The organism is Bradyrhizobium sp. 25ACV (assembly GCF_054863005.1).
In genome coordinates this window covers 57,487-115,157 of the sequence record NZ_JAVAYO010000023.1, presented here as the reverse complement: position 1 = coordinate 115,157, position 57,671 = coordinate 57,487, and the positions used below count along the sequence as shown (strand labels likewise).

The 57,671-nt window shown below is 61.6% G+C and carries 49 protein-coding genes and 1 pseudogene (1 of these 50 running past the window's edge); 26 read left to right on the top strand and 24 right to left on the bottom strand.

Going from position 1 to position 57,671, the window contains the following annotated elements; translation table 11 throughout:
• The 15 genes from RAD04_RS35745 to RAD04_RS35675 all read left to right on the top strand — a co-directional run.
• Positions 1–5,685, top strand: partial view of a VCBS domain-containing protein gene (locus RAD04_RS35745; RefSeq protein WP_461627533.1) — the 3' portion only. Its footprint begins 3,213 nt before the window's first position; 5,685 of the gene's 8,898 nt are visible here — the last part of the coding sequence; its start codon lies off the left edge, out of view; its stop codon occupies positions 5,683–5,685.
• An 836-nt stretch (positions 5,686–6,521) separates the two neighbouring features.
• On the top strand, positions 6,522–6,737 hold the full coding sequence (locus RAD04_RS35740; RefSeq protein ID WP_018318137.1) for a hypothetical protein: 216 nt from the start codon (positions 6,522–6,524) through the stop codon (positions 6,735–6,737).
• A gap of 100 nt (positions 6,738–6,837) precedes the next feature.
• Entirely contained in the window at positions 6,838–7,344 is a 507-nt protein-coding gene (locus RAD04_RS35735; protein ID WP_461627532.1) for an A24 family peptidase, read from the top strand.
• A gap of 1 nt (position 7,345) precedes the next feature.
• Positions 7,346–8,311, top strand: coding sequence for a Flp pilus assembly protein CpaB (gene cpaB, locus RAD04_RS35730; RefSeq protein WP_461627531.1), 966 nt, complete (start codon positions 7,346–7,348; stop codon positions 8,309–8,311).
• Positions 8,311–9,516, top strand: a complete 1,206-nt coding sequence (locus RAD04_RS35725) for an AAA family ATPase (RefSeq protein ID WP_461627530.1) — start codon at positions 8,311–8,313, stop codon at positions 9,514–9,516. Before cpaB ends, RAD04_RS35725 begins: the two co-directional genes overlap by 1 nt.
• Positions 9,513–10,931, top strand: a complete 1,419-nt coding sequence (locus RAD04_RS35720) for a CpaF family protein (protein WP_091962875.1) — start codon at positions 9,513–9,515, stop codon at positions 10,929–10,931. Before RAD04_RS35725 ends, RAD04_RS35720 begins: the two co-directional genes overlap by 4 nt.
• On the top strand, positions 10,928–11,860 hold the full coding sequence (locus tag RAD04_RS35715) for a type II secretion system F family protein (protein ID WP_461627529.1): 933 nt from the start codon (positions 10,928–10,930) through the stop codon (positions 11,858–11,860). Before RAD04_RS35720 ends, RAD04_RS35715 begins: the two co-directional genes overlap by 4 nt.
• Positions 11,857–12,765, top strand: coding sequence for a type II secretion system F family protein (locus RAD04_RS35710; RefSeq protein WP_038973518.1), 909 nt, complete (start codon positions 11,857–11,859; stop codon positions 12,763–12,765). The genes RAD04_RS35715 and RAD04_RS35710 overlap by 4 nt, the downstream gene beginning before the upstream one ends.
• 2 nt (positions 12,766–12,767) lie before the next feature.
• On the top strand, positions 12,768–13,415 hold the full coding sequence (locus RAD04_RS35705) for a methyltransferase family protein (protein ID WP_461627528.1): 648 nt from the start codon (positions 12,768–12,770) through the stop codon (positions 13,413–13,415).
• 51 nt (positions 13,416–13,466) lie between these two features.
• On the top strand, positions 13,467–13,898 hold the full coding sequence (locus RAD04_RS35700) for a hypothetical protein (protein WP_461627527.1): 432 nt from the start codon (positions 13,467–13,469) through the stop codon (positions 13,896–13,898).
• 9 nt (positions 13,899–13,907) lie between these two features.
• Positions 13,908–15,245: a TadG family pilus assembly protein gene (locus RAD04_RS35695; RefSeq protein ID WP_461627526.1), complete on the top strand. Its 1,338-nt coding sequence runs from the start codon at positions 13,908–13,910 to the stop codon at positions 15,243–15,245.
• A complete protein-coding gene (locus RAD04_RS35690) occupies positions 15,242–15,661 on the top strand; it encodes a TadE family protein (RefSeq protein WP_104464004.1) in 420 nt (139 codons plus the stop codon). Before RAD04_RS35695 ends, RAD04_RS35690 begins: the two co-directional genes overlap by 4 nt.
• Positions 15,662–16,092: 431 nt before the next feature.
• The gene (locus tag RAD04_RS35685; RefSeq protein WP_461627525.1) at positions 16,093–17,742 is read left to right on the top strand and encodes a type II and III secretion system protein family protein; all 1,650 of its coding nucleotides are present in this window, start codon (positions 16,093–16,095) and stop codon (positions 17,740–17,742) included.
• Between the two features lie 14 nt (positions 17,743–17,756).
• Positions 17,757–18,155: a hypothetical protein gene (locus RAD04_RS35680; protein WP_104464006.1), complete on the top strand. Its 399-nt coding sequence runs from the start codon at positions 17,757–17,759 to the stop codon at positions 18,153–18,155.
• A gap of 83 nt (positions 18,156–18,238) precedes the next feature.
• Positions 18,239–18,775, top strand: a complete 537-nt coding sequence (locus RAD04_RS35675) for a tetratricopeptide repeat protein (RefSeq protein ID WP_461627524.1) — start codon at positions 18,239–18,241, stop codon at positions 18,773–18,775.
• A 36-nt stretch (positions 18,776–18,811) separates the two neighbouring features.
• Here RAD04_RS35675 and RAD04_RS35670 read toward each other — a convergent pair whose 3' ends face one another.
• The 10 genes from RAD04_RS35670 to RAD04_RS35625 form a co-directional block, all read right to left on the bottom strand.
• Complete coding sequence (locus RAD04_RS35670; RefSeq protein ID WP_461627523.1) at positions 18,812–19,582, bottom strand: hypothetical protein; 771 nt, start codon at positions 19,580–19,582, stop codon at positions 18,812–18,814.
• A 131-nt stretch (positions 19,583–19,713) separates the two neighbouring features.
• On the bottom strand, positions 19,714–20,457 hold the full coding sequence (locus RAD04_RS35665) for an alpha/beta fold hydrolase (RefSeq protein ID WP_461627522.1): 744 nt from the start codon (positions 20,455–20,457) through the stop codon (positions 19,714–19,716).
• Positions 20,458–20,474: 17 nt separating this feature from the next.
• Positions 20,475–21,719, bottom strand: a complete 1,245-nt coding sequence (locus RAD04_RS35660) for an MFS transporter (RefSeq protein WP_461627521.1) — start codon at positions 21,717–21,719, stop codon at positions 20,475–20,477.
• 22 nt (positions 21,720–21,741) lie between these two features.
• Entirely contained in the window at positions 21,742–22,470 is a 729-nt protein-coding gene (locus RAD04_RS35655) for a DUF6182 family protein (protein ID WP_461627520.1), read from the bottom strand.
• A complete protein-coding gene (locus tag RAD04_RS35650; protein ID WP_461627519.1) occupies positions 22,467–23,603 on the bottom strand; it encodes a hypothetical protein in 1,137 nt (378 codons plus the stop codon). The genes RAD04_RS35655 and RAD04_RS35650 overlap by 4 nt, the downstream gene beginning before the upstream one ends.
• Positions 23,600–25,330 carry a GH3 family acyl-acid amido synthetase gene (locus RAD04_RS35645; protein WP_461627518.1) on the bottom strand — a complete coding sequence of 577 codons (1,731 nt, stop codon included), beginning with the start codon at positions 25,328–25,330 and terminating at the stop codon, positions 23,600–23,602. Before RAD04_RS35645 ends, RAD04_RS35650 begins: the two co-directional genes overlap by 4 nt.
• The gene (locus RAD04_RS35640) at positions 25,327–26,091 is read right to left on the bottom strand and encodes a hypothetical protein (protein ID WP_461627517.1); all 765 of its coding nucleotides are present in this window, start codon (positions 26,089–26,091) and stop codon (positions 25,327–25,329) included. The genes RAD04_RS35645 and RAD04_RS35640 overlap by 4 nt, the downstream gene beginning before the upstream one ends.
• A gap of 5 nt (positions 26,092–26,096) precedes the next feature.
• Positions 26,097–26,384 carry a hypothetical protein gene (locus tag RAD04_RS35635; RefSeq protein ID WP_461627516.1) on the bottom strand — a complete coding sequence of 96 codons (288 nt, stop codon included), beginning with the start codon at positions 26,382–26,384 and terminating at the stop codon, positions 26,097–26,099.
• Positions 26,384–27,286, bottom strand: coding sequence for an alpha/beta hydrolase (locus RAD04_RS35630; RefSeq protein ID WP_461627515.1), 903 nt, complete (start codon positions 27,284–27,286; stop codon positions 26,384–26,386). Before RAD04_RS35630 ends, RAD04_RS35635 begins: the two co-directional genes overlap by 1 nt.
• On the bottom strand, positions 27,283–28,359 hold the full coding sequence (locus RAD04_RS35625; RefSeq protein ID WP_461627514.1) for a hypothetical protein: 1,077 nt from the start codon (positions 28,357–28,359) through the stop codon (positions 27,283–27,285). Before RAD04_RS35625 ends, RAD04_RS35630 begins: the two co-directional genes overlap by 4 nt.
• A 1,336-nt stretch (positions 28,360–29,695) precedes the next feature.
• Here RAD04_RS35625 and RAD04_RS35620 point away from each other — a divergent pair.
• The 3 genes from RAD04_RS35620 (at position 29,696) to RAD04_RS35610 (ending at position 33,269) form a co-directional block, all read left to right on the top strand.
• Complete coding sequence (locus RAD04_RS35620) at positions 29,696–31,090, top strand: hypothetical protein (RefSeq protein WP_461627513.1); 1,395 nt, start codon at positions 29,696–29,698, stop codon at positions 31,088–31,090.
• Positions 31,091–31,107: 17 nt separating this feature from the next.
• Positions 31,108–32,538, top strand: a complete 1,431-nt coding sequence (locus RAD04_RS35615) for an MATE family efflux transporter (RefSeq protein ID WP_461627512.1) — start codon at positions 31,108–31,110, stop codon at positions 32,536–32,538.
• 143 nt (positions 32,539–32,681) lie between these two features.
• Entirely contained in the window at positions 32,682–33,269 is a 588-nt protein-coding gene (locus RAD04_RS35610; protein ID WP_461627511.1) for a DUF5680 domain-containing protein, read from the top strand.
• Positions 33,270–33,276: 7 nt separating this feature from the next.
• Here the strand turns inward: RAD04_RS35610 and RAD04_RS35605 are convergent, their stop codons facing one another.
• Positions 33,277–33,945 carry a LuxR C-terminal-related transcriptional regulator gene (locus RAD04_RS35605; protein ID WP_461627510.1) on the bottom strand — a complete coding sequence of 223 codons (669 nt, stop codon included), beginning with the start codon at positions 33,943–33,945 and terminating at the stop codon, positions 33,277–33,279.
• A 788-nt stretch (positions 33,946–34,733) separates the two neighbouring features.
• On the opposite strand from RAD04_RS35605, the gene RAD04_RS35600 reads away from it, so the two are divergent.
• On the top strand, positions 34,734–35,621 hold the full coding sequence (locus RAD04_RS35600; protein ID WP_461627509.1) for a carotenoid biosynthesis protein: 888 nt from the start codon (positions 34,734–34,736) through the stop codon (positions 35,619–35,621).
• A 93-nt stretch (positions 35,622–35,714) separates the two neighbouring features.
• On the opposite strand, the gene RAD04_RS35595 is transcribed toward RAD04_RS35600, so the two are convergent.
• The 11 genes and pseudogenes from RAD04_RS35595 to RAD04_RS35545 all read right to left on the bottom strand — a co-directional run bounded on the left by RAD04_RS35595 (position 35,715) and on the right by RAD04_RS35545 (position 47,085).
• Positions 35,715–36,629, bottom strand: a complete 915-nt coding sequence (locus RAD04_RS35595; protein WP_461627508.1) for an alpha/beta hydrolase — start codon at positions 36,627–36,629, stop codon at positions 35,715–35,717.
• Positions 36,630–37,046: 417 nt separating this feature from the next.
• The gene (locus tag RAD04_RS35590) at positions 37,047–40,199 is read right to left on the bottom strand and encodes an efflux RND transporter permease subunit (RefSeq protein WP_461627507.1); all 3,153 of its coding nucleotides are present in this window, start codon (positions 40,197–40,199) and stop codon (positions 37,047–37,049) included.
• Positions 40,196–41,433, bottom strand: a pseudogene (locus tag RAD04_RS35585) (efflux RND transporter periplasmic adaptor subunit). The gene RAD04_RS35590 and the pseudogene RAD04_RS35585 overlap by 4 nt, the downstream one beginning before the upstream one ends.
• 65 nt (positions 41,434–41,498) lie before the next feature.
• The gene (locus tag RAD04_RS35580; RefSeq protein ID WP_461627506.1) at positions 41,499–41,744 is read right to left on the bottom strand and encodes a hypothetical protein; all 246 of its coding nucleotides are present in this window, start codon (positions 41,742–41,744) and stop codon (positions 41,499–41,501) included.
• A gap of 332 nt (positions 41,745–42,076) precedes the next feature.
• On the bottom strand, positions 42,077–42,634 hold the full coding sequence (locus tag RAD04_RS35575) for an HdeD family acid-resistance protein (protein ID WP_461627505.1): 558 nt from the start codon (positions 42,632–42,634) through the stop codon (positions 42,077–42,079).
• 172 nt (positions 42,635–42,806) lie between these two features.
• A complete protein-coding gene (locus RAD04_RS35570; RefSeq protein ID WP_461627504.1) occupies positions 42,807–43,292 on the bottom strand; it encodes a DUF992 domain-containing protein in 486 nt (161 codons plus the stop codon).
• The gene (locus tag RAD04_RS35565; protein WP_461627503.1) at positions 43,293–43,880 is read right to left on the bottom strand and encodes a hypothetical protein; all 588 of its coding nucleotides are present in this window, start codon (positions 43,878–43,880) and stop codon (positions 43,293–43,295) included. It lies immediately after the preceding gene.
• The gene (locus RAD04_RS35560) at positions 43,877–44,989 is read right to left on the bottom strand and encodes an AI-2E family transporter (RefSeq protein WP_461627542.1); all 1,113 of its coding nucleotides are present in this window, start codon (positions 44,987–44,989) and stop codon (positions 43,877–43,879) included. Before RAD04_RS35560 ends, RAD04_RS35565 begins: the two co-directional genes overlap by 4 nt.
• Before the next feature lie 48 nt (positions 44,990–45,037).
• Positions 45,038–45,280 (bottom strand): hypothetical protein, encoded by a 243-nt coding sequence (locus tag RAD04_RS35555; RefSeq protein ID WP_461627502.1) that lies wholly within the window; start codon positions 45,278–45,280, stop codon positions 45,038–45,040.
• 30 nt (positions 45,281–45,310) lie between these two features.
• Positions 45,311–46,750, bottom strand: a complete 1,440-nt coding sequence (locus tag RAD04_RS35550) for a basic amino acid/polyamine antiporter (protein ID WP_461627501.1) — start codon at positions 46,748–46,750, stop codon at positions 45,311–45,313.
• A 131-nt stretch (positions 46,751–46,881) separates the two neighbouring features.
• Complete coding sequence (locus RAD04_RS35545) at positions 46,882–47,085, bottom strand: DUF6894 family protein (protein WP_461627500.1); 204 nt, start codon at positions 47,083–47,085, stop codon at positions 46,882–46,884.
• Between the two features lie 242 nt (positions 47,086–47,327).
• On the opposite strand from RAD04_RS35545, the gene RAD04_RS35540 reads away from it, so the two are divergent.
• Complete coding sequence (locus tag RAD04_RS35540; protein WP_461627499.1) at positions 47,328–48,038, top strand: Bax inhibitor-1/YccA family protein; 711 nt, start codon at positions 47,328–47,330, stop codon at positions 48,036–48,038.
• A gap of 20 nt (positions 48,039–48,058) precedes the next feature.
• On the opposite strand, the gene RAD04_RS35535 is transcribed toward RAD04_RS35540, so the two are convergent.
• Together RAD04_RS35535 and RAD04_RS35530 are read right to left on the bottom strand one after the other, a co-directional pair.
• Positions 48,059–48,562 carry a DUF1269 domain-containing protein gene (locus RAD04_RS35535; RefSeq protein WP_028143792.1) on the bottom strand — a complete coding sequence of 168 codons (504 nt, stop codon included), beginning with the start codon at positions 48,560–48,562 and terminating at the stop codon, positions 48,059–48,061.
• A 215-nt stretch (positions 48,563–48,777) separates the two neighbouring features.
• A complete protein-coding gene (locus RAD04_RS35530; RefSeq protein WP_461627498.1) occupies positions 48,778–48,978 on the bottom strand; it encodes a DUF3551 domain-containing protein in 201 nt (66 codons plus the stop codon).
• 290 nt (positions 48,979–49,268) lie between these two features.
• On the opposite strand from RAD04_RS35530, the gene RAD04_RS35525 reads away from it, so the two are divergent.
• The 6 genes from RAD04_RS35525 (at position 49,269) to RAD04_RS35500 (ending at position 57,522) form a co-directional block, all read left to right on the top strand.
• Positions 49,269–50,357 carry an efflux RND transporter periplasmic adaptor subunit gene (locus RAD04_RS35525; protein WP_461627497.1) on the top strand — a complete coding sequence of 363 codons (1,089 nt, stop codon included), beginning with the start codon at positions 49,269–49,271 and terminating at the stop codon, positions 50,355–50,357.
• Positions 50,354–53,419, top strand: coding sequence for an efflux RND transporter permease subunit (locus RAD04_RS35520; RefSeq protein ID WP_461627496.1), 3,066 nt, complete (start codon positions 50,354–50,356; stop codon positions 53,417–53,419). Before RAD04_RS35525 ends, RAD04_RS35520 begins: the two co-directional genes overlap by 4 nt.
• A gap of 144 nt (positions 53,420–53,563) precedes the next feature.
• Positions 53,564–54,997: a basic amino acid/polyamine antiporter gene (locus tag RAD04_RS35515; protein WP_461627495.1), complete on the top strand. Its 1,434-nt coding sequence runs from the start codon at positions 53,564–53,566 to the stop codon at positions 54,995–54,997.
• Positions 54,998–55,023: 26 nt separating this feature from the next.
• Positions 55,024–56,286 (top strand): arginine deiminase, encoded by a 1,263-nt coding sequence (gene arcA / locus RAD04_RS35510; RefSeq protein ID WP_461627494.1) that lies wholly within the window; start codon positions 55,024–55,026, stop codon positions 56,284–56,286.
• A 145-nt stretch (positions 56,287–56,431) separates the two neighbouring features.
• Positions 56,432–57,253, top strand: coding sequence for an outer membrane beta-barrel protein (locus RAD04_RS35505; protein WP_461627493.1), 822 nt, complete (start codon positions 56,432–56,434; stop codon positions 57,251–57,253).
• A 29-nt stretch (positions 57,254–57,282) separates the two neighbouring features.
• Positions 57,283–57,522, top strand: a complete 240-nt coding sequence (locus RAD04_RS35500; RefSeq protein ID WP_461627492.1) for a hypothetical protein — start codon at positions 57,283–57,285, stop codon at positions 57,520–57,522.
• Positions 57,523–57,671: the final 149 nt, after the last annotated feature.

The window sequence follows — 57,671 nt, the reverse complement described above, 5'->3', positions numbered from 1 at the left end:
GTCCAGGACCAGTTCACGGTGACCAGCCAGGACGGCACGGCCACCGGCATCGTCACGGTGACCATCACCGGCAGCAATGATGCGGCCACGGTCTCATCGGACTCGAAGTCCGTCACCGAGGGCGGCACCGCGGCGGCGCTCAACACCAGCGGCGTATTGACGATTGTGGATCCCGACAGCGGCGAAGCCCATGTCGTCGCGCAATCGAATGTCCACGGGACCTACGGCGACTTCAGCATCGATGCCAACGGCGCCTGGAGCTACACCGGCAACGGCGCCCACGATGAGCTCACCGCCGGCCAGCAGGTGCAGGATCAGTTCACGGTGGCCAGCCAGGACGGCACCGCCTCCGGCATCGTGACGGTGACCATCACCGGCAGCAATGATGCGGCCACGGTCTCGTCGGACTCGAAGTCCGTCAGCGAGGGCGACACCGCAGCGGCGCTCAACACCTCCGGCCAGCTCACCATCACCGACCCGGATACGGGCGAAGCCCATGTCGTGATGCAGAGCAATGTGCACGGCAGCTATGGCGACTTCACGATTGATGCCAACGGCGCCTGGAGCTACACCGGCAATGGCGCGCATGACGAACTCACCGCCGGCCAGCAGGTCCAGGACCAGTTCACGGTGACCAGCCAGGACGGGACCGCGAGCGGCATCGTGACGGTGACCATCACCGGCAGCAACGACGCGGCGACGGTCTCATCGGACTCGAAGTCCGTCACCGAGGGCAATGCCGCCGCCGCGCTCAACACCAGCGGCCAGCTCACGATTGTGGATCCCGACAGCGGCGAAGCTCACGTCGTCGCGCAATCGAATGTCCACGGGACCTATGGCGACTTCAGCATCGACGCCAACGGCGCCTGGAGCTACACCGGCAACGGCGCCCACAACGAGCTCACCGCCGGCCAGCAGGTCCAGGATCAGTTCATGGTGGCCAGCCAGGACGGCACCGCCTCCGGCATCGTGACGGTCACCATCACCGGCACGAACGACGCGGCGACCGTCAGCTCGGACTCGAAGTCGGTGACCGAAGGCGACACGGCCGCCGCACTCAACACCTCTGGCCAGCTCACCATCACCGACCCGGATACGGGCGAAGCCCACGTCGTGGCGCAATCGAACCTCCACGGGACCTATGGCGACTTCAGCATCGATGCCAGCGGCGCCTGGAGCTACACCGGCAACGGCGCCCACGATGAGCTCACCGCCGGGCAGCAGGTCCAGGATCAGTTCACGGTGACCAGCCAGGACGGCACGGCCACCGGTACGGTGACGGTCACCATCACCGGCAGCAATGATGCGGCCACGGTCTCATCGGACTCGAAGTCGGTGACCGAAGGCGACACCGCCGCGGCGCTGAACACCAGTGGTCAGCTCGGCATCACCGACCCGGATACGGGCGAAGCCCATGTCGTAGCCCAGACCAATGCTCACGGCACCTATGGCGACTTCAGCATCGATGCCAACGGCGCCTGGAGCTACACCGGCAACGGTGCCCACGATGAGCTCACCGCCGGCCAGCAGGTCCAGGATCAGTTCACGGTGACCAGCCAGGACGGCACCGCCTCCGGCATCGTCACGGTCACCATCACCGGCAGCAACGACGCGGCGACCGTCAGCTCGGACTCGAAGTCGGTGACCGAAGGCGACACCGCGGCGGCGCTCAACACCTCTGGCCAGCTCACCATCACCGATCCCGACACGGGCGAAGCCCATGTCGTGGCGCAGACAAACGTCCACGGGACCTATGGCGACTTCAGCATCGACGCCAACGGCGCCTGGAGCTACGCCGGCAACGGCGCCCACGATGAGCTCATCGCCGGCCAGCAGGTCCAGGACCAGTTCACGGTCACCAGCCAGGACGGCACCGCCACCGGCATCGTGACGGTGACCATCACCGGCAGCAACGACGCGGCCACGGTCTCATCGAACTCGAAGTCGGTGACCGAAGGCGACACCGCGGCGGCGCTCAACACCTCTGGCCAGCTCAGCATCACCGACCCGGATACGGGCGAAGCCCATGTCGTGGCGCAGACGAACGCGCACGGGACCTATGGCGACTTCACGATCGATGCCAGCGGCGCCTGGAGCTACACCGGCAACGGCGCCCACGATGAGCTCACCGCGGGCCAGCAGGTCCAGGACCAGTTCACGGTCACCAGCCAGGACGGCACCGCCACCGGCATCGTGACGGTGACCATCACCGGCACGAACGACGCGGCCACAGTCTCGTCGGACTCGAAGTCCGTCAGCGAGGGCGACACCGCCGCCGCCCTCAACACCAGCGGCCAGCTCACGATTGTGGATCCCGACACGGGCGAAGCCCATGTCGTAGCCCAGACCAATGCTCACGGCACCTATGGCGACTTCACGATCGATGCCAACGGCGCCTGGAGCTACACCGGCAACGGCGCGCATGACGAGCTCACCGCCGGCCAGCAGGTCCAGGATCAGTTCACGGTGACCAGCCAGGACGGCACCGCCTCCGGCATCGTGACCGTCACCATCACCGGCAGCAATGATGCACCGGTGCTGAACGCCAATGGCGGTTCAATGTCCTATACCGAGGGTCAGGCGGCGACCGCGATCGATACGGCGCTGTTGGTGTCGGATCTTGACAGCACGAATCTGACCGGCGCGACGGTGTCGATCACAGGCGACTTCGTGTCCGGCCAGGATGTGCTCGGTTTTACCAATCAGAACGGCATCACCGGCAGCTATAACGCCAGCACTGGAGTGCTGACCCTGACGGGTACGTCGAGTGTGGCGAACTACCAGGCAGCCCTGCGCTCGGTGACGTATTTGAACTCGGGTGACAATCCGTCGGGCGCGACCCGCACCATCAGCTACCAGGTTGACGACGGCCAACCGGCCAGCCACGCCAGCAATATCGTGAGCTCGACGGTCGCAGTCATCCCGGTCAACGACGCGCCGGTGAATACGGTTCCGGGAGCGCAGACGACAAACGTCAACACGACAAAGGCGATCACGGGACTCAGCATCTCCGATGCAGACTCGGACGGCGCCAGCGAAACGGTCACGTTGTCCGTAACCAACGGCACCTTGAGCGTTTCAGGAGGTACCGCAGGGATCAGCGGCAGCGGAACGTCGACGGTGACGCTGACCGGAACAGTCAGCGCCATCAATTCTACCCTGGCCTCGACGATCAACTACGTTCCAACATCGAATTTTGCCGGAACTAGCACTCTGACCATGACGACAAGCGACAATGGCCACACTGGAGCGGGTGGGGCATTGACCGATGTCGATACGGTGACCATTTCGGTCACGAGCCCCAGTCCCTTCGCTCTCACGACCGGCACCGATACAGTCATCTATGTATCGGGTACCAATACTGTGACCGGCTCGCAATCTCCCCTAACGCTAAACAACGGTGACATGCTGACTGGGGGAAGCGGCACGGACACTCTCGCCGTCAGTGGTGGTGGTCTGGGGCCATTCACCTTCGGCGATGGTGCAGGAAGCATTGGCCTGACAAACTTCGAAACAATCAGTTTAAGTGACGGCAACAGCGGAAATCACACTGATACCCTGACATTCCTTTCGACATTCCAAAATGGAGGAACGCTCACAATTGACGGATCCGGCATCACGGGTAACGGCGACCTGGTCGTAGACGCCAGCGCAGTCACGTCTGGATCGTTTGTCATCATGGGCAGCTCAGGAAACGGCGGTGATGATATCCTCAAGGGCGGTTCTGGTAACGACACGATCAACGGCGGCGCAGGCACTGGCGCGGACAGGATCGTGGGTGGTGGCGGCGCAGATACGCTGACTGGTGGTGGCGGGAACGATACCTTTGCCTATCTCGCTGTCACCGACGCGGGTGACCACATCACCGACTTCAACACCTCAGGGGATAAGCTGGAATTTACGGTAACCGCCGGGCGGTTCGTCATTGGTGATGTGGATACGACCGTTGAAAACGTCAGAACGGGCAACAACGCTGCGTTAAATCTCGCCAACACGGAGGTCGGCATCAAAACAGACGCATCCGTGACGACAGCGACAGTTCAATCAACGATCAATAGTTACTCCAACATCACCACAGGAGCCCTGTTCGTATTCCACAATTCGACAGTCGGCCACGCGCAGGTTTACTACGATCCCAATGCAAGCATCGCAGGCGGCGCAACACTCGTCGCCGATCTGGACAACTTGACCACTCTGGCGAGCATAACTGGTAGTTTCAGTGCGGCGGACTTTGCGTTTGGAACGGCGCTTGCTCCTGCGGGCGTGTCGGGGCAGCCCATCAATCTCGGTCTGACGGACTCGTCCGCCAATCAGGGGCAAATCGCCACCGTCACTGTTGCCAGCATGCCCGCCGGCTGGACACTAAATGGTGGGACGCTGCTCCCCGATGGCAACTGGACGATCGAAACGACCGACGTCAGTTCGCTAATGGTGACATCGCCAGTCAGTTTCGCCGGTGCTTTGCACCTCGACGTGACCGTGACCTGGATGCAGCCGGATGGCTCGGCCGTAATCGAGACATTCGCCGACAATGTTGAAGCTTTTGCACCGGGCTCCGCCATCATCGCTATTTCCGGCGACGACTATCTCACAGCGTCAAGTGGCAGCGATCTGCTCGTATTCTCCCAGCCGATCGGCCACGACGTCATCTATAATTTCGAGACCGCGCATGATCAGATCGACCTGATCGGCTACGCCAGCTTCAAGACGTTCGCCGACGTCCAGACGCATCTCTCTGCCGACAATGACGGGAATGCCGTCATTACGCTAGCCGACGGTCAAACGATCACTTTGGATGGCGTCGATGCCGGCTCGCTCGCAGCGGACGATTTCGTGTTCGACTTTAATCCCATGGTCGACAATGCCGGCACAATGACGATCGGCAACGGCGCATTGCTGCCGCTGTCCGGTAACATCCACAATACGGGCACGATCTCGTTGAACTCGACGGGCGGCGAGACCGACCTTCAACTTGTCGGGCACGGCATTCTGCTTGATGGTGGCGGTCAGGTGCTGTTGTCCGATAATAGCGAGAACATTGTCAGCGGAGGTGTTAACGACGTCACGCTGACCAACGTCGGCAACACCATTTCGGGAGCCGGACAGCTTGGCGAGGGGACACTGATCCTTGTCAACCAAGGTACAATCAACGCGACGGGCACCAACGCGCTCGAGATTGACACCGGCAGCAACACCGTCGTCAATTCCGGAACGATTGCGGCCAGCGGCAGCGGCGGCCTGGTCATCGACAGCAACGTGGATAATTCAGGGCTGCTGTGGGCGCATGGAGCCAACATCACTCTCAATGGCAGTGTGAACGGCAGCGGCACCGCACTGATGGATGGCGTGGCTACGATCGAGTTCGGAGCGGCTTCATCTGCGCATGTTGCGCTTGATGCCGCAGCCACCGGGACAATCGTGCTCCATGATTCCTTCGACTTCAGCGGAGTCGTGTCCGGGTTTGATGGAAATGACCACCTGGATCTCCTCGACGTCGCATTCGGGGACGGCACGACCGCTAGTTATGTCGCAAATCAGGCCGGCACTGGAGGAATCCTTTCGGTGACTGACGGAGTTCATACCGCCAATATCAGCCTGTTGGGCCAGTACGATCCCGCGAGCTTCCAGACTGAGGCGGACAAGAACACGGGAACGCTTATCAGCTACCACGAATATCTCGTCTGACGCGCTGCGAGGAGATGGCTAAAGGTGCCGACTGCAAAGTCGGTACCTGGTTCGCATGGAGATTCGGGCGCTCTCCACCGGACCGATCGTGGAATGACCCGCGTTGACCTCAACGCCTTGCTGACTGCGCTGATGCATCCCGCCGCTTCTGAGTAGCTGGCATCTCGTTGGGATTGACCGAATCCCGCTCGAGTTGCAATTTACTTGAGACTGTTCCAGTTGATCGAGCCTCTGCTTGAAAACGGCGCGGATATCGATGCGCGAACCCGAATTGATGACTGGGTGACGCCAGTGCAACTGGCTCAATCACGCGGCTGAAAGGCAGCGATCAGCATCTTCGGAGGAGCACCTGAATCGTCGTGACGGGTGTATCGCTTCGCGCCTCCGCACCTCGCGAAATCTGCTACGTGCGCACCGGCCTGATCGCGGCATTCGCTCGATTGTGCGAGTGGATTTAATGGGTTGGCGCAGCACCACGGTTCATTGCCAACATATAATGTTCCCGATTTACCAAATAATCCAATTATCTCGATGGCGACCCGTACTATTCCGGTGAAACCCTCCGACACTGAGCCGGCGCTCTGCCCGGAACCCGATTGCGGCCGTTGGCTATTGTTTTGAATCTATTTGGGATTCTCCGCTCTAGTTCGTCTTCGATCTGCGCGAGCGGCTCGTCTCAGGCTTCAAATTGGCCATTCAATGCATTATATATTAAATGTTGACGATAATAAACATTTAATGGATAGTTTTATCGCTGGCGGGGCCGGACATAAATCCGCGGCCGCTGGAAGTTGCCGAGGTGTCTGAAAATTCATCCTAAAGAAGGGATTCTTCCTATGTTGCATCATTTCATCGAGACCAAGGAAGCGTTGAAGCGTCTGCGGACGGACCAGGACGGCGTGGTGTCATTCGAGTACATCATCGTCGCGGTTTGCATCGTAGGCGCAGTGGGTGCTGTGTTCGGCGGCGGAGCCGGTGGGCAGATCGGGGCGGCGCTAACGACCGGGATCACCGCAATCACCACCGCTTTCGCTACCGCGATCGCTGGTTGATACGGCCATTGGCGCCAGAGGGGGGCAATCCAAGCTGCCCCCCCTCCTGCGGGAGTGCTCCCGCTAGTTTGCCTTCCACCTTTTTCGAAACGTGCATTTCATGAGTTGGATTGCTCCCACAGCCTCGATCCTGGAAATCCTGTTGCTGCTCTATGTCGCAACGATGGACGTTGCGACGCGCTTGATCCGAAACGAATTTTGTCTTGCGCTGGCGCTCCTCGGGATCGCCGGTCAATTGCCCAGCCCGATTCAAGTCGCTGTGTCGCTGATCACAGCCGCGATCCTCTTTCTGCTACTTTTTGTCCTGTACGCGCGCGGAGGAATGGGTGGCGGCGATGTCAAGCTGCTGGTTGCCCTGGCGGTTGGTCTCTCGCCGAGCGGCGTGATGCAGTTGCTGACCGTCACCGTGCTGGCCGGCGGCGTTCTTGCCTTGGTGCATCTGATGATGCGTCACCTGCCGTATCCCAGGTTGGCACCCGCCGGATCGTCATTCGCGCGCCGGATCTACGCGATCGAGCGTTGGCGCCATTTGCGACACGCCCCGCTGCCTTACGGAGCCGCTATCGCCTGCGGCGGTATCTGGACCATTTTGAGCAAAGGATCGTGAAATGTCATCCGCGCTGCGTCTGTCGATCATCGTGGTGCTCTTGCTTGCAACCACAGCGTTCGGACTGATCGCCTATAGCATGAACCTGCCGAAGGCGCAGGCTCCGATCCCAGTACAAGTGACGGAGGCGCCCCTCGCGCCGGCGGCGCCGGCGACCGCCGGATACTTTGTCGCGGCACGGCCATTGCCGAGGGGGACGTTGGCCCGCGAAGAGGATTTCGTCGTCCGCTCGGTGCCACCGGAGCGCGTTCCCCAAGGCGCTATCCTTGAAAACCCCGAGTCCAAGGCCGGACTTCCCGGTTCGCTCATCCGCAACTTCGTCGAAGCGGGCAGTCCCGTTACATTGCAGGATATCCTGCGTCCGCGGGATCGGGGTTTCCTCGCCAGTGTCCTGGCGCCAGACAGCCGGGCCATCAGCATCAAGGTTGACGAGGAGGCCGGTGTCTCGGGCCTCATCAGGCCGGGCGATCACGTGGACGTCGTGTTGACCCAGGTCTTCGAGAAAGTTGATACCGCGCGCCGCGCCCTCAGCGAAACTGTTCTGCGTAATGTTCGAGTCATCGCGATCGATCAGGAGATCGTGCAGGGCGCGCGACCCGTCAGCGGAATGGCAGGTAAGCAAGCGCAGACCGTGTCACTGGAGCTTACGCCGGTGCAGGTCAAGAAAGTCACCGTCGCAAAGCAGCTCGGGACGCTCTCCATGGCCGTACGCGCAGCGGTCGATCAGTGGGACAAGGCAGACACCGGCGCGATGTCGAGCTGTGATGTGTCGCCTGAACTGGCCCGCCAGTATGCAATTTCCGCACAAAGAACGGCAGTGGTCGTTCATTCAGGCGGTGAGGTCAAGCAATACACGGTCAGGAAGCAAGAGGAAGACGCTCTCGTCAGCTGCGACGGTGCATCGGAAGCTGTACGCCCGACTGCAACGGCGGCGGGTTACGATAACAGGTTGTCGGAGAAACGGTGATGAACATTGCCATAGCCACCCCGGCTGAAGAATCGACGTCGATCGTCACGCGTAACCGCATCGTCGGCTTCGTCAATGATGAACTCAGCGCCGCGGCGTTGCGCAAGGGGCTCGAGGGCGCCAATCTCTCGATCAGGCGCGGCACGATCCGCAATGCCATACGGATGCTCGAAACCGACACGGATCTGTTCGCGCTGGTGGTAGACATCAGTGGCGTCGATGATCCCTTTACTGAACTGGAAAGGCTGGCCGGCGTCTGTCCACCCGATGTCCGCGTAGCCGTGATCGGCGACAACAGGGAGATCACCTTCTACCGTGAGCTCCTGGAACTCGGCTTGACCGAGTATCTGCCGCGGCCGCTCACGCGCGATCTGGTGCTGGACAAGCTGCGCCCCAAGCTTCTCGGCGACGTCGCAGCCAACCAGATCGATCGTGGCGGGCACGTGGTCTCGATCTGCGGGGCGCAGGGCGGCGCCGGCGCCACGAGCATCGCGATCAATCTGGCGCTGCAACTCGCCGAGACAACCAAGGCCAAGGTGGCCCTGCTTGATCTTCATCTGCAGGGCGGCGAAGCCGCCGTGATGCTGGGTGTTCGTCCCGGGCCGGGACTGCGTATCGCTCTGGAAAATCCGATGCGGGCGGACACACTCTTCCTCGAGCGCGCGGCAATCGAAGTCAACGAAAGGGTTTGCCTGGTCTCGGCCGACGAGGACCTCGATGCGCAGCTCGAAATTACGGAAGCTGGCGTGCGACACGTGCTGGGTCTGCTGCGTCAACGGTTCAATTACATCGTCGTCGATGTACCCGTCCCGTTTCCGCCGTCGATCTATCCCGTGATTGCGCTTTCCCGTCATGTGATGGTGCTGCTCGAATCCGAGGTGACCGGACTTCGCAATGCCCATGCGCTACGCACCGCCGTGATCAACATCGCGGGCAAGGACCGGGTCTTTACCTTGCTCAACCGGGCCGGTCGTCCCGGGGGCCTTCCGAGGGCGGCGGTTGTCAAGGCGTTGGGTGCAGAGCCCGACATCGTCGTTCCCGATCTCGGCAAGGGCATGACTGAGGCGCTCAATCTCGGAATTCCAGCTCTGAAGCACGTCAGGAAATTGCGGCGTCACCTGGCACCGATCGTACGGGAGATCAGCGGTGTCGCTGCCGAGCGGGTTAGCTGGTGGAGGAGGGTGCTCACAGCACATCTGCGATGAAGAAGTTTGGTAGGCGCGAAGACGACGCACCAGCTCACGTATTGGCGGCAGGCGTCCCTGCATCTGCGATAGGCTTGCCGTTGCCGTCGGCCGGCGCGACTGCAGCCGCACCGAACGTGCCGTCACCTGCGCCAAGGCGCGACGAGCCTGCGATCCACCAACCCATCATTCCACCTTCGCTGCGTGAACGGGTGATTGAGCAGATCGAACCCGCGGTGGCCGCAACCGTCTCGCGGGAGGTTCTCCGGCGGCAGATTGAAGAGATCATCCATCACATTGCCAACCAGGAACGGCTCGAGCTGTCGGGCCGCGAGCAGCTGCAGCTCGCGGACGAAATTGCCGACGACATGACGGGCTACGGGCCGCTCCGTCCGCTGCTGCTGGACCAGTCGATCAGCGATATCATGGTGAACGGCCCAAGCAATATCTACGTGGAGCGAAGCGGCAGGCTGGAGCGAGTTGCGGTGCGTTTCCGCGACAATGATCACATCGCCTCCGTCGCTCAGAAGATTGCCGCGCAGGTCGGTCGGCGCGTCGACGAATCCAGTCCGATGGTGGATTGTCGCCTACTGGATGGCAGCCGGGTCAACATCATCCTCCCGCCGCTGGCGATCCATAGTCCGTGCATTTCCATCCGGAAATTTCCAAGCCGTCGTTTGGACATCGCCGGGTTGATCGAAAACGGCTCGATGACCCCGGCCATCGGACAATTGCTGGAGATCGCGGCCCGCTCGCGGCTCAATGTTCTGGTCTCCGGCGGCACCGGGTCCGGCAAGACGACGCTCCTGAACGCGATGAGTCAGTTCATCGATCACACCGAACGTATCGTCACGATCGAGGACGCGGCGGAGCTGCAGCTTCAGCAGCCGCACGTGATCAGCCTGGAGACCCGGCCTCCCAGCCTCGAGGGCACAGGGCAGGTGACACAACGCGATCTGCTGGTGAATGCCCTGCGCATGCGTCCCGACCGGATCGTCGTTGGCGAGGTGCGCAGTTCCGAAGCATTCGACATGCTGCAGGCGATGAACACCGGCCATGATGGTTCGATCTCCACGGTACACGCGAATAGCACCCGGGATGCCCTGACCCGCATCGAAAACATGGTGCAGATGGGACAGGTCAATCTACCGTCGCGCGCCATTCGAAGTCAGATCGTCGCTGCGCTGGATCTCATTGTGCAGGTCGAACGCATGCGGGACGGACAACGCCGCATCGTTCAGATCAGCGAGGTGATCGGCCTTGAAGGGGAGGTGATCACCACCAATGACATCGCAGCCTTCGAGTATCAGGAGGAGGATGTGAACGGGCGGATATCGGGCAGCTATAAGTCCAACCTTGCAACTCCGAAGTTCAAGAGCCGTCTTGTCTATTTCGGGCTAGATGGTGCTTGGGCCGAGGCCATGAGGCAAATATGACGCTGGAGTCCGTGATCGTCACTGTTCTGGCGCTCGCGATGTGCGCAGCAGCCGTTTCGTTGTGGCTCGACGCTCGGGAAAGACGCATCAATCGTCGGTTGGCGGTTGCTCTGCCAACGTCGCATCCGGCCAACCTGCCATCCATTCGTCGCTTGGAGAGCGGGTCTCAGGATCAGTTTCTCAATCGGCTGACCAACTACAATCCCGATATACCTTACGTGATGCATCCGGCCTATGTGCTGCTCGCCGGTGCATTCGGAGCAGCCGCGATCCTTTATGCGAACAGCCAGCTCGGATATTCCATTGTCTACGCGTCCATTGTCGCGGCAATCGCGGCCCTCATTGTGATACGAGGCCTGTTCGGATGGCAGCAACGTCGCTTCGCTCTTCAGCTTTTTCGACAGCTGCCTGATGCGATCCAGCTGGTGACAAGTACCGTGCGATCGGGTCTGCCTGTGCACGAGGCATTTCGTGCCCTCGCGCGGGATATGCCGCAGCCAACGGCCGGGCAGTTTGCCATCGTATGCAGCGAAGTGAATCTGGGAAGACCTGCAGAGGAAGCTGTCCAAGCCGTCTATCGGCGAACGCAGGTGGCAGAGTATGCGATCTTTGCGGTGACACTGGCCGTCCAGTTGAAGTCCGGTGGCAGCCTGGCCGAGACCTTGCAGAACCTGGGAGACACTGTCAGGCAACGTGTTGCGCTGGCCGCTCGCGCCAAGGCGCTGGCAGGAGAGGTGATCTTTTCCTCACGAGCGCTGACAATCTCGCCCTTGATCGCAGGTGGGGTCCTATACGCAGCAAATCCGCAAACGGTTGATCTGTTGTTCACCGATCCGGTTGGAAACAAGCTGCTGGCTTACGCAGTCATTTCGGTGCTTGTCGGAGCCCTGGTGATAAGTTGGATGGTCAGAAGGGAAACAGAACTATGACTTCTGGTCTCAGTCTGGTGGCCCTGGCAGTCGTGGCTGCGACTGCGTCCTGCATGTTGATCATCCGCGAAATACACATTCGTACATTGGACGCCCGGGTATCAAACGCCGTGATGGGCGTTGCTGGCCGGTCTGCGCCCTTCCAGGATGTGACCGGCTGGTTTTCGTCACTCGGCATGCGCTACCGTCGCTTCTATGCCGAGGAAAATCTGGATCAGCTACGAACCATCCTTCAATCGTCAGGTTTCAACCATCATCGAGCCTTGCCGACCTGGATCGGTGTCAAAGCCGTCAGCATGGCGCTATGCCCGATCATCGCCGGGGGTGCCGCTCAGCTTCTCGGGAAACCGCTGCTTGATGTGCTGGTCTTCACACTTATTGGCGTGGCGATCGGGATTCTAGCGCCGCGATTGATACTGGCGGTGCTGAAGCGGCGGTTTGATGCCGCCATTCGACTGGGCACGCCGGACATGATCGATTTGCTGGTTGTGTGCAGCGAATCGGGAATGGGACTGGAAAGCGGGCTGGCACGCGTCGCGCAAGAAATGCAAGAGACCAATCCCGCTATAGCCAGGGTCATGAGCGGCCTTCTTGATGATCTCCGGATCCTGCCAAGCCGCAGCGACGCATTCGAGAAACTGGGAGCTACATCGGATGGGCTTCGCCGATTCGGAATAATGGTCGGCCAAAGCCTGCAATACGGAACGCCGGTGGGGCAGGCTCTGCGGAGTATCGCCGTCGACCTCCGGCGCGAACGTATTACCAAGCTTGAGGAAAGGGCACACAAGCTGGGCGCCAAGCTGACCATTCCGATGGTTTTGTTCCTGCTTCCAGCCATGTTCGTCATTTTGGGAGGAAGTCCCATTCTGCACCTCGTGCGTTCGTTCGCCAGCTTCGGTAAGTAGCCATGAGCACGATTGCCCTTTCAAAAACGTCCTCTTACGACCGGACAATGCAGCTGTTCGGCGGCATGTGGTTCATGTTGCTGGCGCTCGGCGTCGCCATCAGGATCGGATCATCGACCCATGATCCTTGGCCGTCGCTCCTGTCGAGTGTTTGCCTCGCTGTCTTCTACGTGCTCCTGGCGCTGTTGGTCATCACGCGGCCCCCGGCGAAGGCGCAAGCGAGCGGCCGTCTCCCAAGGATAGCGGCGTTCGTCGGCACCTATATGCCGTGGACGATCGCCTTCTTCGGCGAAACCGACAAGGCGTTACCAAACCTGGCGTCCACCGCGTGCGTGTTGATCGGCATGATCATGATGCTGGTCACCATCCGACATCTTGGCAGGTCGTTCAGTCTGGTCCCACAGGCGCGCAACGTGGTGCAGACGGGTCCGTATCGATGGATCAAGCACCCGCTCTATCTTGCGGAAGAAATCGCCGTGTTGGGTGTGGTGCTGAGAAGCCCGACGCCGCTGACAGCGGCATTGCTGGTCTTGCATATCGGCGTTCAGGTTTGCCGGATTTATTACGAAGAGGAGCTGCTTCGTCGCAATTGCCCGGAATATTCCGCTTACGAAGCATCGCGCTGGAGAGTGATCCCTTACGTTTGGTGAGTGCTGTTCCGGTCGACGACCGGAAGAGTGAGTATCGGTCGAGGTCAACCCATGAGCCACAAGAAGTCGTTCATCGTGGATCAGCGCGGCGCCGTCGCGTTTGAGACATTGATCGTTTACCCGGTCTTGGTGGCGTTCTTGCTCATGCCGCTCGCCGACCTGGCTGCCGCGGGCTTCCAGTTCATCTCCGCATGGAGCGCATTGCGCTCCTTCGGGCAGTATGTGCAGTACGCTAATCCGCTCGCCCCTGACGGCACGGTGAGCTGGAAAACAGGGCTACAGACGACAGTCGCTGGTCATGCGATCAGCAACCTTCAGGTTTTGTGCGGCGACTCAGGAGCCAGCTGTTCGCCAGGCAATCTAGCTTCTCCCAAGTACATTACATTCTCGACAACCATCACTTTGGCTCCAATTGTGTGGAGAGGGGTGCTGTGTCCCACCACTTGTACCTACACGCTGCCTTATTCAGAACGCTTCCAGTAGGGGGCTTCCATGCGTAGTCTGCTCCGTTCCCAACGAGGCTCTGTCGCATTCGCAACGGTCATCGCTCTGGTGCCGCTCATCGGAGTAGTCGCACTCGGGGCCGAGGCGGGATCGTGGTACGTTACCCGCCAGCACGCGCAGAACGCCGCCGACTCGGCCGCCTATTCGGGCGCATTGCGGCTTTCATGTACGATGGCGGGTGCGGCCTGCGAAACGCAGACAGTGGATTATCGCGGCAAGGAATTCGCGGCACAGAATGGGTTTTGCAATTCCAGCCCGAATGACAGCACGCCCTATCCTGGCACCACGTGTGCGCCTAGTCTTCCGAGCAGAGTCTCGCGGGCCGTGCAGATCGATATCGGCAACTACAGTGCGGGCACGTTCACAACGCCCCCTGCAGGCACCGGCAACGCCGTTCGCGCCAGGGTCAGCCAGCAACAACCGGCGTACTTGGCGGCAGTGCTGGGTTTGACCAACGTCAACATCCCCGCCCAAGCCATTGCAGTGGTCCAGCAGCCGACCAAGGCCTGCGTCCTGGCGCTTGGACCTGATTTAGGCGCACTCAAGCTTGCTGGTAACCTCAGCAACAACGGAACTGGCTGCGCTCTGATGTCGGATACCAGTGTTCAACTTGCCAGCACCCCGACGTTCACCGGCTCGGGATGGGCCGTTTATGGTGTAAGTGGCTGCACCCCCTCCGGGAGCTGCAGCAATGTTAGCGTGCCGCACAACTATTTCATGACGTACGCTAGCAATCCGCTCAGCAAACTGGACACCGCATCGTTCAACAGCAGGACGGGCAATACAAATATGCCATGCACCCTTCAGGCGGATGGGTGGAAGCATTGCGCGCCGAATAGCGCCGGGACTGGAGCTTACGGCAGTTTCACGGTGCAGAACGGCGACAAGTACGTTTTGGACCCGGGAACATATGTCTTCTACAAAGCAAACATAAAGATGACCGGCGGACAACTGAAAGGTACAGGCGTAACCCTCGTCTTGCTCGGAGATTCGCAGCTTACCATCAACGGGGGTACGGCTGATCTCTCCGCACCCACCACTAACACGTTCTCTTCTGATCTAAATGGCGTCCTGATTGATGATCAGGCTCCGAGCAAGACCAGCAACAAGGTCACCATAAACGGTGGCGGTCTGGTTAGCCTGGGCGGGGCAATCTACTTTCCCAAGGTCGACGTTAGCTGGGCCGGTACCACTGCCAGCTCTAATACGACCTGTTCGCAAGTGATCGCCAAAACGATCGACATGAGCGGTGGCGGCTACCTCAGCACAGAAGGCTGTGCGCCGGCCAGCATCGTTTACACCCAAGTTGTCGCTTTGGTGCAATGATGAGAAAGCTCGACAATCGCGGTATGGCGCCGTTTGAATTCATCATGGTGTCCGTGGCGTTTTTCACATTGATATTCGCCATCTTCGATCTTGGGCGCTATGCCATCACGATGCAATCCTTGCGGACGCTCGCGAGTGCTGGCGCCCGAGCGGTCATGATTACCTGCTATACGCCTGCCTTGCTTCAAAGCCCGCCGCAGTCGCCGGCCGGCTGCACCGGGGATCCCCTGTCCACCGCCGCCAAGCAGAACGCGGCCCCCTTCCTGTTTTTTGGAGGTCTCACGCCAACGCTGACCGTGGGGGCCAACAGCAACAGCTTGAGTGTCACAGCTTCCCAGGCAAACTTTGCGATGCTGATGCCCATATGGGGCACGGCGCTCAATGCGCCGAGCGCCTCCAACCAGATTCCCTTCTAGCACAGATATGGCAGCACGCCTGACATTTTTCGCTCGACAGTTCGTCGTGGCCGCACTCGGGCCAAACGCGCGGGTGCGGAATTACTCGGCCAGGCGAATCGCCAAGCATGCCACCGACTGTCGTTCGAGCGTAAAGCCACGACTGGAGCGCGCGCCAAGAGCGGTTGTGCCGCGGGATAGTTCCCCACAACCCGTGAGAATGATGCGCGCTGGCAACATCGAAGGGATTTCTTTCTGCTTGCGGCGTTGCGGTAAGTATCTCGTCTTGCAAGCTGCCTGCATGAGGGAGGATGATCTTGGAAACACGAAGTAACGAATTGTAGTGGGACAGATTGTAAGCTCTGCGACGTGGTGCGCAGAGGGGACATGTTGAGGACGTCGAGCACGTAGATTTGCGGGGATCTCCGTGGATCGCAGTGGGGGGACTGGGGATGAGTGGCGATCGCGTTTCGGGTAACAGGGTCGGGAGGCTTCTCGCCTTCGGCGTGGTGGGTCTGGGCGCGGCGCTCGCCTCCTCTGGGTTCACCGACCGCGCGGCGGCTGCAGACCGGCGGGGCTCCTCCGGCGGCGTCATCGTCAGCGAGATGAATGACGTCCAGCGGGTCAAGCTCGTCGTCAACAAGTCACGCACCTTCAAGGTCGACACGGCCTTTGCGACGATCGTGGCGGGCTCGTCTGACATCGTCGACGTGAAGTCACTGAGCGATCATCTCATCTACGTGCAGGGCAAGCAGACCGGCACCACCAACGTCATCCTGTTCGACAGCTCGATGAAGCAGATCGGGATCCTCGACGTCGAGGTCGTGATCGATACCGGCAATCTGCAGCAGAACATCAGGACCAGCACCGGCGGGCAAGGTATCCGCGTGTCGGCTTCCGAGGGCCAGGTGGTGCTCAGCGGAACCGCCGCCGACGCAGTTACGGCCGAGCGGGCCATGGCGATCGCCACCAGCACGGTCGCGAAAGGGGGCGTCGTCGTCAACGCGATGAGCGTCGCGGCGCCGCAACAGGTGATGCTCGAGGTGCGGTTCCTGGAGGTCGGTCGCGACGCCGGCCGCGATTTAGGAGTTAATCTTTTTGGTGCCAACGCTAGCGGATCACGAGGATTCAATACGGGCCTTGGCGCCGGCGGTTCGGCTGGTGCGGTAACCTCAGCCGGGCGTATCGCAGCGGACAGCACCGGAACCCCTTTGAAAGATCCTGTGACCGGCGGCCACGTGTCCACTCCGGGTGGCCTTCCGCTAATAGGAACTGCGGGTACTCTGGCTGGAGGCGCCTTGCCTTTTGGCAGCCTGTTGACAAGCGTTTTGAAGTTCAACAATGGCAGCACGTTGGACGTCCTGATAACTGCACTTGAGACCAAAGGCGTCCTTCGCAGGTTAGCGGAGCCAAACCTGATGGCGTTGTCAGGCGATGCGGCGCGCTTCCTGGCCGGCGGTGAATTTCCAGTGCCGGTAGCTTCCACGGCGACTGCGGGCGCGCTTCCCACGGTTACGATCGAATTCAAGAAGTTCGGTGTTGAGCTCGCTTTTGTGCCGACGGTTCTTTCGCGAGGCGTGATCAACCTTCGCGTCGAGCCTTCGGTCAGCGAACTTGATTTCGCTAACGCGGTAACCATTGCTGGCACGACTATTCCGGCGCTGAGCCGTCGCGACGCGAGGACTACGGTCGAGTTGCGCGACGGCCAGAGCTTTGCCATCGCTGGCTTGCTCCAGACCCGCAATCGCCAGGACGTTTCGCAATTGCCCTGGATCGGCTCAGTGCCCGTCCTCGGGACGCTGTTCAGCAGCAAGTCCTACCAGCAGCAGGAAACCGACCTAGTGATCATCGTGACCCCGCGCCTAGTCGCGCCGGCGGCACCCGGTCAGCAACTGGCATCGCCACTCGACTCCCGCCTTCCGGCCAATGACGTTGATTTCTTCCTCAATGGCCAAATGGAAGTCCGCAAGCGTTACAATGACTACGTCAATTCCGGAGGCGACGTCAAAGGCCCCTATGGTCACATCATCGCTCCTGAGGTCACTGCGACCATTCCGGCGCCCGCCGCTGCGAACCAGCCGGTCGTGAAAACGCTCAACTGAGAAGGAAGCGGGAGATGACCATCAGGTATCTGGCTCTATGTGCACCGCTGCTCCTCGGGGGATGCTACGGCGTGGCCGGTCATGACGAGGTGGATCGCTATTTCCAGCGTTCCGACACCATCACGATGAGTGCCGGCAATGCCAAGGAGGTCAACGCCGTAACCCACACCATCCATCCGTGGCCGCGCAACGTCGGCGATCGCAGGATCGCATACGACGCTCGCCGCGTGGGTGCTGCCGTAACGCGCTATGGCAACACGAAACAGCCAGTGGATCAGCTTCCCGACATTGGCGATGCGACGAAACAGATGGGCGTACGGACTGCCCCAACCCAGAACGTCAACATAGAAGGATTGGGGGCAGGATCGACTGCTGGAGTATCAGTGCCGGTTGGTGGCGCGGCGAATAGGTAGCTGGTTTTGGCAAGTAAAATTAGCGGTGATTCTTTTACGAACGGTGCAGTGAGTCTGCTGGGCCGCGCGGGGGACTAGGGTTTATGCGGCGTATCATCTTCATGCTGACCTGCTGCTGGTTGGGGATCGGCCTTGCGGGGTGCGATCAGACGCTGAGGGAGGCTGCCGTCGTGGCTCCCGTCGAGCCGCCTGGCGGGGATCCCGTGCAGGAGCCAACGGACGTCAAATATTATCCATCGGACGAGCCCGTTCGCTTGGGGCTGGAGCATTTCAACCGGGGCAGTTACGGAATCGCTAATCGCTATTTCAGGGATGCTGTCGAGAAATCGCCGAAGGACGTGACGGCTTGGATTGGACTCGCCGCGAGCTATGATCGGATACGTCGCTTCGACCTGGCCGATCAGGCCTATGCCCAAGCGATCCGGCTGGGAGGCGAAACCGTTCAGATCCTGAATGACCAGGGCTATTCGTACATGCTGCGCGGCAATCTGAGTGGGGCGCGACGGAAGTTCGAGAAGGCTTATTCGCTCGATCCGGGTAATCCGGTCATCGCCAATAACCTCGAGCTTCTCAATGGCAGCCGGCGGTTCATTGAAAGACCACCAAACAACCAGCCATAAGCATCGACCGACTACTGCCGTCACGGCCAGTTCTCGTCAATTTGGCCCAATCACAGCATCAGCGTGACGGCTGCCGCTGCGGATGACGACAACAACGCCATTGCGAATGGTAAATCGCGCGCCGAGCAGTTTCCGCACCTTCTCCGTGATCGGAGAAGGAAAGGGAACGGTTTCTCCCGCGACGGGATCGCCGACCTTTATCGTCTCAGTCGCGGGGCCTGCAACTGGTGCAGGCTTGATATAGTCCCGGATAAGCTGAATCTCTTCACGTGACAGGATGAGCGGAGCCTGGTCAGGATGGGTCTCCGACGGCGGCTTGGGTGTTCCACTGCTTGCCTTTTCACGTATCTCATTGGTGCTTGCGATCTGATCGAGCCTGGCTACGCGTAGCTTGAGCGCGATGATGTCACGTTGCAGTGTTGCGATCTCCAATTTGCGCGCGTTGAGCTGCATGAAGACAATGACCGCGCAAACGCAGCTCACGACGAAGCCAACGCTCAGCAGTGCGATCAACCACCGCTCGAAGTTTCCCATCGACCCTCCGGCCGTCCGGGGGAGCTGATCACGCCGGAGATGGCGCCGCCAGATGCGACGTCCTCGGTCGATCCAATTGGTAGAGCCCGTTACGCCGGTCGCCGTCTGGCCCGACCCAAAATGCGCGGGCGACGAGGCGGCTTCCTCGCGGGCCGGATCAACGAACGACGCCGTGTCCACTTGCTCAAGCTCTGGATTCTCGGGGACGCGATCCCCCGTCGTCAGATGAGCGGCAGGGGGGAAGGGATCCATCTGCTTATCGAGTCGGCCCATCTCCGCTCTCCATGCCGCCATCTATCAACTTCAGCAGTTCCGCCGACGCGGCTAGAATAGGGTAGCCGAGGATTCGATCAATCGAAACGGAAAAGGCTCTAAGCAGCCGCTCTAGGAGTAGCGTCGAATCCCTAGGGACCGACGTGATGAATTCGATCGAGGAACGCGGCGAGACTCCGCGCAGTATCCGGCCCATGAGCAAGGATCGGCCCGAGATGGTCGCCTGGCACGCTCAGGAAAGTTAGGCCATTCTCGCCCGCAAATTCGGATGCCGGCCCATGGCATGCATCGCTCTCACCGCTCCAGATTGCGATTGGCACTTTCAGGCTCAGGACGGATTCGCGTGCGCCTTCAAGCTGGCCGAGCGCGTTGAAGCAGGCGGTGAGCCCAGGCTCGCAATCGGGGGTGACCCAATCGATCAGGTGCGGCATCGATCGTCGGACAAATTTCATGAACGCATCGTAAGTGAGGGGACCTTTGGAGGTTTTGGGCAAGCCCGCGACAAGATCCCATCCTCCGATTGCCAGCGAGCTCAACCGATGCGGTTGAAACTTCGCCACGCCGACCCCGAGCCATCCTCCCATCGAATGTCCGATGTAATTGGTGCGCTCGACCCCGACGTCGTCGAGGACCGCGGCAACGTCGGCGGCCCGCTGCTCCTGATCGTATAGCTCCTGGTGCGCGGGTTTGTCGCTCAGGCCGTGTCCCAGCGAATCGATGCACAAAACACGGTAGCGTTGAGCAAGGGCGGACACGATACCCGCCCGCCGCCAGCTTCCGGCGTCCAGCAGGAGCCCGTGCTGCAACACCACGACGTTTCCGACGCCGTCATCGGTATAGTGAATTCGCTGGCCCCTGCTCGCGACAAACGGCATCCGCGGTACCTTCTGCGTCAGGCCTTGCCTTCTGTGGATTCGATGACGTCTGCGCTGAGCGATCCTGGAAATGCAATGACGACCAGCACGCATAGTCCGACGAGTTCGCAAAGCGCGCTGATCCATGCCAAGCTGATCACGTCGCCGCTCAGCAGCATCGCTGCTCCGGCCACGGCTCCGCCCGCGAATCCGAGGTACATTGACGAGGCATTGAGCGACAGTACCAGCGCTCCGCTGGCGGGCGGCACGAGCTGCAGCAACCGGACTTGCTGTGCTGCATAGAACATCCAGGCGATGCCCGCGCAAATCATCATCAGGGCGGGCAAGGCCACCGCGCACACCGGCCCTTGCAGGCCCATCGTACCCAGCAACGCCATCGTGATGTAGAGGAAGGCCATGGCGGCTATCGCCGCCGCCCGGACACGTCGGGCACCCCAGCGGTCGGTGGCCGCGCCCCCGAGGTAAGCGCCGATCGAAGATGCGAGGCCTATGCCAAAAAGCACGAGGCCCAACTGCGCGCCCACAATCTCCGCGACCTGCTTCAGGTAGACAGCAATGAAAGTATAGAGTGCGTTGATTCCCATCGCCCAGAACAACGTCGTGAGCAGGCTCGCCGAAATCTCCGGACGTCTGGCTGCCCCGATCCTTTCTCCGAGCGTTCCAGCGGGCTCGAAGGTCAGCTCCGGCAATCGCGACAGGAGCACCAGGCTGGCCGCTCCCGACAGAACAGCAACCAGGACGAAGGAGAAACGCCATCCGGCCATCTCTCCGATCAAGGCGCCGAGCGGCACTCCGACCATGAGCGCGATGGCGCCTCCGCAATTGACCAATGCGAGCGCGCGTCCCCGCATTTCCGGCGCCACCAATCGACCGGCGGCATTCAAGGCAGCCGGCATGAAGACGCCCGCGGATGCGGCCAGTACCACGCGGGCCAGCATCAACGTGCCGTAGGTCGGCGCGACAGCGGCCAACACATTGCCAAGCGCGAACAGCAGCATGGCCAGACCGATCAATCGTCGCTGTCTAACCCCGGCGAGCGCAACCGCGAGGACGGGCGAGCCGATCGCATAGACGAGCGAGAACGCCGTGACGAGATAGCCCGCTACGGCTTCCGTCACCTTCAATTCCGACGCGATGCCGGGAAGTACGCCCGCAATCATCAGCCCCTCGGTACCAATCGCAAAGATGCCGATCGCCAGGCAGACCAGAATCGGCTTGATTCCAGCCATCGAATTCGACGTGGTATGCACGGCATCCTCCAAGCGATCTCGCTTCAGTGATGATTCATTCGGCCAGTTCGGGTGGCAAACTCCTCGCATCGGGGCGGGCGATGCCCGCGAATGCCCGCAACCGTTCGGTGCCCTTGGCGAAGTGGACACGGAGGGCCCCGAACCTCGCTTCCCGGCCGGTCAACGTCGGAATATGCCGTACGTGCAGGTCGCAGCCGGGGGGCAGTTCTCCAGACAGGACGCCCTCTGAAAGGATGTGGTTGAGATGCACGAGGTAATCGGCAGGACCGATTCCGGCGGTCGCGACGTAGACGGTTCGCGCGACGGGCAGCTGCCGCCCTGGCACCGCAACAACGAAGTCGGGGATATCGGCCAGCGCGTCGCTGCCGCGGAACAGGCAAAGCAGCCGCCGTAGCCACAGCGTCCTGTCCGGAGGCACAGGGGCGATCCAACCGATAGCGCCATCGGCAGAAAGCCAATCGAAGGTGAAACGTCCCGACAATTTCCCGGGGTTGCCGGCCAGGAAAATCGTGCGTGTGAAATTGCGACGCCAGAGCCGGCCAGTGCCTTCGTCCAGCGATTGCGCGAACCGCACGCAACTCTCCGCGAAAGCCCATGGCGCGAACTCGCGCAGGATGGCGATGGCGGCGACGCCCCCGTTCGACTGCCAGTCTGTTGCGGCATCATCCGCGGTTCGCGGCAACTCGTCGCGTTCGAGCCCCGGACAGCCGATGGAAAGGCGCTCCTCAAGCGCGCGTCGCAGTAACTCCTGCGTCAGGTTCACATATACCATCCGTTGCCCCCGTCGATCGGGCCAAAGGGGGCGTGATGTCGCGAGAGCAGGGCGGTGGTGATCCGATAAGGGTCGACGTAACAGTTCCGTCCACCATGCTTACGGAGAAACAGTTCGACGTCCTTTCCGGATGCGCCAACCTTCGTTTGCGCAAGCAGGGCCGCCGCGCGCCGCGTCGAGCGCTCGAGGTGCGTCAGATCGATCGACGTGGATCGGCTCTTGCCGAGCGTGGCGATGAAATAAAGTCGCATGCCAAGTCTGACCGAATCCAGATCGGCAGCACCGAGGCCGCGTGTGATCAGAGCCGACGCCGTGTAGCCGCGCCAGCCGCCGAACCGGGCCGACTGTACGACGCCATCGACGGCCACGCGGCTCAGCGCAACGCGGTGAACGACCGCGCCCAACTGCTCAAGGATCCGCTGCAGCAATACGTGGTCGGCATTGAGCTCCTCATCGTGAATGAGGACGATGTGATCATAATGCGGAATCTGGGGCACGAGATCGCGCAGGAGGTTGGTCAGGTAGTTGACGTGTCCGTCCGGCCCGATGCCGCGGCGAAGCGGCAGGCCGCTGGCGGTGGCGTCGAGATAGAGCGGGCCGCCGGCCGCGCGCAAATCCAGGCAGAGCTCGGTGCTCTTCAGGAGTTCGACCAAGGCCTCGACTGCCATCGAATCCTGGTGGCGCTGCGCCGGCATCAGGTTCTCGATTCCGAGCGAGGCGGCCTGCGCGCTCCAGATGTCGCATAATCGAAGACTGCACGGGTGACACCACTTGCCCCGTTCGACCGCCCGAGCATAGGGAACGAGGGCTTGGTAGGAGGATCTTGAATTCTGGGCATGGTAACGTCGATAGAGTTCGCCGATGTCGTGCTCGTCGCAGCAGTCGAAATTGACTTCATCATGCTCGCGATCGAGGTATTCCCAAAAACCGAGCGTCTGCTCGCTGCCATTCGCGGTCAGGTGACTGTAGAGGCAATGGACGTCGGCGAGCCGCGACGTTGCCTTGAACATGACGTCGACCCAAAGCATGCCCTTGACGTGACTAGGCGTCAGCGGCTTGGTAGGCGTTATCGGTATGGGCGCAAGCAGGATCCTCGCGCGTCTGCCGGTGTCGGACGTCGTCATTGGCCTGGCGTCCCAGTTACTGCAGCGGGAACAAATTTGGACAGCACGGGGAATTCGCCGCTGTCGAGCAATTGCCAGGTTTGCTCCGACACCAGCAATCGATCCTTAGCCTGCGCGGCTCGCACGCCCTTCGAGACGCGGGTCTGCCATTCGTGGAAGAACGCCCTTTGCGTTACGGGCTTGAGCGACAGTGGCTCCATGGCCGCCGATTGCCGTGCTTTCGAATAGCCCGGCGACAGGCGGCCGAGTTCATTGTCGATGCGGGCCGCCAGGCGCCCGGCGACGCCGTCTGGCAATTCGACTTCCGTCCCGACGAGCATCGCGTAGCGCTGCGCTTGTGCCCCGTCCGAGCCGGCCGCCGGCCGGCAGGCAACGTTGGCGACGTCGATGCCGAGCTCACGCGATGCGCGACGAACCGCGGTGACGAAATGAGAATCGCGTAACCGCTCGCCGAGTAGGTTCGATGCGGCGTGACGGCCGGCATATTCGACACGGGGCACGCCTGCGATCCTGTCGACGACGCGGATGACGTCTCCGAGCGCGTAGCGATGGAGCCCGCCGAGATGGCTGATCACCACGTGATATTCTCGGCCGCACTCCATATCGCAGAACTCCAGCGTTTCGCTGTCCGGTCGGATGTCGTGTTCGGCATCGATGAACTCAAATACGGCGTTCGAGACCGCGAGGCAGGACATAGAGGGGTGGAGCGGATCGGCGCAGAGCGCGATCGGTCCCTCCGATGCGGCCAAGGGCGCCGGGACAACCGCGACATCGTCGCCGAAGGCGTGCTTAAGTTTGTCGATGTAGAGCGCGGCGATGCCGCCGGTCCAGCAATAGAGAGTCCTGATGTTCTGCCAGATGTCCTTCGGCTGAAGACCCGAGCGCCCTCGCGCCATCCGGTCGAGTTCCAGGGCTCGCGCCTTGTTCGCCGGAAACGCAACCGAGCCGCCGATGGTCCCGTCGAACATGTCCTTGACGATTGCGGGAAGCCACAGTGCGAGCTGATGAGGAAGCGCTGCCACCGCGGCGGGATTGATGCCGATGACGCATTCGAGATCGTGTTCGGCGGCGATCCGGAGCTTGGCGTAGCTCTTTGCCAGGTCGTTGTCCCAGCGCGGCCCGCCCGGCAAGCTCGTCGACCAGGGCGCCCGGCTGCCGGGCTCCGCCGCGGTCAGCTCGCCAAACGATCGAACAAAATCGACCTGACTTGCGCCCAGGTGCAGACGGCCCGAGTTTGTCAGTGTGACGTCGCTCGATGAGCCCTGCCGGAGGTTCAGCGTTTTGTCGGTGCCGGAAATCGCGCCCGGATATCGCTCGTGCAGCGCGCCGAGCGCGGCGTAGTAGAAGGGAAAGAAGCACCGTGTCATGAACTTCGATGTGACCGGAATGGCCTTGTTGGCCCCCGTGCTCCCGCTGGTCTTGAAGAACAGCACGGGGTCGTCACTCGTCAGAACGTTCGACTCGCCCTCGCAGACCCGCGAGATCCACGGCGCTATCGCATCATAAGTGCGAATCGGGACGGCCTTGCCGTAATCGGTTCGATCCCGAACTCGCGCGAGGTCGTGCTGTCTGCCGAAGGCGGTGTCCTTGCTCTCGGTCAGAATTTCCTCGAGCAGCCGGGTCTGGAACTCGCGTCCTTGATGGAGAGCGTCACGCGCGCGATCGCGCTCCATGGCGACGCGTTCAGTGCAGCGGCGGACGTACTCGTCGGCGGAGATGGCTGTCATGGTCTGTCTTGGAAGCTGGGGGTGGCGTGGCAGTCCGCGGCGTGGGACTCGATTGGAGCTGCCGCCGGCCTTCGGCGAGGAATATTGGACCGGCGCGCGAATCCGATGACTTCCTCGATGTCCCCGATCAGATCGTCTAGGCTGCCGTCTTGGTCGATGATTTCGATCTTCGATGTGGCGGCCTCCTGCAGCATCACCGTACGCAGGTCCTGCTGAAAGCGAACGAAGCCGGGGCGCGTCGGGCTTGTGCCGTAATATTCGAAGCCGTTGAGCAGGCCCCCGTGCTCGCACCGCTGCCAAGCCACCTCCGAATCGACGTCCAGATAGAACACCCGGCTAGGCTGCGGCAGCGCGCGCCACAGCGCGAAGACTTGCTCGTTCGGGATGCCGGCGAGAACACACTTGGCGAGGATTTTGTAATAATAAGAGTCCACGACGACCGGCTTGGTCGCCTTTGCGCTCGCGATTTGGTCGCGAACGAAGACCACGTAGGCATGAAACAGGCTCAGGATGAATTCGGGCGACATCGCGCCGCTTGCCATGCTGGATGAAACCGCGGCGAATGCCTGGCGAAAGCTGCCAGCGAAGGACGGCTGGCCCGACCCTGGGCCGTCGTCATACGAAACCAGATGAACCGAAGCCCGGGCGGACAAGGCCCTGAACAGGGTCGACTTGCCCGCATAGTCGGGGCCTAGCAGGACATAGAAATCAGGATGAGTGGCCGAAGCACGGGGACGGACGATCGTAGATGCGTTTCGCATGGCCTCTAGCTCCCAAGCGGACTTGGCATCTGCCGCCGTCGGCACTGCTCGACAAGCCAGTCGAGCGTGCAGTCCTGCGGGGCGGATCGCATCGCCGCTAACACCTCGTCTCGCGCAATCTCGATATCAAGCCTCCGTCCGATATGACGGCAGACGTCCAGAATATCGACGGGCGTGGCGATCAGATCGTTCAGCAGGCTGGAACAGGGGGCGATCGGCGCTTCGCTGTAGAAGACTTTCTTCGCGATGCTGAGGATCGATGCCGAGATGTGCGTGTCCGAATGATATCCCATCAGTGACATCCGTTCTGTTGAACGCTTCCGGTTCGGTCCTGGATGAACCGGAGCACCTTCTTGAAGACGACATGCCTAGTTCGGACGTTGGTGGATACGATGTGTGTTACGGCGTCGATCGTGTAGAGTTCCTTGTCTGCCGACGAAATCCGCTGGTAGGCGAAATGCGCGTTCTCGACCGGATGAAGGTGGTCGTATTCGGCATGGACGATCAGGCAGGGGGCGTTGACCCGATGCAACTGGGTGCTCAGCCTCGCGCGCAGCCTATTTACGATCTCCCAGGCGCTCGCCGGGCGATACAGTTGGTAGCATCGCCATGGCGTAAGCGAGTGGAGGTTGATACGCCGCGTATTGTCTGGCACCAAATTCAACCACCGGAAAATCGGCATTGATTTCGGCGTCAGATTGATGGGCCAGCGATCGAACGGACGCGGCAGGAACGGCATCCTCGGCGGCGGGGTAAACGGCGTCGAAATGGTGACGATACCCGCTATGTCGAGCCCATCCTCGACGTGCAGGGCCATCGCGACCCGACCGCCGAGGCATTGCCCGACGAGAAACTGCCTGGTGGTCCGCTCCTTCAGCCAGCGATGAGCCCGGCGCGCATCGTCGATCCATTTCGCTGGATTGGCCGATGCGAAGGCCTCGGGCGTGCTGCCGTGCCCTTGAAATAGCGGGCAGATGACGGTGATTCCGTGCGCGGCGAGGAATTCCGCCAATGGACGCATCTCCCACGGCGAGCCGAACGTCGCATGCATCAGAACGACACCGATCTCTCCTGCTTCGATCCGGTAGGTGTGCGCATCGTCCCAGATGTGCACCCGCCCCGCGCGATATTGGCGTGATGGCTTGTAGAATTCGCCACGGTGTGCCGGCACGATATGCCCTACGCCCTGCTTCATGCGAACAACTCCTTGGTCGCCGGGCAACGTTCCGTGGCACGAATCTCACTGGGGCTGCTTGATTGAGAGGAAAGGCCCTGCGCCAGCGTCCGGCTTGCCGGCCGCGCATCTGGCAGATCGATAAGGTCGAGCGCCTCTGCGGCCGAGCGCGAACTCACCCTGCAGAACGACAATATTGCCCTGCCGAGATCGAGATAGCGGCGATCCTTCCAAAGATAGACCAGATGGCAGTAGGCGGCTTCTGCCGATGTCGGCGCCAATCTTCTCGCCTCGTTGGCGTGGCACGCCGCGGCAGCGAAATCGTCGACCGCGGCAGCGCATAGCGCTCGGTAATAGTGCGTGTTTGGATCGCGTTCCGGCGCCCAGTTCAGCGCCTCAGACGCATCGGAGAAACGGCCGCATCTTGCAAGACTGATTGCGAGCAGCAAATTCGTGGACTTGTTTGGCTCCATCCTCGTGTAAACCGCAGTCTCCTCGACGAATCGTCCCTCTTTCCGATAGGTGTCGGCGATCAGAAGTCTGCAATCGTCGATTCGGCGGAAGCTGGGCGATATCCTGAGCAGGTAGCGGCGCGCCTCGCGATACTTGAACACGCTGTGCAGCCGCACGGCGCGGGTATAGAGCCTCGAGTCGTCGAGCGACTGCTCCAGGCAAGACTTGTCGCTTTGCCAAAGCGAGGCATCGAAGTGATCGGATGGTTTGTCGGCAAGAGCCGCAACGAAGCTCATCCGCGTTCCGCGCGATGCGCACGGGCCTCGGTCGGCGCCTTGCAAGGAGCGGCTTCGGCGATATATCTCTGCAGGAATTGCATAGCCGAGGTATGCGCCTGCTGCAAAAAGAGGGACGCGATAGGGCTCGATGAACCGGTCCTCGGTCCGGCGACGATGACGGGCCAATTCGGCTGGCGCCTTCGTATCGGGGCATAGCAACACCATTCGGTTGCGGCTTTCGCCGAGCAGGACAAGAATTCGCAGCTCTCGTTCGCTCTCGCATCGCTCCCAAGCGAGAAGGAACGTCGTTCCCTCCGCGAACGAGCCCTTGACGTATCGGATCATGGCTCTGGTCGAGATCATGGGCGCCTCCGATCGGTGCTTTTGCTCGCACAATGGCTCACAGCATACCTGGCAGCCCAAATTAGTAACCAATCGGAAGGCTCCTCCGAAAGGAGGAGTAATCCGGCGGCCCGACAGGAGGAGCCACCGGACACTCCTCTTACCGGATGGCGCCGCTCTCCCGCACGATGCAGGTTCGCCCTGCAGACCCATCGGTTTGCTCAAACGGGCTTTGCGCCGAAAAATCGCCGGCGCGCTTGTCGAAAGGGAATTCCGAGATGGAAAGTCTTGATACCTTGGCTAACCCGCCGAAAGCGTCTGTCGGAGCGCCGCCTCGAAAGAAGATCGACATCATCTATAATCTGACACTCGTGTGCCAGTGGGACTGCGCGGTCTGCTGCGTCGATGCCGTTCACGTGCGCAAGAAGAACGGGCACGCGATCCTGCGCAGCGAGGGACTCACGAACGAAACCAGGGTTCCCCTCAAGGAGGGCGACGTCGACGTCTACGAGGCTGCGTACCGCTTCCGCGCATCGCAAGGTCTCGAGCTGACGCTGGAGAAGAAGAAACAGGTCATCGACAATCTCTCCGCCTACGATGCCCGCGTCGACATCTCGGGCGGCGACGCGCTTTTGTTGCGCGACAATTTCGAGATGCTGCGTTATGCCTCGCAGAAGCTCGGACGCGACAACGTCTCGCTCACCGCGACCGGAGCCGGATCATCGCGCTACAGCGCTACCGAGCTGGCTCCCTGGATCGACGAGTACAATTTCACCTTTGACGCGGAGTCCATCACCGACGTCGCCAATCGCCCGAGTGGGTATGCGCTGGGCAACCTGAAGAAGGCCGAGGCATTCGCCAGGCTCGGCGCGAAGACCCGCGCCGAACTGCCGCTCACCAAGTCGATCATGTCGGAAGACCACCTCGCGCGCGTTTACAAGCTGTTGCACGAGAAGGGAATCGGCAAGCTCCTGCTCATGCGGCTGTTCCCGGTCGGACGGGGCGGAACGGTGTCGAGCGAGATCCCGACACCGGCCGACTATCAGCGTGCCATCGAAACGATGCGCCGCCTGGAGGCGATCTACAAGACGCCGGTGCTGAAGCTGCAATGCGCGCTGAAGCATCTGGCGAACGTTCAGACGCCCGGCAACCTGAACCCGTGCGATCTCGTGCACGAATCATTCGGCCTGATGGCCAACGGCACGCTGCTGGCGTCGCCTTGGGCGATCGGCGGCGTCGGCCGTCCGCTCGATCCGGTCTGGGTGCTGGGCAATCTAGCGGAAACCCGTATGGAAGACATTCTCGGAGGCGAGAGGGCGCGCGAGTTCGCTCGCAGGTCGGACGAGAATTTCGGACATTGCAAGATTTTCTCGTTTCTCTACGGCACGTCGCCGCGAAAGATGGACCGCATCTTCGAGAAGGCGGACCCACTCTATACGGCACGCCGGCCGGAGCCGGCGAAGGAAGTTTCAGGCCGGGGCGCCAGGACCGCCGACCTGACCGTTCAACCACAATAGGCGGTCGCCCGATGACCCGGCTGGCAACGCGCTTCGCGACACTTCAACTGAAAAACCCGATCATCCTGGGGTCGGGACCGTCGACGGACACGTTCGACGACATCCGCCGGGCTGAAGACGCCGGCGCCGCCGCCGTGATCACGAAGTCGATCGGACGGCACGCGCCGACGCCGTTCCAGCCGACGGATCAGCGCCGCTACAGATGGCAAAAGGGGATCGGTTGCCATCTGAAATCGACCTACTTGAAAGAGATCCTTTCGCTGGAATTCGGCAGCGATCTGGTGCGGCGATCGAAGCAGAGCTGCTCGTTTCCCGTGATCGCGTCGGTGTTCTTTCCCTCGCTGCAAAGTGAGGAGGATATCGAGGTCTGGAAAGCCCTGGTCCGCGCCCAGGAGCTCGCGGGCGCAGACGCGGTCCAACTCGATTTCTTCTACATCGACCTCCGGAAACTGAGCGACGAGCGGATCAGCCAGTTCTGTGCTGCGGTTGGGGCGATCATCGACGCCACTTCGGTTCCGGTATTCCCGAAGCTGAACACCGGCATGGACGAGGATCTCGTGCGCGCCTTGTACGAGCTTGCCCGGACGCCCGGCTACATCATGATCGACTCGATTCGCTGCGAGCCGCTGCTCGACATCGACCGCGCGGGCACTCCGCTGTTCGACGGCCTGCTGCATCGAGACGGCCGATCGATCAGCGTCATCGCTGGCGAGCCGTTGTTGCCCTTCACCCTCTCTTACACTCAGCGGGCGGCGCGAGCGACCTCGCGGCCGCTGTGCTCCGGCGGCGGCCTGTCGAGCGCCGGCCACATCCTGCAATGCATGATGATGGGAGCCGCCTGCGTCCACGTCACGTCCTTCCTGATGCGTCGCGGTCTCGATCAGATTGGTAAGCTCTGCGCCCAGATCGAGCGCAAGCTGGACGAGCTTGGATATGAGAACGTCGAAGCACTGATCGGCGCGTCGCTGCTGCCTTCGCCGATCGTGTCCGAGCGCTTGGTCAGGCCGACCCCGAACCTGGAGCAGCAGGTCAGGCTGATCGAGGAGAAGTGTGTCCATTGCGGAATCTGCGAGAAGCTGCATGTCTGCGAGTCCTTCCTGCAATTTCCCTATCAGTTCGATCACAATTGCGACGGCTGTACGATGTGCGTGGACTTGTGCCCGACGGGAGCACTGGTGCTGGAGCCGCTGAAATCCGCGCCCGCACCGCGGACCGCCGTCATGTCGTCGAGCTAAGTGGCGACGGGCAGGGCTTGGGGAACGAAGGCGATGAAGGCTCACGTCACGAAAGGATGACCCTGATGACAACACCCCAACGTCTCGTGGCACCTCAGTCGAAGGTCGATGCATTCGCCGTCTATCGCGAGTTGCTTCGTAACACCTTGCCCGTCCTCTCCACCAACATGATCGGCCTGGTGGTGGGACTGCTGGAGCTGAAGATTGCTGGCGCGCTCGGTTCGGGTACCCTGGCGGCGATCGCTACGGCCTTTGTCTGGGTGTCGATGGTGCAATCGTTCTCGCTGGCGGCGTTCTGCATCGGAGCGATGCGGGCGACGGCGATGCGGAAGGGGACCGCAGCGCTGTCGGGTGTGCTATCGTCCGCGCTGGTAGGAGGCGCGGCGATCGGCATGTCATTCACGCTTTTCATCGTCACGTTCTGCCGGCCGCTGCTGCTGACGGCCGGATTGCAGGGCAATGCGCTGGACGAAGGGGCCCAGTTCCTCGTCATCACGGCGGCGAGTTTTCCCCCGCTGTTCATGCTCGGTGGGGTCCAGGGCTTCCTGCGCGGCGTAGGCCTGCCTAATCCGGCAAGTTTCATCGTGAATGGTGCGCTCGTCCTTGGACTCGCGCTGGCCGTCCTATTCGCGCATCCGGCATTGCTCGGTTTCGGGTATCAAGGCCTTGCGGCGGCGACCGTTGCTAGCTGCTGGATCGGCGCGCTGATCGCTCTGGTCTATCTTCGCTGGGACCGGACGGTGGCCCACCATCTGACCTGGAGTGTCTGGGGCCACTTCGATCGGTCGATCTTCGGCGATATCCTCCGGATCTCCTACCCCGCCGCGCTGGTCTGGATCGTCGTCGCGGTCACAGCGCTATGCTCCCAGCATTTGCTTGCGGCCTTTGGTCTCAACTATCTCGGCGGTTTCGGTCTCGTGATGCGCCTCGAAACCGTCGTCGGCGTGGTGGCGTCGGCGTTCAGCGCAGGCCTCATCTACGCGGCAACGGAACTGGTGCGAGCCAATCGGACAACCGAAATCGTGTCGGTCAAGCGTAGCCAGCAGCAGCTCCTGCTGATCGCGATCCTGCCGTTCGTCGGGATCTGTCTGGCGCTCCCGACGTGGTGGCCGCGGCTGTTCACGGACGACGCCGAGCTGGTCGCTACGGCGGCGCGCAATGGACAATTCTTCGTCTGCGGTCTGCTGTTCATGGGACTGACGCAGGTCGCCAGCAGCGGACTCATCGCGCTTGGATATCCGCTGCGAATGGTCGCGGTCATCGTCGTGAAGAACATGGTCCTGACCTTGCCGCTGATGTACGGCGTCGAGTATTTTCGCCTTCAGCCGATGCCTGATACCTTGTTTGTAGCGCAGGTGCTCGGCGCGCCGATCGCATGGCTGTTGGCGGAATATGTCCTGAGGAAGTCGATCGTGCTCCATCGGCAGGTTGCCGCCGGAACGGGCTAGGAAGACGTGGCGAATCGCGCGACACGACGGACGCCATCCATGGCTCCACGGGACGGCGTCGGTCCGGTCGGAACGATTGCACATGAAGAACTCATAAGCTAACTTTGCCTCGAGCGACGAGGCGTGATGCGGGCGAATGTTCGATGAATCTCAAGGTGTCACAGCTGATAGATTTTCTCCGACGGGCAAAGATCACCACCTTTGCATCCGATGGACAGCGCTCACCTTCCCTGAGGCCGTACTCGAAGAACTACTCGTTCGACGATCCTCCTTTTCATTATGAGGATCAGTATTTTGGAGAATATGTCGACGTTGGACAGGAAATCGTCTGGTTCAACGGCATTCCGGTCTGGGGCATGGGCTATCGCGGGGGTACCCACGCTTGGGCCTATCCAAATCACGTCGCGATATTCGAGTTTCTCCGCGAAGCCTTGCGCGAGCCAGATCCGGTGATCCCGATCCGCGGCCCGACGACGCTTTTTCGCGATCCGTTCTTCTACACATGCTTGCTCAACGGCTCCTTGCTGGCCTTTACCGGTACTGAAACTGTTTATTGGAACGGGAAGCCTGCCGCTTTCCGCAGCCTGGTAGGCGGGGTCATCAGGGGCAAGCACAGCGTCGACATGCGGATTGAAGAAGATCTGCCTCTCAGATTCGTGGGCGATCAGGAACTGGAAGATCTGAGTGAATGGCACAAATTCTCGACTAACAGTGAATGTGGACAGACCTGAGCAACGGTCACTTCCGATAATAACTGTTGGACAGAATGTGCACAGCCTCGGCCCGATTCGATGCGTTGATGACTCGCAGGATCATCGAGACGTGACTCTTCACGGTGCTTTCGGCGATATTGAGTTGGCGGGCAATGACCTTGTTCGGCTTGCCGGCGATCAGGTGCTCCAGCACGTGGATCTCGCGATTGCTCAGGCCGAGCTTGCGCACATGGTCGACCTGCTTGGACGAAAGGGTTGAACCCAATCCCGCGGAGCTTTGCAGTGCGGACGCGGTCATGATGAGTTCCTTCGGAACGAACACGCCGCCATCCAGGACGAAGAGAAGGGCCTGCCAGATCTGGTCGGGCATGTAATTCTTGGGGATGAAGCCCATCGCGCCAAGGCTCAGGGCGCGCGACATTGAATCCATGTTTCGGTCGCCGGAGAACACCACAACCGGTGCGCCGGGGAATTTGGATCTGAGTTCGAGGATCAGGTCGACACTGTCGCTTTCGCCGAGAACGCCGTCGAGGATGATCAGATCGACCTCTGGCTTGCTTTGGACGATCCGATCGATCTCATCACGGCTGCCGGCGGTGAGGAGGGTGGATGCCGACTGGACTCGAGAGAGCAGCATTCTCATGCCCTCGGCTACAATCGGATGATCATCTATGAGAAGGATCTCATATCCCACGGAGGCAAACCTTATACGACGCCCTGTTGCAAGGCGCTCTCAGCGGGGAAGACGGAGTTGTTGGGCGCAATAAGGCGCGATTGCCGAAGGCTCTCGTTGGGCTGGCGGGCCAGCTTTGCCGTTGCGCGACTCTCCCCCCGGTTTGCTTTCATCAGTCGTCCGTGATGCAGAGTCGTCCTGCGGTGGCGCGAATGCCAATTCTGATCCGAAAAATCGGCGTGAAGCAACCTCAAGTGGCAGCGCAGACCGTACTTTTTCATTTGAAAGTGAACGATTGGCCATAGATCGAAGGACAACAGAAATCCCCAGCGTGCGGAATTGTCGCGGCGATCGCGGCAGGCGCTACGACGATCGTCCTTCTCCCGCTGCCACTATGGGAGTTGCGGGAAATCAAATTCTTCCAATAAATTCAATAGGAAGCCAGCCAGTTTACCGGGCACGAGCGAAGGTTTGCGGCAATGCTTTGGGTTCGTTCTTCCAGGCCCCGATCACCACGGCCGGGATCATCGGCCGGATGCAGTGCAGGGCTCGGCAATTCTGCAATAGCGGGTGCCGGCCACATGGATCGGCACCCCCTCCTGTTGGACGCCGAGCACGGAAGACGATCTTCCCCTGGTTGCAATTGCGAAAAAATCTACCATGGGATATTGCGACATCAGTCGTCCGGCCGGGAAAACAAGAGACCGGAAACAAATTACCAAAGACGCCTGCGGACGCCGAAGCCGGTTACAGGACCCGTGATCGCGAAGACGCGGATAGCTCGAAGATCCAACTGCATAGAGGCCGCCGTGGATACATCTAACGGAAAGCTGCGGTGCCTTTGGCTGTTTCCTATCCTCTACCTCGGCTATGTCATCGTAAACACGACATTGCATCTCGTCCCATCGGGCGCCTCGGCGGCCATTACGATCATGTTGCTGGCAGGTTTCGCCTTGTTTCATGGCTTACGACGATACGAGCCGAAGGAGCTCGCTGCGTTTGCGGCTATCACCTTCGTTGCAAGCAACCTGTACGAAAATCTGAGCGTCCTGACGGGATTTCCGTTCGGCTTCTACCATTACTCGGAGAGCTTGGGTCCCAAGCTATTCCATGTCCCCGTGCTCATTGCGCCGGCGTATCTTGCCGCTGGCTACCTTGCCTGGACGCTCGCTGCGGTGTTGCTCGGGATATTTGATCGGCAGCAAGACAACGGCGATTTGTACAGGCAATCATTCGTTGCAGGTTTTGTCCTGACCATGTGGGATCTGACGTTGGATCCGGTCGCCGCAACCATTCAACGCCAGTGGATCTGGCATCAGGGCGGCAGCTACTTCGGTGTTCCCATTGTGAACTTCGCGGGTTGGCTCCTGTGCGCGCTGACCATGTTTGTCTGTTTCTCTCTCTATCTCGCGCGAAGCCCGGTCAAGCCCGGATTTCCATTACGCTCCAGCCAACCTCGTGCCTACTGGTATCAAGGCGTTGCGATGTACGCTGTCCTTGGCTTGATGCGTCCAATTCTCGCGCTGACCGTCGAAAGCGAGCCGGTCACCGATGCAACGGGGCAAGTCTGGCAAACCGGGCAGATATATCAGGCCGTGACGCTGGTGACGTGTTTCACCATGTGGTTCGTGGCCCTCCTTGCGGCGCTGCTCATCGGTCGCACCGTCGGGAGCCACGACGGCCGCACTCTCGGCTAATTGCGCGGCTTGTTGCACCTGCCGGGTCGGTCAGTGACGTCGTACGCGTCCTGCAGGGAGCGGCCGATATTCGTGCTTGCTATCGAAGCCGAACTATGTCGCGGTTGCTGTAAACCTCAGAATTTCGTTGGTCAGCCCAGTATCCGTAGTGTTGATGGCGCAAACTGGCGAGGTATGGCTGTGCTGCGGCAAGACGACGGCGCGAACGCAGCGACGTTCGGTTCTGCAAAGACTGTTTCTCAGTAGATCAAACTGCTGTTCGAAGATCGGAGGGTCGAGTTCGGTGCTCACAATCAGCAACGGCGTTGTGGTCTTCAACAGCCCGGCAAGCGAGGATCGCGCTCCGTAGGTTGTGATGTCGTCTCCGAAATAGACGCTGAGGCTCTCGACTGCCGGCAGATTGCCGAGATCGTAGAGGCCCGACACCAAGATTGCTCCTGCCAGTCCATCGCCGTCGGGACCGTGAAACTCAGGATGCGAAAGAAAGCTCGCAACATGCACTGCACCTGCCGAGGTCCCCATCAAGTAGACGCGGGCTGGATTGCCGCCGTGCGAGGCGATGTTGGCGGTGACCCAGCGGACGGCTGCGGCCATATCCTCCGGGCCTGCCGGCCAGGGGAATTCCGGTGCAAGCCTGTACGTGGTGTTGACGCCAACGAATCCGTTCTTGACCGCCCAGAGCATGACATTGTCATAAAACGGGCTGCCCGCCGTGCGCTTGTCGCCGCCGGTAAAGCCGCCACCATGAACAAAAATGAGGACAGGGCGCGGACCGGAGGGGGCTTCAGCAGTGAAAACATCAAGCCGGTTGCGCTCGCCGGGGCCGTATCTCAAATCACGTTCGGCCTTCATCCCCGTGTAAGGTTCGGGCTGATGCAGCGGCGCGTAGAGCTCAGTAGTTCTGGGCGTTTCGATGATTCGTCCGATCTCCTTGAGCTTGTCTGCGATGTCAGCAGGAACCTGCCGTGCGAGCGACGTCTCAGGGGTGATGCTCGGCGCTATGTCCATCGAGTGATCTCGTCCGGAATTCATCAGATTCGTTGATGCGCGCGTCCAACAAGCCTACCGCACGCTCTGGTAGTTCGCAACTGGAGAGAGATCATTTATCAAAACGCTCGTTAAAGCAGGAAGGAGAATAGCGCGGCTGCGATTGCCATAGTTTCCCGGCTGCGCGAAAACCAGCGTGCACGAGATTTGCGCAGGACCGTTTCTCGATCGTCTCGTTTCGCCAACCTCGAAGAGCTTGGATGGGGCGCCGCCTCATCGAGAAAGATCAACAACTAGAAGATGCTCATTCCGTTTGAGCAGGCATCGAATCGCAACTTGAACCGAGTGCTGTTTCTCTCGACGGGCTCTTCGTTCGTCGACAGCCGCGCGTCCTCGTGGCGAGGATTGCCGGATGCGGGGGACACCGCCGAAGCCTGCCTAGACTGCATTGCGGTCGGGCGATTTGGGCTGATGGCTTGACTTGAAGGCCGCCTTTGCCCGCTCACGCAGGCGCTGGAAGACCACGTAGAGCATCGGCACGATGAATATTCCGATCGAGCTTGCGGCCAGCATGCCGGCGAAGACGGCGGTGCCGACGGCGCGCCGGCTGAGCGCGGCGGCGCCGGTTGCGATCACGAGCGGCAGGAGGCCCAGGATGAAGGCCGCCGAGGTCATCATGACGGCGCGAAAGCGCATATGTGCGCCCTGGATCGCGGCCTCGTCGAGCGGCACGCCGGCCTCGCGTTGCTCCTTGGCGAACTCGACGATCAGGATGCCGTTCTTGGCGGCAAGCGCGATCAGGACGACGAGGCCGATCTGACCGTAAAGATCGAGATTGAGGCCGGCTATCTTGATGCCGAGATAGGATCCGAGCACGCCGACGACGACCGAGAGCAGCACGGGGATCGGGATCACGGTGCTTTCATAGAGCGCGACCAGGAATAGATAAGCGAAGAGGACGGCGAGCATAAGCACGATGCCGGTCTGGCCGGCCGCCTGCTGTTCCTGGTAGGCGGTGCCGGTCCACGCGAAACCGTAACCCGACGGCAGAACATCCTCCGAGATCTGCGTCATGGCGGCGATCGCGGCCCCGGAGGAGGTGCCCGATGCCGGGCTGCCGTTGACGGTCACCGAACGATAGTTGTTGTAGCGGGTGATGACCTGCGGTCCGGTCACGATCTTGAGGCCGGCGAGGGACCGTAACGGCACCATCTCACCCGAGCTGTTACGCACATGGATGCGCCAGACATCCGACGTATCGGCGCGATCGAATGCTTCACCTTGCAGATTGACCTGCCAAGTGCGACCGAACAGGTTGAAGTTGTTGACGTAGATGCCGCCGAGCGTGGCCTGGAGCGCCGTAAAGATGTCGTTGACGGTGACGCCCAGCGCCTGGGCCTTGCGGCGGTCAATATCGAGATAGAGCGATGGATTGGTCGCCGTGAATGTCGAGAACACACGCGCGAGCCGAGGATCGGCATTGGCCGCGCCGATCAACGCGTTCGTGACGCTGGAGATCGCGGCCGGAGCCTGACCTTCCAGGGCCTGCAATTGATATTCGAAGCCACCGCCGGTGGAGAGCCCGATGATCGGCGGCAGGTTGAACGGCAGCACGTTGGCTTGCCGGATCTGCGTGCCGGCGGCGAAGGTCTTGGCGATCAGCGCCTGTGCGGAATCCGTTGCCGTCTTGCGGTCGGCGAACGGCTTCAGTCGCGCCACCACGAGTGCACTGTTCGGCTCGGAGGCTCCGTCGAGCAGGGAAAAGCCGATCACCGCAAGGACGTGGTCGACGGCCGGCATCTGTTTCAAGATGTCCTCGATCTGCCGGGTGGTCTCGCTGGTCCGAGCCACCGATGCGCCGTCCGGCAGCTGAACCGAGGTGAAGAAGGCGCCCTGGTCCTCCTCGGGCAGGAAGCCCGTCGGGGTCACCAGCGACAGGCCGAAGATTCCTGCAGCAAAGGCGGCCACCAGCAGCAGCGACAAGGCTGCCATGCGCACGAGCCGGCGGACCGCGCCGCTGTAGCGATCGCGCACCCAGTCGATGCCGGTCAGCATGCGGCCGATGATGCCGCGGCGCTGTCCTGTGTGACGCAGCAGCAGCGCGCAGAGGGCCGGCGACAGCGTCAGGGCATTCAATGCCGAGATCATCATGGCGGCGCTGATCGTCACCGCGAATTGGCGGAACAGCGTGCCCGAGATGCCGGGAATGAAAGCGATCGGTACGAACACCGAGAGCAGCACCAGCGTGATCGCGACGATCGGCGCGGTGATCTGGCTCATGGCTTTCTTGCTGGCCTCGGCCGGAGACAGATCAGGCTCCTCCGCCATGACACGCTCGACATTCTCGACTACGACAATGGCGTCGTCAACCACGATGCCGATCGCGAGCACCATTGCGAGCAGGGATACGGTGTTGGCGGAATAGCCGAGCGCGAGCAGAACGGCGAAGGTGCCTATGAGGCTTACCGGGACTGCGACGGCCGGAATCGCGGTGGCCCGCATGTTTCCGAGAAACAGATACACCACGATCACAACCAGGACGAAGGCCTCGCCCAATGTCCACAGCACCTCCGTGATCGTGTCCCGGACGAAGGTGGTGGAGTCGTATTGCACGAGATAACCGAGCCCTGCCGGAAACCGGCCGGACAGCCGCTGCATCGTGTCCGCGACCGCGCGCGCGGTGGTCACTGCATTGGCGCCGGGGGCGAGGTAGATCGCAATCGGAACGGCGGCCCGCCCGTCGATCCGGGCTTCGCTGTCGAGATTTTGCGCGCCCAGCTCGACGCGGGCGACGTCCTTGACCAGCAGCGAGGATCCGTTCGGCTCGGCGCGCAGCACGATGTTGGCGAATTGATCGACGGTGGCGAGGCGGCCCATCGTCTGCACGTTGAACTGGAACTGCTGATCGTCGCTGATCGGCCGTGCGCCAATGCGGCCGACGGGAGCCTGGACGCTCTGTGCGCGAATGGCGGCAATCACGTCCGAGGGGGTCAGGTTGAGGCTGGTGAGGCGCTGCGTATCGAACCAGATCCGCATCGAATAATTCATCCTGGCGAACAGATTGGCCTGGCCGACACCCGGCGTGCTCGCAATCGCGTCCAGCACGTTGATGATGGCGTAATTGGTGATGAAGAGCGGGTCCTGCCGACCATCTGCGCTGTAGAGCACCAGGAACTGCAGGATCGAAGAGGATCGCTTCTGGACGGTCACGCCCTGCTGTTGCACTTCCGTGGGCAATTGCGACAATGCGCTCTGAACGCGATTATTGACGTTGACCGTGTTGATGTCGGGATTGGTTCCGAGCGCAAACGAAACCGTCAGCGTATAGCTGCCGTCGTTGCCGCTGATCGATTTCATATAGAGCGCGCGGTCGACGCCGACCACCTGCGCCTCCAACGGCTGGGCGACGCTGCTCTCCACGACCTCGGCGGAGGCGCCGGGAAAGTTTGCGGCTACGGTGACCTGCGGTGGCACGATATCGGGAAACTGCGCCACCGGGATCTGCGTGAGCGCCAGCGCGCCGGCGATGGTGATGACAAAGGCGATCACCATCGAAAGACGTGGCCGGTCGACGAAGACGCTCGATATCATTGGTTGCCGCCCTTGGGGATTCGGGGCAGGGGCGCGCGCCCTCCTTGCGGAGTCGCCTCGCCGGTTGAATCCTTCATGCTCGACAAGATCAGCGGACTTGCCGGCTCTGGAGAGACGATTTGGCCGGCGCGAACGCGCTGCAAACCTTCCGCGATCACCTTGTCACCGGCCGTCAATCCGCTGATGACGGCAGCGATCGTGGGAGTCGATTGCCCAAGCTGAATGCGCCGCTGCTCCGCCTTGTCGTTTGCGCCGACGACGAGAACGTAGTCGCCGCGCTGGTCGGACAGCACTGCTGAGCGCGGGATCGCCAGCACCTCGATAGGCTGGACTCCTTCGAGGACGACGGTGACGAATTCGCCGTTGGTGAGTTCGTGGACGGTAACGCCTGCCGCCGAGGGAGCGCGCAGGATCGGGTTGGCGATCTCTCCGCGCACCGTGATCGTGTCGGTGTTCTGGGCGATGGTGTTGTCGACGAAATTCAGCTTGCCGGATTGCCCATACATGTGCCCGTCGGGCAGCCGCAATCGGATCGTCACCGCTTCGAGGCCGCCTTGGGGCCGTAGCGTTCGCGCAGCTCGAGCCCCTGGCGCAGGGGCACCGGGAACGTGACATACATTGGATCCTGGCTGACGATCGTGGTCAGCACGCCTGAACTCGGACCGACGATGTTGCCTTCCGTCACGGCCGTGCGTCCGATCTTGCCGTCGATCGGCGCGCTGATGATGGTGTAGTCGAGGTTGATCTGTGAGGCCTGGACTTGGGCCTGCGCGGCTTTGACTTGGGCCTCGAGGCTGCGCTGGCTCGCGAGCGCGGCATCGTAGGTCGATTGCTGCCCGGCCGGTCCGCCAAGCAGAGTGCGCGCGCGCTCGGTGGTCAATTTGGCATTCTCGAGCGTCGCTTCGAGCTGCGCCACCTGGGCCTGCTTGGCGGCGACATCGGCCTCGAACGGGCCGCGTTCGAGCCGGTAAAGCTGCTGGCCTTTCCTGATTTCCGCGCCCTCGGTGAACAGCCGCTGCTCCAGAAAAGCGGTGGCGCGAGCGGCAATGTTGACCTGGTTGATGGCCTCGATCCGGCCGAGAAACTCACTGCTCTCGGTGATCGGCCGCTGTGCCGCTTCGACGACGCCGACGGCAGGCGCGGGTGGGGCAGGCTGCGGCCGCGCGGGTTCGCCGGCCAACAATGTCGCAAGGCTCGCCGCCAGCAGTCCGAGCCGGACGTCAGCAAGGTTCATTCGTCCGCTCCTTGCTCCAGGCTCGGAACTGCCGGCGTCAGACCTCCGCCGTTCGACGGGCGGTGCTAGTCCCGCGCGGTTCGGTTGCTGCGCGCCGGCTCGTCGTAGCCCTTGCGATGGCTGTAGAACATCAGCGCGATCAGGCCGCAGCCGAGCACCAGAACGAGGATCGCAGCCGCCGCCAGCACGATGTTCCCGTAAGGCGGCATCGAGGGCGTCGCCCTCCAGACTGACAGGCAGAACCAGCTCGCGCCGAGGAAAAGAACTGCCAGCACGGCGACGAGGAGCCATTGGTTCTTGTTGCGTACCATGTCCTCATCCCCTTCGGACTACCAGCGCCAACCGCAGTGACGGCGCCCACGATGCCACCAGCAAACCCAGCGTCGGCGTCGGCGCGGTCGCGGGCCCCAGCCAGGATGAGACGGGCCCCAGCCGGGTCGCGGCGGAGGTCCCCATTGCATCGGGATGGCGCGATCCTCCGGTGCCCGGCCGGCCCGAGAGAGATCGGGATCGACCGGCATTGCGTCCGCAACACCGATGAGGTGCGCGCCGGATGCTCCGATCGCGGCGGCGGCAAAGGCGTTCATCGCAAGGCTGAGGAAGACGCGGCGACTGGGAGCATCCATGGTTGTTCTCTCCTCTGTTATGCGGTCGTTCGCACCGACTGCAGCGCATAGAGCAGCCATGCCAGGCCATGGGCAATCAGGTCGACGCCCAACAAGAAGCCGAGAGCCCAAGCGCTGATGGTGGGGAAGCCGAACAGGACCAGCACGCCGGCGATCACCGCGAAGACGCCCGAGATCAGCATCATCCATCCATTCTGCCGCCAATAGGCAAAGCTCAGCACGCATCGAATGACACCCGAAGCGAACAGCACCGCGCCGAGGAAATAGGTCAGGATCAGCGCGCCCGAGACCGGCTGGGTGAGCAGCACGACGCCGAAGGCGAGGTAGAGCGCGCCGAGCACGACTTGCCAAAGGAACCCGCCCCATCCCTTGGTCCAGAAGGCGTGGGCAATCTCGAATGCGCCGGCAGCGATCGCAGTGAGCCCGATGAGCTTGACACTGACGACGGTGGCGAAGGCAAGGTCGCCGAGCGCGAACAGGCCAGCGGCGATCAGAACGACGCCGAGGAGCGCACAAACCCACAGCGGCGGAGCAACCACGGCATCGAGACTCCTGCGACTGTCATAGACTGTCATGCGATCCTCCTGGGCAGTCACGGCCCGATCGAGCATGCATCGGATCCTAGCTTCGAACACCCGACGCCGACATCGGACGAAACCCTGAGCGGCGGGGCGGGAATGTTCTCATTCTCTCCCTGCGCGGACCGGCATCAACAGCAGACCGAACCGCGGGACCGAGACGGCGGGATCAGAGCCCGCCTCGCGGTCCCAATGTCAGATGAGTCACGCCAGCCGCGAGATTGAGCCCGATCGAGCGTTCGACCGAGATCGGCTGCAGCATCACGCTCCTTCGCGAGCCGCCGATCAGGACGTTGGCGCCGAGGCCGGGACCGAATGCAAGATTGCCGCTCGCGCCGACGTAACTGCCGCGCAACGTGCCGGGGCCTATCCGCGAGTTCCTGGCGAAGACCGCCCAGGATAGCGCGCCGGCGCTGGTCACGCCGATATCGACGCCGACGCGCCGTATCCGTCCCTCGTAGACGTACTGCCGGGGCGGGCGCAGCGCGTTGAACACGCAACGCAGCGCCTGCGTCGATCCAAGCACCAGTCCGACGCGCGGCTCCGAGAAGCACAGCAGCCTGCCGACCCTGAATCTCTCGGCTTGCGCGGGCGAGGTGACGGCGCAAAGAACGACGGATGCGCCGATGGCGGCAAGACATCGCAACGTTCGCATTCAATCCTCCTGCTGGTTCGTGATGTCCCTGGTGCTCTGCGAGGGGCGGCCGTCCTGGCGCCACCAGAACGAGATGGCGAGGCCAATCAGCAGCACAGCCCCGAGCAGGAAGAAGAAGATGGATTGCTTCAGCCAGGATATCGCCGGAACGGCGGCGCCCATCGCAAGGCCAAGGAAGGCGATCTGCAACGACAGCAGGCTCAGGCCCGCAAGGAACGTGCCGAGCGCGAGCAACGTCAGCAGGACGAGCCCCGTTGCAGGGGTCGGAAGCAATTGCTGCACGCCGGAGACCAGCATGATGTTCATCGTGATCAGGACCGCGATCCAGTGCAGGGCCTGCGTCCAGATCAGCCGAATCTGGCCCTCCTTGCCCTCGATCTCCGGCCACTTAGTGACAACGCAGACCACGCCGATGGCGAGCGCCAGGAACTCCCAATAGCCGGTCAACGGCTGGTGCGAGACGTTTGTGTAGGCAACGCCGACGATGGCGAGCAGCAGCGCGACGACATAGGGAAGTTGCTGCCACAGGAAACGGGCCGTTGTCGAACGCGCCGGGGCATCGTTCGAATGCGCTTCGAACTCGCTCATGACTGCTCACTCGCAATCGATCGTGGCTTGGGATCGCCACCCAGATAGTCCTCGACATAAAACCTGACGATCGCAACCCGACCGATCGCAACCAGCGGCATCGCGACCGCGACGCCCATGACGCCGAACTGAGCGCCGAGAAGGACGATCGCAACCAGTGTCCACGCCGGCGGGGTCTCGACCGCCTGGCGCTGGATCAGTGGGCCGATCACGTAGCCTTCAATCGACTGGATGATGGTGTACACGGCGACCGCCCAGATCAGGAGCGATGCGCCGAGCGGCATCGCGACGAGCGCGATCGGGATCGCGGCAACGATCGGCCCGAGATAGGGAATGAAGTTCGATAGACCGGCCTGAAGTCCAAGCACGAAGGGACCGGGCAGCCCGATGAGATAGAGCGCGAGCCACACGCATAACGTCATCAGCATGATGCGGATCAATTGTCCGACGAACCACAGCCGCATGACATTTCCCATCTCGTCCATCACGGCGCGCGCACGGGCGCGATGGGAATGTCTGACCAGCGCGATCACGCTTTCGCGGTGGCCGGTGGGATCGAAAGCGAACAGAATGCCGAGGAACAGGATCACCAGCACGGCGGTCAAAAGGCTCGATGCTCCGCCGAGCAGAAATTGAGCGTGGCTGAAGAACCGGCCCTGATCGGCGAACAGCCATTGTGCAAAGTCGCGGCCCCATTCCGGGCCGAGCAGGTCCACGCCATACGACAGCAGGTGCTCTTGGAGCAGATCAACCTGCGCATCCATCACTTTCAGAAGCAGGCGCGTCTGTTCCGGCAGCTTGCGCGCGCCCCAGGCGAGGCCGAAACAAGAGAGCGCGGACAGAAGCAAGACAACGAGCGTCAACCGCCAGGCTCGTTTGAGCGGAAGGACCGGTGCCAAAGCTCGCGCCAAGGCGTCCAGAAAGGCGGCGAACAACACCCCGGCAAAGACAATCAGAAGGCTGGAGACCATTTGCCAGATCAGGAATAAAGCGACGCCGGCGGCGAGCAGGGTGAGACCGACGGCCAGCAGACTTGGCCGTCCGGCCTCCCCGGGCTCGTCGGCAGCGGTCTCGTGCCGAGGGAGCTCTCGGTATTTTTCGGAGCGCATGCCGGAATCGCTGTCAGGTTGATCCATTGAAGGGGCCACTACGATATCTCAGGTGCGAAGGCGGCGGCTGCCATAGTGCGGGTGTCTGCCGCCGCGATGACGCCAGTACCGGTGCTTCGTCGGATTGGTGTTGGTGTTCGGGGGCGCCTCCTTTTTGGATGTAGCGGTGCCGGTCTCCTTTGCCATCGCCGCGCTGTCGTCCTTCGATTGCGCGAGCGTGACGGTGGGCGGCGCCGCGACGGCCAGCAACCCGGCAAGGAGCAAGCTGCAATGCGTGATCGTCATGGTCATGTTCGCCTCCCTACAATCAAAGACGCCGGGTCAGATCGAAAGGGCACCGACGGCGAGCCCATAGACTCCGCCGCCCGCCGCGATTGCGACCGCCGCAAACAGGATGGCTTCGGTTCTCGTGAACGTGCTTTCCTTGCGCTCGCGTTTGGCCATCAGGAACAGCAAGGTTCCGGGCGCGTAGAGGATCGAGGACAGCAGGAGAAACTTCGGTCCGCCGGCGTAGATCATCGCGGCGGCGTAGAGCGTCGCAACGGCACCGCGGATCCAATCGGTCGTGCGGGCGCGCTCGCCGACGTAATAGGTCTCGCCGGTCGATGCGAGCTTGAGGCCATAGGCCGCGACGAGAACGTAGGGAAGCAGCGTCATCGCACTCGTCATCTTCAGTGCGAGCGTGAAGGCATATTCGGCGAACCAGCTGACGAGCAGGAATGCCTGGATCACACAGTTGGTCAGCCAAAGCGCACCGACAGGCACCTTGTTCGCATTCTCACGCGCGAGAAACGACGGCATCGTGTGGTGCATCGCCGCCGAATGCAGGATCTCCGCAGCGAGCAGCGACCAGGACAGATAGTTGCCGAGGATCGAGATCAACAGGGCCAGGCTGATGAACACGCTGCCCCAGCGCCCGACCATTGATTCCATCACGCCTGCCATCGACGGCGTCGAAAGACCCGCCAGCTCGTTCCGCGGCAACACGCCGTAGGACAGCAGCGTCACCAGGACGAGCAGGCAGAGAACGCTCAGAAAGCCCACCACCGTCGCAATGCCGATGTCGGCGCGATTCCTGGCGTAGCGCGAATAGACGCTCGCACCTTCGACGCCGACGAACACGAATACGGTAAGCAGCATCGTAGAGCGAACCTGGCTCAGCACCTGTCCGAGACTCGGCGGCTCCGTTCCCCAGAAATTCTGCACCAACAGGTCGCGATCGAGCACGAACGCGGCCACGACGATGAACAGGAGTATCGGAACGATCTTTGCGAAGGTTGCAATCGTGTTGAGCCTGGCCGCGCCCCTGATGCCCCGCAGCACGAGAAAGTGCACACTCCACAAAAGCAGTGTCGCCGATGCAATGGCCGTCGGCGTCGTGCCGTCGCCAAAGATCGGAAAAAACTGCCCGAGTGTGGCCTTGATCAGAATGAGACAGGCGACGTCGGCAAGACAGCAGCCGATCCAATAGCCGGCCGCCGACGCAAATCCGATGTAGTCGCCAAATCCGGCTTTGGCGTAGGCGTAAATGCCGGCATCCAGCTCCGGTTTGCGCTGCGACAGCGACTGGAATACGAGCGCGAGCATGAGCATGCCCGACCCTGCGATGATCCATGCGATGATCGCACCGAAGGCGCCAGTGGCACGCCCGAACGCCGCCGGCAGGGCGAAGATGCCGGATCCCACCATCGATCCGATCACAAGCGCGATCAACGCGTTGCGCGAAAGCTCTTGATTGGCCTCGTTCGACGAAGACGCCATGACGGAGGATGGCCTCCCAATCCGCAGCGCGGTGCTGGTCGCATCTGCCGACCGCCCCATGCGGACGACCTTAGAAGTGTCTGCCGCATGCGCACATCAGGGATTCTCTGTAGGAGGTGAGGGCAGAAAAATCAGCCGCCGCCCGGGGCTCCGCAAGCCGTCTGCGGCGGGCTGGCCACAAGCACGACGCTGCCGCGGCAGAATTCACCGGCCTTGGCGAGCTCGGCGGCGAGGCGTCTGGCGTGCAGGATGGCTGCATCCTGATCTCGGCAGTCCTGTCCGATCCCGTCGGGGACGAGGCCGTATCTGTCGGCGATGTGAAAGAAGAAGCGCATGGCATTGGGTTAGATCGCGACCCACCCGGCTTCCAAGTGACAAAGCTGTAAGGAGCGTACGCCAAAGGGCTTAGACGTAGTTCCAAGCTCTCGCATCGGTAATGTGCAGCATCCCTGCGATGCCCCCAGTTGCGACAAAGAAGGGTAATTTCCACGGGCGGCGCTCGGGGGATTGTCCGATGCCGTTCCGGAAGCCCAAGGATTAGTGTCGCCTCCCTCGGCGAAGTCCAGAGGAGGCGGATGTGTCAAATTTCGATCAGAATCTGACTGCGGCAGAGACGACTGGCGGCGCGTTTGCGGTGGATGCTGGCCTGCATGAGTACATGCTGCGAATCTACGCGCACATGGCCGCGGGCGTCGGCTTGACCGCCGTCGTGGCTTGGCTGACCTACCAGCTCACCGGCCCGGCGCTGCTGCAGAGCCCATTGATGTGGGTCTTCATTCTGGCGCCGCTGGGGCTTGTTTTCTTCATCGGCTCGCGCATCAATACGCTGTCCGTGTCGACGGCACGGCTGCTGTTCTTCCTCTACGCCGCCTTGGTCGGCGTATCGCTCTCGACGTTGTTCCACATCTACACGAACTCGTCGATTGCCCGGGTCTTCTTCATTGCGGCCGCGAGTTTCGGAGCGCTCAGCGCCTTCGGGTATACGACGCGACGCGATCTCTCCGGGCTCGGCACGTTCCTGTTCATGGGGTTGATCGGCGTCATCATCGCAAGCTTGATCAACATCTTTCTGTCCTCGAGCACGCTCGATTGGCTGATCTCGATCGTTGGCGTCGGCGTATTTGCCGGGCTTACGGCCTACGACACGCAGCGCATCAAGGCGATGTACGACAGCGCGGATGACCATACCTCTGCGGGTCGCAAGTCGGTCATCGCGGCGCTGTCGCTCTATCTGAATTTCATCAACCTCTTCATGATGCTGCTGCGGCTTGCGGGCGGCAGGCGCTGAGACAGGGAGGAACGGCGGCTTCAGGCCGCCGGCCGCTCCACCGCACTCGTCAGCGCATCGCGGAGGAGCTTTTCCTTGGTCTCGTCGAGTGACGTCTTGAGCACAACGCCGCCGGCGCTCTTGATCTCGTTGATTACCTTGTCCGCCGTCATGTGCTTGATCAGGACGAACAAGGCTGCGTTGCCGGGCTGGAGGCTGGTCGACAGGCTCTTCATGAAGGCGTCGTCGATGCCGAAGTCCGATAGCGCGCCGCCGAGCGCGCCGGACGCGGCGCCGACCGCGACTCCGAGGATCGGGTTCAGGAACAGGACGCCGATGAGAAGGCCCCAGAAGCTTCCCGTCATTGCGCCCATGGCAGTGGTATTGACGAGTTGATTGAGCTTGATGCCGCCCGCGTCCGTCTTCACGGCAATCACGGCGTCGCTGATTGTGATCAGATACTCCTTCTGCAGCTTGAATAGCTGCTGGCGGACTTCTTCTGCCTTTGCTTCCGACGGATACACGATCGCGACAAGATCGGACATTGACACCTCCCGTTGATCCAAATGCGAACCGGAGCAGTCGATGCTACCGCGCAAGAATGCCCGCCGCGATTGGAGGAAACCCCGGACGTTGGCGGAGGAATGTCCCGATGGGGCAGGCACAGTTGCGGCATTCATGCCGAAATCCGGGTGGCGTACGACAACCAACAGCGCATCATTTTACGCCGCCCGGGCCGATATCGGACTGAACGATGCCGTCAGCGGCGGCGATTTTGCACGCAGGTGCCCTGCCGTCCGCTCACCGATGCGCGGCATTGGGAGCGGGTCTCATACATGCAGTTGAGCATTCCCTTGATCTTCGAGCACCATGCCAGATCCTGCGCTTGTACGGCCGTCGTCGAACCCATCGCGCTGAGCGCAATGAAGATGGCCGCGGACAGCAAAGCCAGCTTTCTCATGTCGATCTCCTGTCGTCGTGTGAAGCATTCGGAGCCTGAGCGGCCGGTTCCCTTGCCACCTGCTGCTTTGGCGAACGCGCCGCGGCGGGAGCAGGTGCAGCCTTAATGCACCGCTTGCGGCGTCCCCGGTATCGGGTGATTGCCTGACGTTGCCCTGGGAATCTTCTGACTGCTGCCGGAAGGTTCTCCGGATCACGATTGCATCGGTGATCGCTCAGTAGATTTACCGATGGAAGGGAAATGATCTATCGACAAGATCGTCAGCGGAGCAGTTGACCGATGATCATGTCATGCCGATGCGGCCACTGAACATCGCGCTTGTCGCAGCGGTCACCACGCTGCTGGTTGCCGCCTGTGAAAGGGACCCGGCGGAGGATACGTCCCCGGCGCCACGTCCGGTTCGCACGACCACGGTCGAGAAGCGCGAGCTGCTGACGCCGTTCACGTTTACGGGGCGTATCGAGGCGGAGGACGAGATAGGCATCGCATTTCGAATCGGCGGGCGGCTGCTTTCGAACAACACCCGGCTTGGTGATCGCGTCCAGGCCGGCCAGCTTCTGGCGCAACTGGAATCGCAGAACGAAGCGAACGCGCTACGCCAGGCGCAGGCGGCACTTGCTGCTGCGCAAGGCCAGCTCACTCAGGCCCGCAATCATTTCGAGCGTCAGCAGACGCTGCTGGCGCAGGGCTGGACCACCCGCGCCAACTTCGAAGCCGCGACGCAGGCGCAGCAGGCGGCCCAATCGCAGCTCGATATGGCCGAAGCCCAGTTGAGCGCCGCCCACGATCAAGTCGGCTTTACCGAGCTGCGCGCCGATGCGCCGGGCAAGGTCACCGAAACCGGCCCCGCCGCCGGCGAGGTCGTTCAGGCCGGGCAGACGATCGCGAAGATCGCTCGCCAGGACGGTCGCGATGCGGTCTTCGATGTGCCCGCCCAACTGGTGAGAGCGGCGCCTGCCAATCTGCAGGTAACGGTCGCGCTCACGGACGATCCGGCAGTGACGGCGCAAGGGCGCGTCCGGCAGGTCGCCGCCCAGGCCAATCCGGTCACGCGGACCTTCGAGGTCAAGGTGGGCCTTACCGATCCGCCGGCTGCGATGCGGCTCGGGGCGACCGTGGTCGGGCGCGCCGAGGCGAGCTCCGGCCCGATGATCGGCATTCCCGCAACCGCGCTGACCAGGATGAATCAACAGCCGGCCGTCTGGGTCTTCGATCCCTCGGCCAATACGGTCTCAGTGCGGAACGTCGACGTGCTGCGGTTCGACCAGGCACAGGTGATCGTCGCGCAAGGGCTGGATGCCGGCGAGATCGTCGTGACTGCAGGCGTTCAGGCACTTCATCCAGGCCAGAAGGTGCGCGTGCTCGGGTCGGGACGATGAGCGGATTCAACCTTTCGGAATGGGCACTGGGGCGACGCTCGCTGGTCGTCTACCTCATGCTGATAGCGGTAGCCGCCGGCGTCCTGTCATATTTCCGGCTGGGCCGGAACGAGGATCCGGCTTTCACGATCCGGACCATGATCGTTCATGCCGTCTGGCCGGGGGCGACGGCCGACGAGACGATGAAGCAGCTGACCGAGCGCCTCGAGCGCCAATTGCAGGAGACCCCGCATCTGGATTTCCTGCGCAGCTTCACCCGGCCAGGCCTCACGACCATCTTCGTGAACCTCAAGGGGAGCGCCAATGCGCGGGATGTCTCCGATACCTGGTACCACGTGCGGAAGACGATCGGCGACATTCGCCATACGCTGCCCGCTGGTGTCGTCGGGCCGTTCTTCGACGACGATTTCGGCGACACCTTTGGCATCGTCTATGGCTTTACCAGCGATGGCTTCGCGCAACGCGAGTTGCGTGACCGGGTCGAGGCGATCCGTTCGCAGCTCCTGGCTGTGCCGGATGTCGCGAAGATCGAGCTGCTGGGCGCACAGGAGGAAGTGATCTTCGTCGAGTTCTCCAAGCAGGAGCTTGCAAATCTCGGCGTTGATCGCACTGCTCTGATTGCGGCGTTGCGGGCGCAGAACATCGTGATACCGGCGGGAACGATTCAGACCGGCACCGACCGGATATCGCTGCGGGTCTCGGGCAGCTTCCTGTCCGAGCAGGACATTGCCGATATCAACTTCGCCGCCGGCGGCCGCATGCTGCGCCTGAGCGACCTTGCGATGGTGCGGCGGGGCTACGTCGATCCACCCCAGCCACTGTTCCGGATCAACGGCCGTCCGGCGATCGGGCTCGCCATTGCCATGCGCGACGGCGGCGACATCCTCGCGCTCGGCAGGAACGTCAAGGCGGCGATGGCGCGGATCACCGCTGATCTGCCGATCGGGATCGAGCCGAGCCTGGTGGCCGACCAGGCCGTCGTCGTGGGCAAGGCGGTCGGCGAGTTCATGACCTCGTTGTTGCAGGCGATCGCCATCATTCTGGTCGTGAGCTTCATCAGTCTCGGCGTTCGTCCGGGCCTGATCATCGCGCTGGCGATCCCGCTCACGCTTGCGATCGTGTTTCCGGTCATGGCGGTCCTTCAGATCGACATGCAGCGGATATCGCTCGGGGCCCTGATCATTGCGCTTGCCCTGCTGGTCGATGATGCCATGACGACGACGGATGCCAAGCTCATTCGCCTGGCATTGGGCGACGGCAAGGTCGAGGCCGCCAGTTACGCCTTCCGGACCCACGCGCTTGCCATGCTTGCGGGGACGCTCGTGACGATCGCGGGCTTCATTCCGGTCGGCTTTGCCGCCAGCGCCGCGAGCGAATACACGTTCTCGCTGTTCGCTGTGGTCGCGATCGCGCTATTGGCGTCCTGGTTCGTCGCGGTGATCTTCGCGCCACTGCTCGGCGTTGCCATCCTTGTCCCGCCCAAGCAGAAGGGCGCTGCGGCTCCCGGACGGGTGTTCCGGCTGTATCGACGCTTACTGATATCGGCGATCCGCGCCAAATGGCTGACCCTCGGTGGGACGGCCGCGCTGTTCGTCGCCTCCGTGCTCGCGCTGCCGCTCATTCCGCAACAGTTCTTTCCGTCCTCCGATCGGCCGGAACTGCTGGTCGATCTCAGCCTGCCGCAGAACTCGTCGATTTTTGCCAGCGAAACCGCGGCAAAGCGTCTGGACAAGATGCTGACGGGCGATCCCGATGTCGCGCATTGGAGCACCTATGTCGGGCGCGGTGCGATCCGGTTCTACCTGCCGCTCAGCGTCGAATTGCCGAACGACTTCTTCACGCAGGCGGTCGTCGTCGCCAAAGATATTGGGGCGCGTGAGCGGCTGCATGGCAAGCTGGAACGATTCCTCGCCGATGAGTTTCCGAACGCGATCTCGTCGGTGTCGCCGCTCGGCCTTGGCCCCCCGATCGGATGGCCGCTGCAGTATCGCGTCAGCGGCCCCGACGTCGAGCGGGTGCGCGACATCGCGCTCGAGGTCGCACGGATCGTCGGCGCCGATCCGGCCGCCAAGAGCGTGAATTTCGACTGGATGGAGCCCGATCGCCAGGTGCGCATTCGCGTCAACCAGGACGAGGCCCGACTTCTCGGCCTCAGTTCGCAGACGATTTCCACCGTTCTGAACGCCGTGATATCCGGCACGCCGGTCACGCAGGTGCGCGACGATATCTACCTGGTCGATGTGGTGGTCCGCGCAACCGATGAACAGCGCGTCTCGCTGGCGAGCTTACGCACGTTGCAGATGCCGATCGCGGGTGGCCGGACCGTTCCACTGAGCCAGTTTGCATCTTTCGAGTATGATCAGGAGTTTCCACTGATCTGGCGACGAGATCGCGTGCCCACGCTTACGGTTCGGGCCGCCATTGCCGACCGTGTGCTGCCGGAGACGGTCGTCAACAGGCAGGCCGCGGCCATGGCAAAGCTGAAGACGGCGCTGCCGGCTTCGTACCGCGTCGTGGTCGGTGGCACGGTGGAGGAAAGCCGGAATTCGCAGGCATCCGTCATGGCGGTGGTGCCTGTGATGCTGTTCGTCATGTTCACGGTCCTGATGGCCCAGTTGCAGAGCTTTCCGCGATTGTTGATGGTCGTCAGCGTTGCACCGCTCGGTCCGATCGGCGTCGTCGCAGCACTGCTGTTGTCGGGCCGGCCATTGGGCTTCGTCGCCATTCTCGGTGTGCTTGCGCTGCTCGGCATGATCAGCAAGAACGCGGTCATCCTGATCGGCCAGATCGAGGCGGAGCGTTCACTGGGGAAGGGACCCTGGCAGGCCGCGGTGGACGCCAGCAGTTCCCGCTTTCGTCCAATCATGCTGACGGCCGTCTCCACCGTTCTCGGCATGATCCCGATTGCTCCGACGGTGTTCTGGGGGCCGATGGCCTTTGCGATCATGGGCGGCCTGCTGGTCGCGACCGGTCTGACCTTGGTCTTCCTGCCGACACTGTATGTGGCCTGGTTTGGCGGAAAGGAGCCGGCCGAAGCTTCTGGCGCTTCGTTCTCGGCCTGAGAGCGTGTGGGCAGTGAGGGTAATCCCGGACCTCGACTAGGTGATCACCTGATTGGCCATGCGCGCTCCACGGCGCATCGTCCGGGTCCCAACGAGCGAAGCGGCCGCAGCGCCGACTATCGTTCGCGGTTCGAGGCCCTTCACATGAGTGCGATGCCGTCGATCCAGAAACTTTCGCTGTTTGCTCTGACGGCCATGGTGGTCGGCTCCATGGTCGGTTCCGGCATCTTCTCGCTGCCGCGCACATTCGGCATCGCAACCGGTCCATTCGGCGCCATCTTCGCCTGGTGCATCGCCGGCGGCGGCATGTACACGCTGGCGCGCGTGTTTCAGTCGTTGGCGGAGCGAAAACCCGAACTCGACGCTGGTGTCTACGCCTATGCGAAAGCAGGTTTCGGCGATTATCCCGGCTTCCTGTCGGCGCTTGGCTATTGGATGGGAAGCTGCATTGGCAACGTGTCGTATTGGGTCCTGATCAAGTCGACCTTGGGCGCGTTCTTTCCCGTGTTCGGTGACGGCAATACCGTCATCGCGATCATCGTTGCCTCGATCGGAATCTGGCTCTTCCACTTCATGATCCTGCGTGGCGTGCAACAGGCCGCCGCGATCAACACCATCGTGACCATCGCCAAGATCGTGCCGATCCTGGTCTTTATCGTCATCCTGATCTTCGCCTTCAAGGCCGACCAGTTCAGCGACAATTTCTGGGGCGGCGAGGGCATGCCGGACAAGGGACTCTTCGAGCAGATCCGCGCGACCATGCTGGTCACGGTGTTCGTGTTCCTCGGGATCGAAGGCGCCAGCGTTTATTCCCGCTATGCCAAGGAGCGATCCCATGTCGGCGCGGCGACGATCATCGGCTTTGTGATGGTGACCAGCCTGATGGTGCTCGTCACCATGTTGCCCTACGCCGTGCTGCCGCGCGCCGACATCGCCGAGATGCGACAGCCGTCCATGGCGGCGGTGCTGGAGGCCGTGGTAGGACATTGGGGCGCGGTCTTCGTCAGCATCGGACTTCTGGTTTCGGTGCTCGGGGCTTATCTCGCCTGGAGCCTGATCTGCACCGAAGTTCTTTCGGCCGCGGGCCGCACCAGGGATATGCCGGCCCTGTTCGGCACCGAGAACGAGAACAAGGTCCCGGCGGCGGCGCTGTGGCTGACCAACATCGTCGTCCAGCTCTTCGTCATCAGCACCTACTGGTCGCGGGACGCCTTCTCGTTGATGCTCAATCTGACGAGCGTCATGAATTTGATCCCGTTTTTCCTGCTCGCCGCCTACGGGCTCCTGCTGGTCAAGCGGGGCGAGACCTATGAGAAGCGTCCAGACGAGCGTCGAAGCGGGCTGGTCTTTACCGGAATTGCGCTGATCTACACGCTCTTCCTGATCTATGCGGCCGGAATGAAATATCTGCTGCTGTCGGCCATCCTCTACGCGCCCGGCACGGCACTGTATTTGTGGGCACGCCTCGAGCAAAAGGCGAGAGTCTTCACCTTCGTCGAGTGGATCATTTTCATTGTCGTTGCGATCGGCGCGGTCATCGGCATTCATGGCCTGGCCACCGGCTACATCACGATCTGAGCGGAGCAGTTCCGGAGATAGGCCTCATGACAAAGCAGACATCGGATGCAGGGATTCCCTTCGGTGTTCATTCGGAAGTCGGCCAGCTGCGCAAGGTGATGGTCTGTTCGCCGGGGCGGGCTCATCAACGTCTGACGCCGACGAACTGCGACACCTTGCTGTTCGACGACGTCCTATGGGTCGACAATGCCAAGCGCGATCATTTCGATTTCGTGCAGAAGATGCGTGACCGCGGTATCGAAGTCGTCGAGATGCACAATCTGCTCGCCGACACGGTCGCCATTCCGGAGGCGAGGACGTGGATTCTCGACAACCAGGTGATCCCCAATCAGGTTGGCCTCGGCCTGATCGACGAGCTGCGCGGCTATCTCGAAAGCCTCAAGCCGCGCGAGCTGGCGGAGACGCTGATCGGCGGATTGTCGACCCAGGACTTTCCGGAAGCCCGCGGCGGCGAGACGCTCAGGCTCATCCGGGAAGCGGCCGGCATGACGGAGTATCTTCTGCCGCCCCTTCCCAACACCCTGTACACGCGCGATACGACCTGCTGGATCTACGGAGGGGTTACGCTGAATTCGCTGTTCTGGCCGGCGCGCCACGAAGAGCCTATCCTCGCCGCCGCCATCTATAAATTCCATCCGGATTTCGCCGGCAAGGTCAACGTCTGGTGGGGCGATCCGACACAGGATCACGGCCTTGCGACGCTCGAGGGCGGCGACGTGATGCCGATCGGAAAGGGTAACGTGCTGATCGGATTGAGCGAGCGCACCTCGCGGCAGGCCATCAGCCAGCTCGCTGCCACCTTGTTCAAGAAGCAGGCGGCCGAGCGCGTGATCGTGGCTGCCATGCCCAAGCTTCGAGCGGCGATGCATCTGGATACGGTCTTCACATTCGCCGATCGCGATTGCGTGCTGCTTTATCCGGACATCGTCAACAATATCGCGGCATTTTCCTACCGTCCGGCCGACAGCTCTGCAGGCATCGAACTGCGGAAGGATGAAAAGCCCTTCGTCGCGGTCGTGGCAGAGGCGCTTGGGCTGAAGAAGCTGCGCGTGGTGGAGACGGGCGGAAATGCCTATATGCGCGAGCGCACCCAGTGGGATAGCGGTGCCAATCTCGTCTGCGCATCCCCTGGCGTCGTGTTCGCCTATGACCGCAACACCTACACCAACACGCTGCTGCGCAAGGAAGGCATCGAGGTCATTACCATCGTTGGTGCGGAACTCGGACGTGGTCGCGGCGGCGGTCATTGCATGACCTGTCCGATCACCAGGGACGCGGTCGACTATTAAGCCCGCATCAGCGGTCACTGCGAGCTCCTACGAAACGATGATCGATCTGATCAACCCATGATTTAATCGAATAACATTAACACGCCACAATCGTGTCGCAGCCTGACGCGAATCCCGATGTATGCGACAGCCATCGAGGGATGCCATGCGAAGGTCCAGAATTCTTCTGCCGATCTTTGGTCTGCTCGGCGCAAGCACGGCAGGTGCAGCCGACCTTGATGTCACCGAGTTCAAGACGATCGCGGCCCCTGTGCCGTATACCTCCACACCCACCTGGAGCGTCGTCGGTTCCATCGCGCCCACCTTCACCGACAACGCCCTGTTTAGCCGCGACAACCGCAAGTCGGACGTTTACTACGTGCCCGACGTGAGCGTCCGGCTGGACGGGAACCTCAGCAATGACCTGTCGTACCGCCTCTATGCGCGGGCGCAATATGAAGCGTTTTCGCGGGAGAAGGACAGCAACTTTGCCGTCGCGCGGATGGGCGGGCGCCTGACCCAAAATTGGGATGGCTGGCGTTTCTCCGCCATTTACGAGCATCGCTACGATTTTGACGGTATCTACCGCGACCTGGCCTTCACCTCGGACGATGTGATGGGCTCGGTTGCGCGCGACTTCCGCTTCAACAACGCGACGTTTTCGCCATTGCTGCTCCTGACCTATCGATTTTCCGACCTGGCGGAGGCGCGCCGCTGGCGATTCGACGCCGTGCTCGGTATCGAGGTCAAGCTCGATTCTAAATGGTCGATCGTGAGCACGCCGTTGTTCGAGGCTTACTGGTTCACCGATGGGCTCAATCGCGGACGACACGATCAGCTCTATTCGGCGGACGTCGGTCTGAAGTATAATTTTGCGAGCAATGTGTCGCTCACGACGACCGTGCTGTACGAGGCGCGAACGTCGAACGTGCCGCTACGGCGATATAGGGACGTTCGCATCGGCCCTCGTCTGGATTTCGCATTCTGAGAGGTATCCGATTGATGCACGCAAGAAGCATGTCGCTGTTGATCGGTATTGTTGTGGGCATCGCGGCAACATCCGTTGCCGCCGCCGATCCGCGCGACGCCGTCGATCGAAGCCAGCGTCTTGATACCGATGCGCTTCGGGACGATGCTGCGATAAACCGTCTGACGCTACCATCGCATCCCCTGCAGATTGCGCCGCCTCCGACGACTCCGAAAGCAAGGATGGAACGCAGGAGGAAGTCCGGCGCAAATGGTGGCAGCAGCCGCTAGCGTCATCGCTACGTTGCTAGGCATAGCCGCCTATCGGCGCGGGAGTTCGCTGTCTCGGAACTCCGCTGCTCGGAATCCCGCATTTTTAATCTCTGTTGCGCCAAATTCGAGCGCTTGCGCAGGGCACGAACCGCTTTCTCGCGCAGGGC

Coding starts and splice junctions, on each gene's coding strand:
- RAD04_RS35520 (WP_461627496.1), top strand. CDS start 50,354: ATGAGCGGATTCAACCTTTCGGAATGGGCACTGGGGCGACGCTCGCTG.
- RAD04_RS35685 (WP_461627525.1), top strand. CDS start 16,093: ATGAGTGGCGATCGCGTTTCGGGTAACAGGGTCGGGAGGCTTCTCGCC.
- RAD04_RS35675 (WP_461627524.1), top strand. CDS start 18,239: ATGCGGCGTATCATCTTCATGCTGACCTGCTGCTGGTTGGGGATCGGC.
- RAD04_RS35610 (WP_461627511.1), top strand. CDS start 32,682: ATGAATCTCAAGGTGTCACAGCTGATAGATTTTCTCCGACGGGCAAAG.
- RAD04_RS35515 (WP_461627495.1), top strand. CDS start 53,564: ATGAGTGCGATGCCGTCGATCCAGAAACTTTCGCTGTTTGCTCTGACG.
- arcA (WP_461627494.1), top strand. CDS start 55,024: ATGACAAAGCAGACATCGGATGCAGGGATTCCCTTCGGTGTTCATTCG.
- RAD04_RS35525 (WP_461627497.1), top strand. CDS start 49,269: ATGCCGATGCGGCCACTGAACATCGCGCTTGTCGCAGCGGTCACCACG.
- RAD04_RS35650 (WP_461627519.1), bottom strand. CDS start 23,603: ATGACGACGTCCGACACCGGCAGACGCGCGAGGATCCTGCTTGCGCCC.
- RAD04_RS35715 (WP_461627529.1), top strand. CDS start 10,928: ATGACGCTGGAGTCCGTGATCGTCACTGTTCTGGCGCTCGCGATGTGC.
- RAD04_RS35575 (WP_461627505.1), bottom strand. CDS start 42,634: ATGACAGTCTATGACAGTCGCAGGAGTCTCGATGCCGTGGTTGCTCCG.
- RAD04_RS35580 (WP_461627506.1), bottom strand. CDS start 41,744: ATGGTACGCAACAAGAACCAATGGCTCCTCGTCGCCGTGCTGGCAGTT.
- RAD04_RS35565 (WP_461627503.1), bottom strand. CDS start 43,880: ATGAGCGAGTTCGAAGCGCATTCGAACGATGCCCCGGCGCGTTCGACA.
- RAD04_RS35505 (WP_461627493.1), top strand. CDS start 56,432: ATGCGAAGGTCCAGAATTCTTCTGCCGATCTTTGGTCTGCTCGGCGCA.
- RAD04_RS35665 (WP_461627522.1), bottom strand. CDS start 20,457: ATGCCGTTTGTCGCGAGCAGGGGCCAGCGAATTCACTATACCGATGAC.
- RAD04_RS35625 (WP_461627514.1), bottom strand. CDS start 28,359: ATGATCTCGACCAGAGCCATGATCCGATACGTCAAGGGCTCGTTCGCG.
- RAD04_RS35550 (WP_461627501.1), bottom strand. CDS start 46,750: ATGGCGTCTTCGTCGAACGAGGCCAATCAAGAGCTTTCGCGCAACGCG.
- RAD04_RS35695 (WP_461627526.1), top strand. CDS start 13,908: ATGCGTAGTCTGCTCCGTTCCCAACGAGGCTCTGTCGCATTCGCAACG.
- cpaB (WP_461627531.1), top strand. CDS start 7,346: ATGTCATCCGCGCTGCGTCTGTCGATCATCGTGGTGCTCTTGCTTGCA.
- RAD04_RS35595 (WP_461627508.1), bottom strand. CDS start 36,629: ATGGACATAGCGCCGAGCATCACCCCTGAGACGTCGCTCGCACGGCAG.
- RAD04_RS35500 (WP_461627492.1), top strand. CDS start 57,283: ATGTCGCTGTTGATCGGTATTGTTGTGGGCATCGCGGCAACATCCGTT.
- RAD04_RS35635 (WP_461627516.1), bottom strand. CDS start 26,384: ATGGGATATCATTCGGACACGCACATCTCGGCATCGATCCTCAGCATC.
- RAD04_RS35725 (WP_461627530.1), top strand. CDS start 8,311: ATGAACATTGCCATAGCCACCCCGGCTGAAGAATCGACGTCGATCGTC.
- RAD04_RS35555 (WP_461627502.1), bottom strand. CDS start 45,280: ATGACCATGACGATCACGCATTGCAGCTTGCTCCTTGCCGGGTTGCTG.
- RAD04_RS35670 (WP_461627523.1), bottom strand. CDS start 19,582: ATGGGCCGACTCGATAAGCAGATGGATCCCTTCCCCCCTGCCGCTCAT.
- RAD04_RS35680 (WP_104464006.1), top strand. CDS start 17,757: ATGACCATCAGGTATCTGGCTCTATGTGCACCGCTGCTCCTCGGGGGA.
- RAD04_RS35590 (WP_461627507.1), bottom strand. CDS start 40,199: ATGATATCGAGCGTCTTCGTCGACCGGCCACGTCTTTCGATGGTGATC.
- RAD04_RS35630 (WP_461627515.1), bottom strand. CDS start 27,286: ATGAAGCAGGGCGTAGGGCATATCGTGCCGGCACACCGTGGCGAATTC.
- RAD04_RS35705 (WP_461627528.1), top strand. CDS start 12,768: ATGAGCACGATTGCCCTTTCAAAAACGTCCTCTTACGACCGGACAATG.
- RAD04_RS35700 (WP_461627527.1), top strand. CDS start 13,467: ATGAGCCACAAGAAGTCGTTCATCGTGGATCAGCGCGGCGCCGTCGCG.
- RAD04_RS35735 (WP_461627532.1), top strand. CDS start 6,838: ATGAGTTGGATTGCTCCCACAGCCTCGATCCTGGAAATCCTGTTGCTG.
- RAD04_RS35535 (WP_028143792.1), bottom strand. CDS start 48,562: ATGTCCGATCTTGTCGCGATCGTGTATCCGTCGGAAGCAAAGGCAGAA.
- RAD04_RS35690 (WP_104464004.1), top strand. CDS start 15,242: ATGATGAGAAAGCTCGACAATCGCGGTATGGCGCCGTTTGAATTCATC.
- RAD04_RS35570 (WP_461627504.1), bottom strand. CDS start 43,292: ATGCGAACGTTGCGATGTCTTGCCGCCATCGGCGCATCCGTCGTTCTT.
- RAD04_RS35530 (WP_461627498.1), bottom strand. CDS start 48,978: ATGAGAAAGCTGGCTTTGCTGTCCGCGGCCATCTTCATTGCGCTCAGC.
- RAD04_RS35710 (WP_038973518.1), top strand. CDS start 11,857: ATGACTTCTGGTCTCAGTCTGGTGGCCCTGGCAGTCGTGGCTGCGACT.
- RAD04_RS35645 (WP_461627518.1), bottom strand. CDS start 25,330: ATGACAGCCATCTCCGCCGACGAGTACGTCCGCCGCTGCACTGAACGC.
- RAD04_RS35740 (WP_018318137.1), top strand. CDS start 6,522: ATGTTGCATCATTTCATCGAGACCAAGGAAGCGTTGAAGCGTCTGCGG.
- RAD04_RS35720 (WP_091962875.1), top strand. CDS start 9,513: ATGAAGAAGTTTGGTAGGCGCGAAGACGACGCACCAGCTCACGTATTG.
- RAD04_RS35545 (WP_461627500.1), bottom strand. CDS start 47,085: ATGCGCTTCTTCTTTCACATCGCCGACAGATACGGCCTCGTCCCCGAC.
- RAD04_RS35560 (WP_461627542.1), bottom strand. CDS start 44,989: ATGCGCTCCGAAAAATACCGAGAGCTCCCTCGGCACGAGACCGCTGCC.
- RAD04_RS35640 (WP_461627517.1), bottom strand. CDS start 26,091: ATGCGAAACGCATCTACGATCGTCCGTCCCCGTGCTTCGGCCACTCAT.